The sequence below is a fragment of the Shimia sp. genome, from assembly GCF_965227725.1.
Lineage (GTDB): Bacteria > Pseudomonadota > Alphaproteobacteria > Rhodobacterales > Rhodobacteraceae > Shimia.
Genome location: NZ_CBDDGH010000005.1, coordinates 1,518,603 through 1,574,532, shown reverse-complemented (window position 1 = coordinate 1,574,532; position 55,930 = coordinate 1,518,603). Strand labels below are relative to the sequence as shown.

Below are 55,930 nucleotides of genomic sequence, written 5' to 3'. Positions count from 1 at the left end.
TGAACGCCATGCCGGGCATATCGATCAATGGCCATTTCACCCGCCACGAACAGATAATCATAGATCACCGACATTGGATTATAGCTGGGAGGTTTATCGCTGTCGCCATGCAGCAGCTGTACATGGGTGACCTTTGGATTGGCCGCGATCACAGGGAGATTGGACATGCTGTTGTTGACGTAGAACAGGACTTCGATGTTGGATGGCAGAAAGGCGGTTTGGCTGGGGAAGTCTTCCACCACTAAGATTTCAAAGAGATCGGACTGGGGGAAGTGATGGAGGTGCTTTCGTTCCTTTAGAAGGATGACGAAAGGCTCATTCAAATAAAGCAATGGTTTCAGCCACATGGTGACTTGATAGGGCGTTGCCAGTCTCGGCTCCGAAAAATAAAGTGCCATGCGTGCGCGCCGAATTTTTGTATGTCGGAGGGCTTGCATGTAGCGAGGCAACTGACAGCGTTTGGCCTCAGCGGTTGCAAACTGGATCACGCCCAGACGGCCGGCTAAGCAGAGAGACGCTGCGACCACGATGAGCCATGCAGCAAAGCCGCTGATCATTCCGATGGTCAAAATGAGTAAGGCGGCTGGAGCTAGGCTGCGGCCTGCCAGTTTAAGCGATGACGAAATTTGATGCTCGGTCGCCGGTAAAGAGCAAACCGTAGATCTTGCTTTGATGCGAGCCAACCGTTTTTGCGACCAGACTTCAGCCGCTATGATCAGCGCAGCCATCAGCGCGTGCACTATGAGAGCCATGGTCAGGCTGCCTGCTCAGGTTGGGGCTCGCCGTAGGGTGGGACACCATGGAATGCGGGGTGGTTGGTCACAATCCGCGTTGCAATATCGCCAAAGGCGGAGGCGCGCCATTTTGCGGCTTGTGCTGCGCTGCGCGCGATAATCTTGGCATAAAGCGCTGTGTTTTTGGGCAGCTGCTCTGCGGTTTTCAGCGTAGAGAACTCCGTCACCAGGGCGTGCTCAAACCGTGTGTAGCGCGTGAAATGGCTGTTTTTGGGGTGGTCATTGGCATAGAGGATCGTCTGGAGGTCGGGTTGCGCGCAATGATGCAGGGCTGAGAGTTTTTCAGCGTGCCAAAGGTGCTGTGGATCCAGTTTGCGCAGCTCTTCAAATGCGGTTTGCTCTCGGACAATCAGAACATATGCACGCCCAAGGTCATCGAGTTTTGCGCAGAGTGATTTGGTAGCGTTCAAATGGGCCCGGCCAGTGCCTGCGTGATAGATTGCCACCGATGCTGGTGCGGCTTGCAGCTGGCGGGACAGGAGGCCAGATATTTCCTTTGCAAACATCGCATGGTTGGCGCGATCTACGCGTTTGGTAAGTGCCGTCAGGAAGACCGCAGCAGTGCCTGCGAGACCTGGTAGAAGCGCCCATGTGTAAGGCAGGTCACAGCCAGCGACGTGCACCATCAGAGCGGCTAAAGACAAAGCGGCCATGGCGCAGCGCAGCAGGTAGAGGTATCGCTTGCTGAGATCAGCGATGTAGGGGGATGGTAGAGACTCCGAGTGGCAAACCTGCGCTTGCAGGTGTTTGGTGTGTCGGTCGCAGCGGCGCACGGCGAGGTAGCAAATGCAGATTGCCGCAATTGTTGCTACGCCCGCCAAGACGAAGCTTGCTGAAAAGCCAAAGGTCACACCCAGAAAAGCCCAGCAAACTGCGAGAAGGGGTGGCAGTAGTATTTCCGGATAGGTGTTGAGAACCTTCGATTTACTGGTGATCAACCTGCCGTGTTGGGAGACCGGAAGCAGCACTGGAACGTGCACGAGTATCGCCAAAAAAATGACGGGCAGGTTCTCCGGTGCGCGCGCTGACGCGGGCAGCCACATAACACCGCAAACTGCGATCAGTGCCAGCACAGCAGGCAAGAAGAGTTTGAACGTCATGGCAGGCCTTCTGCTTGGCGCGCAGCGGTCTGCGCCGGGGATCCAAAGACAATTTGACCAAAATTGGTGTGTATTTCTTTAAAGCCAGGACGATCGTTGTGGTGCTGAGGGCGGCAGGTTACCTCTCATCTCGCGCGAGTTCAGGGTGAAGATAGGCTTCCGGGTAAGTCATCGGCTTGTCCGGGCCAAGCGGGATGACATTGTTCCAGGACCGGCCAAAATACCCTTGGCGGCAATGGATAAGTGAGCTGCTGTCTGCAACGCCGGGCAGGGCGTAGACCCGGCACAGCCAGCGCCAGAGGTGCGGATAGTCTAGGATCTTCGCGCGGTTGAGTTTCATGCGGATGTAATAGACAGGATCGTGGCGGTAGAGCGTTGGAAACAGGCGCAGGTCTGCTTCGGTGAAATGCTCTCCCATCAGGAAAGGCCGATTGTCTGCCGACAGGTGATCTTCGAGACTTTGAAGGGCGGAGAAATAGGCGGTGTATGCTTCTTCATAGACGTCTTGGCGCGAAGAGAACCCCGCTTTGTAAGCGCCGTTGTTGATGGCTGTGTACGTCAGGGTGTTGAGTGTCTCGATCTCCGTGCGCAGCTTTGTGCTTTCAGGATATAGATCCGGCCTTTGGGCGGTGGGGACTTTGCTGCCGAGGGCCGCGGCATGAGCGTTGAGCATCCGAATGATCTCGGCGCTTTCATTGGAGACAATGCGCTCGGTGCGTTTGTCATAGAGGATTGGCACGCTTTTTTCGCTTGCCCCTTCAGCGGCATAGATCTCGGCGGCGAGACGAAAGTTTCGCATACTGCCTGTGTCAGCGGTGCATTCAGGAAGTGGCGCGCCTGTGATCGGGGAGATGCGATCAGGATTGAACTCCCACAGATTGGGGCCAGCTGGATCAGAGTCCCCGGTTCGGGTTGGGAAGGCGACACTCATCGAAAGTGTGTCCTGCAGGCCGAGGATGTTGCGGGCGAGGGTTACGCGGTGGCACCACGGACAATTGAACGCAACATAGAGGTGGTAGCGGTCAGCTTCGGGTGGGAAGTCACCGTCAGGATCAAGCCAATGGCGAAATCCGCTGAGGCCGCGCACAAATTCACCGGACGCGCGGCGAGCGGTTGCGTTCTTCTGATCTTCTTCGGTCGTGATGCTCTTGCCAGTCATTGTGCCACCTTGTTTGCATATGAGGGCGCCGCTAAAGGCGGCGCCCATGGTTGTTACTTTGCCCTATCCACGCAGTTTGTGGTGCAAAATGATGGGCACGGCGAGATCTTCCTCATCAGCAAGGTGACGCGCAAGAAAGGCCTCAATGGTTTCAGCATGCGCGTGCACAGCCCCTGCCTCCTCATACATCGCGGTCTCATCGAGCTGGCTGAGCTTGATGGTGCGGTTTGCGGATTTTGTGAAACCGTCCAGAACCTGATCGAGGTCGTGGTGGTCCTTCTCCAAAATCTCAAGTCCAGCATCAAAGCTCGGGTCCGCTTCGGAAAGTTCGGGGAAGTAGCGATGGTCTTCCCAGCCGTGGTGGCCATGCAAGTTGCGCACCAAAGCATTGCCATAATAAGCCAAGCGTCCGGCATACTCCTGCGTTTCACGCTGGCCGTCGAGATAGAGCTCTGCGTCAGCGCGGATAAGCTCGCCGAGCTGGCGAAACATCTGGTGTGCGGCGAGCCATCGTCGGGTGGCATCCTTAAAGTTGGGGTGGGCCTCCCAGGCTTCACGCGGATAGGCGTTGAGCAGGCGCCGCATGTCATCAGGCATCGGCGTTGTTCGGATGTGGGACAATTCAGTCATGGCGTCCTCCTTTCGTGACAAAAGGTAAGCCGCCTTGGAGGGCTTTCATCTGCACACACGCGCACAGAGGGGCTGCGAATTTGAAGGGGTCTTTGAGGGCGCTTAAAGCGTGTTGGGGTCGTCGAAATCGACGCGCAGGGCGCGGATGCGCGCGCGTTGCCCAGCGATGATATGTGCCCGCATAGCCGCTTCGGCAGCGTCGCCATCGCGTGTGACGAGCGCATCAAGAATCGCCTGATGTTCCGCAAGCGCATTTTCGTAGCGTTCTGCATCGGCCAACGTGGTTCGACCCAATATCAGCATGGCCTTTTGCAGGCTGAGCATGGACTTGGTGAGAAAACGGTTCTTCGCCGCGTTTAAAAGCGCCAAGTGAAATTGGCGGTTGAGGCGCGATGCTTCAGTGCCTGCGCCACTTTGCGAAAGAGCGTCGCTGATCGCTCCAAGTTCGGCGATTTCCACGTCAGAGGCGGCGCGGGCAGCCATGCGCGCGGCCGTGCATTCCAGCACAACCCGCATTTCATAGAGCTCCATGACTTCAGAGTAGTCCAAGCGCCGGACGGTTGCCCCAACACGGGGCAGGTGCGTCACCAGCCCATCCGCCTCCAATTGGCGAATGGCCTCCCTCACCGGTGTGCGGCTGATGCTGAAGCGGGTGGCAAGATCAGTTTCCCGCAGGCGATCACCTGGCGAAAGACGCCCCTCGCGAATTTCCTGCAACAAGGCGCTGTAGGCCGCGTTGCCTTGAAGCCCATCTTGAGAGGAGGTGCCATCCATTTTGGTCCACCAGCGTTGCCTTGAATTATTGTGTCCAAATGTATACAAAAGGATGCATATCGTCAATCACGATGGGAATACCCGTGTCTCTTTTGCGTATTCGCGCGTTCACCTTTGCGGTGGCCGCATTTGGTACTGTTGCGTTCTGGGCCGTTGGCCTGCCTCTGCCGTTTCTGTTTGGACCAATGGCCGCTTGTTTGGTGGCCGCCCTTTCCGGGGCCAAGCTGGCTGGATTTGGCCAAGTCACGGCGGCGGCGCGCACAATCCTTGGCGTGGCTGTTGGCACGTCAGTGACACCCGAGGTGATGGCCGAGATCCCGAATATGGCGGCCAGCATCGCGCTGGTTCCGCTCTATATTGCTGTGATCGGGCTTGTCGGGGTGCCTTTCTTTCGCAAGATCTGTGGATTTGACGCTGTCACGGCTTACTACGCGGCGATGCCCGGCGGGCTTCAGGATATGATCCTGTTTGGCAAAGAAGCGGGCGGGAATGCGCGTATTTTGTCCCTGATCCATGCGACCCGTGTTCTTGTGATCGTGACTGTGGCTCCGATCCTGTTGATCTCCATTTATGGGGTTGGGCTCTCCAACCCCATTGGTCAGCCGGCTGCAGATCTGCCGCTCGGAGAGATGGCGCTGATGGTTGGCGCGGCAGTTGTTGGTTGGAAAGGTGGAGAGCGTATCGGACTCTTTGGCGCGAGTATTCTGGGGCCATTGATTGTCTCTGCCGCGTTGACGCTTGGCGGCTTTATCCATTCCCGGCCCCCGGCAGAGGCGATCCTTGTTGCGCAGTTCTTCATCGGGGTGGTGATCGGCGTCCACTACGTGGGGGTGACCCTGCGCGAGCTGCGCTCCGTTGTGCTGTCTGGGCTGGCGTTTATGTGCATGCTTGCGGTGCTCGCAGCGTGTTTTGCCGAACTGGTGACGCTGTTGGGATTGGCTCCGTCCATGGAAGCCTTTTTGGCCTTTGCCCCCGGAGGACAGGCGGAAATGACCATCTTGGCCATCGTGACAGGCGCGGATCTGGGATTTGTCATCGCGCACCACCTGACCCGAATAGTTGTTGTGATCCTTGGAGCGCCTTTGGTGGCGCGCCTGCTGCGTGCGCGGAGGTAGGCGGGTGCGACTATTGTCTAGGTGATTTGGAGGATTTTACATTCTATTTCACCGTGGCTCTAAGTATTGTCCGCCCGCGTAGCAAATGAGGTCGCCATGACGCAAGACACCCCAGCCACGGTTTTACTTGATCCGCATGGAGCCGAGTTCGCGGCGGATCCGTATTCGACTTATGCGGCTCTGCGCGCATTGGATGGACCTTATTATTATGAGGAAATCGACACCTGGATGTTTACGCGTATGGCAGACGTGGAGGCTGTGGCGCTCAACAAAACTATGCTGCGCAACAACGAAGCCTTTGTCTCTGAGGAGGCGCGTCTGGCCCAGCAACGGGCGATCAATTTCCACGACATGCCGCATCATGAGCGTTTTGTGCAGGTGAACCTGTTGGAAAGCGAAGGCGCAACCCATGATCGGTTGCGCAAGGTGGTGTTTCGTGAGTTCACCCCTGCGATGATCGCGCGGCAACGCGAGGTGATCCAAAGTTTTGTCGACCGTTTGCTCGACGGCCTGAGCGATCAGGACGAGGTGGATTTTGTCGGCGATTTCGCCGCCCACGTCCCCGGCCATATCATTGGCCGCATCCTTGGTGTGCCAGACGAAGATTGCCCGCAGCTGCGCCATTGGTCAGAGGAAGTGGTGCGCTTCTTTGATCCCGGTCGCGGCGATGAGGACAAGGCGCGGGCAGAACAGGCGACTAAGGAATTCTACGAATACCTTCTGGATCTATTGGCGGAGCGCGAAAGAGCGCCGCAGGATGATCTGCTCTCGCGCCTGATCGGTCACCGCGACGGGGGACGGCTCAGCCAAGATGAGCTGATCTCCACCGCCATGTTGATCCTGATGGCAGGGCATGGCTCCACCATTGATGTGCTGGGCAGCGGCATGCACGCGTTGCTGCGGTATCCTGAGCAGCATGACCGCCTGCGCGAAGATCCGTCGCTGATGAAGACAGCGGTGCAGGAAATGTTCCGTTATGAGTCTCCGCTGCCTTTCTTTCACCGCTTCGCGACAGAAGAGACCGAAGTTGGCGGCAAGCTCTTTCCGGCAGGAACGCGGGTCGGCCTGCTTTATGGCGCAGCGAACCGTGATCCTGCGCGGTTTGAGAACCCTGACAAATTTGATGTCGGGCGCACCCCGAACCGGCACATGGCCTTTGGCGGTGGGGGGCATTTCTGTCTTGGCAACCATTTGGCGCGACTGGATATGGACGTCATATTCTCCACATTGAACACCCGCTTTGCCTCGATCTCTTTGGCAGAGGAAACCCCTGAATATAAACGCGGTTTGTCCGTGCGTGGCCCCAAGGCGTTGCGTGTGGCGTGGCAGCGCGCCTGAGCGAAACGGAAAGAAATAGCAAATGATCAAAGTGACCTTTGTCGAAGCCAACGGAAACCGGATTGAGGCCATGGCCAAGGCTGGCGATACCTTGATGCAGGCTGCGGTTGGCGCAGGTGTTGCGGCCATTGCTGCAGAATGCGGAGGTGCCTGTGCGTGCGGCACCTGCCATTGCGTTCTGTCTGAGGACTGGTTTAGCCGCGTGCCCGCACCGGCGTCTGATGAGGCGGACATGTTGGATTTTGTCATCGACCCGCAGCCCACCAGCCGGTTGAGCTGTCAGGTTGTCATTGGTGAAGACATGCAAGGGATCGAGGTGCAGGTTCCGGACTCTCAAATATAAAACCCCATGACGACAGCTGCGGAAGATACAAAGATTTACTTTGCCACAGGGCAGGGCGGCGAGTCCGTTTGGCCCTACCATGTGCCCGTAGGCGGGCGCACCTTGGCGCATCACGACACCGGTATGGTGCGCAGAAACTACAATGAGCATGTACTGATCTACACGCTCTCGGGCACTGGGCACGTGGACATTGGCGAGACGCGGCATGCCGCCGGAGCTGAGAGCCTTGCCTGGATTGATACAGCGCGCGCCTATGCGCATGGAGCTGCAGCGCAGGCACCCTGGCGCTATGTTTGGCTCTCTATCCGGGGGCATGGGGTGGATGCTCTCTTTGAAAGGTTGGGGTTTGCCCAAAATCCCGTGGCGTCGGATCTGTCTCACCTTGCTGGGAGCTTTGAGCAGATCCTGCGTGAGCTTTCAGCAGAAGCAGAAGGGGAAAGTGCCACCATCAATGCCGCGGTGTCGCAAATTTTGGCGCAGCTGTTTGAGCGTCGCAGCAATGCGGCTGGAGTGGCCAAAGATGCGCCAATGGCCGCGCTAAGGGCGCATCTTCGTAGGGATTTGCAACGGGCTTGGCGTATTCCGGATATGGCGCAGATCACCGGTTTGAGCCATTCGCAGCTCTTTCGCCGTTTTCGGGATGAAGCGGGGGTGAGCCCGATTGTATGGCTCCGGCGGGAGCGCATGGCGGTGGCGGCGTATCTGCTGCGCAGCACCGACGAACGTGTGGCGCAAATCGCTGCGCGCTGCGGCTATCCCGACCCGTTCCATTTCAGCCGCGATTTTAAGCTGGAGCAGGGCTGCGCACCCCGCAACTACAGAGCACAGTTTCGCGCATAAAAAGAGCCGCATGTTGCGGCTCCTCAGGAAAGATGATTTCTCCGATAAACAGGCTTCGAATATCAGCCGCCTGTGTGGCTCATATGGCGTGACATCTGACCATCCACCTGTTGGCGGGAATAGTCAAAGTCATGCCCCTTTGGCTTGAGCGCAATTGCGGCACGAATGGCATCTTCCAGGGCCGCATCGCTTTCACTGCCACGCAACGGAGCACGCAGGTCAGCCATATCCTCTTGGCCCAGACACATGAAAAGCTGTCCAGTGCAGGTCAGGCGCACACGATTGCAGCTTTCGCAGAAATTGTGGGTCATGGGCGTGATGAAACCGATTTTTTGTCCGGTCTCTTCCAGTCGCACATAGCGGGCAGGGCCGCCGGTACGCTCAGGCAGATCTGTCAGCGTATAGCGCTCGGCTAGTCGCGCCCGCAGATCTTTGAGGGACCAGTACTGATCAAGGCGATCTTCATTGCCCAGATCTCCCATAGGCATCACTTCGATCCAGGTCATGTCCATGTCGCGCGAGGCGCACCACTCTGCGAGCGTGAACAGTTCATCCTCATTGAAGCCTTTGAGTGCCACGGCATTGATCTTGATGCGCAGGCCCGCATCTTGTGCGGCGTCCAGACCACGCAACACTTGTTGCAGGCGGCCCCAGCGGGTGATGTCGGCGAACTTGTTCTCGTCAATCGTGTCGAGAGAGACATTCACGCGACGCACGCCACAGGCATAAAGCTCTTCGGCAAAGCGCTCGAGCTGTGAGCCATTGGTTGTCAGCGTCAATTCTTTGAGCGCCCCGCTGTCCAGATGGCGCTTCATGCCTTTAAAGAAGGTCATGATGTCGCGACGCACCAGTGGCTCGCCACCGGTAATCCGCAGCTTTTCAACACCCAGCCGAATGAAGGTCGAGCACATCCGATCAAGCTCTTCGAGCGTCAGAAGTTCTTTCTTCGGCAGAAAAGTCATGTTTTCCGCCATGCAATAGACGCAGCGAAAATCGCAACGGTCGGTCACGGACACACGCAGGTAGTTTACGGCGCGGTGGAACGGATCAATCAAAGGAGCTGTCATGGGGAGAACGTAGTCACGCGGCGCGGGCAGGGCAAGGGCGGCGAAAGTTGTAGAGATGTATTTTCTATACGACTTTGGCGCGCGCCCAATCAGCCAAGGTGTTTGCTGGCTTCTTTTCTGGCAAATGGCTTCATTTTTTCGCCATGGTTTTCCAGAAATGCACGCACACGCGGTTCATCGTGTTTTGACAGGTCGCGCAGCCACCAAGCCACGGCTTTCTGGATGAACCACTCTTCATCAGAGACATACTCCGCAGCCCACCCCAAAATACGGTCCCGAGCCTCAAGTTCAGCCGGTTTTGGGTTGTTCTGTTTGGTCCACGGCAGCGTGATCACCAAAGCCGCGCGCCGGGTCCACATATGCTCTGATTTGGTCCAGCTTTCGACGGCATCTAAGCGTGATGGATCGGCGATGAGGCGGCGTTGACCTGCCATGCAGGCATGATCAGCAATGGCCCAACTGTCGAAATCCGCGACCCAGCTGCATATGAGCGCCCAAGCACCCTCATCAGGGCGCAGGCGTGCTTGAGTCAGCATTTTGGAAGCCACGATACGCGCCTCAAAAATATCGGTTTCCCAAAGGGCCTGCGCCAACGCCACCCGGGTTTCAACCGAGAGCGTCTGTCGCCAGGTTTTGGCAAGATCATTGAGAGCCGGGTTTGAGATGCCCAGCACGTCCCGTGTCTGCTTGTGGTAGGTTTTCATGCCGTCAGCACGCCCAGGCTCAACAAGGGCGTGCAGTTGTTCAAGGGCGTCTTCGAGTGTCATTCCACAGTCACAGATTTTGCGAGGTTGCGTGGCTGATCGACGTCAGTGCCTTTTGCAACCGCGGTGTGGTAGGCGAGAAGTTGCGCGGGGATCGCGTAGAGAATGGGAGACAAGACAGGCGAAACCTGCGGCATCTGCAGTGTTTCCCAAACCCCCTCGGCGCCTTCTTTCATGCCAGTGGAGTCTGAGATCAGCAGCACCTTTCCAGCACGCGCCATGACTTCCTGCATGTTGGAGATCGACTTATCAAACAGCTCGTCATGTGGGGCGAGCACCACCACGGGGACTTGTTTGTCGATCAATGCGATTGGGCCATGTTTCAGCTCGCCGGAGGCATAGGCTTCTGCGTGGATGTAGCTGATTTCCTTGAGTTTGAGGGCGCCTTCCAGCGCGAGCGGGAACATCCGGCCTCGACCCAGGAACAGAATGTCACGTGCTTCCGCCAGTTTGCGCGCCACTGCAGCGACCTGTGCCTCACCGCCAAGCGCCTGATTGATCAAGCCCGGTACGCCGCGCAGATCGGTCAAATTCTCTGCCAGCTGGGCGTCGCTCAGCTTATCCCGATCATGGGCTGCCTTCAGCGCAAGCATCAGAAGCACGGTCAATTGGCAAGTGAAGGCCTTGGTGGAGGCCACGCCAATCTCGGCACCGGCCAGAATAGGGAGCACAAGATCGCTTTCCCGCGCAATCGAACTCTCTGGGACATTCACAACCGACACAATCTGCTCCGCTTTGCCGTTGCAGTAGCGCAGCGCAGCAAGCGTGTCTGCGGTCTCGCCTGACTGGGACACAAACAAAGCAACTGTGCCCTCGGCGACAGGAGGCTCGCGATAGCGGAATTCGGAGGCTACATCGACTTCGACTGGTATGCCTGCGACCTGCTCAAACCAGTACTTTGCAGTCAGGCAGGCGTAGTAGGCCGTGCCACAGGCGACCATGGTCAAACGGTCAATTTTGGTGAAGTCCAGGCCAGCGTCAGGGAGAGAAACGGCCTTGCCGTCTTTGGACAAATAGTGATCGATGGCTTGGCCAAGTACGGTTGGCTGCTCTGCGATCTCCTTGGCCATGAAGTGTTTGTGCAAACCCTTGTCGACCTGAGCCTGGTCAACATTGATGGTTTTGCGCTCACGCTCAACGATTTCGCCAGCCTCATCGCGGATCACCAAAGATGTTCGGGTCAGGACCGCGCTATCGCCTTCTTCAAGGTACGTGATCTGATCGGTTAGTGGCGCAAGGGCAATTGCGTCAGAACCGACATACATCTCCCCCTTGCCGTATCCAATGGCCAAAGGGGATCCTTTGCGTGCCGCAACGATCAGGTCGTCTTGCCCCTCAAACAGAAAGGCGAGGGCAAAGGCACCATCCAGACGTGACAGTGTTTTGAGTGCGGCATCAACGGGCTGCATGCCAGAGTTGATGTAGCTTTGCGTCAAAAGCGCGACGGTTTCGGTGTCGGTCTCCGTGACGAAGGAAAACCCGTCTTCAGCCAACTCTTCACGCAACTCGCGGAAGTTTTCGATGATGCCATTGTGGACCACGGCCACAGGACCAGCGCGGTGCGGGTGCGCGTTGGTGACAGAAGGCGCACCGTGAGTCGCCCAACGGGTGTGGCCGATACCGGCTTTGCCTCTGAGGGGCTCGTGGACCAGCAAATCGGAAAGATTTACCAGCTTTCCCACGGCGCGGCGGCGTTCCAGTGTGCCGTCATTGACGGTCGCAATGCCCGCGCTGTCATAGCCGCGATATTCGAGCCGTTTCAGCGCTTCAACAAGGATGGGCGCTGCCTCGTGGTTTCCGAGGACACCAACAATTCCACACATTATTTGGTCTCCGAAATTTGTTTTTGTTTCTTTTTCTTTAATAAATCGAACAATTTTCGCGCTACGCCAGGTTTGTTGACCTGGTCGGCGCGCGACAGGGCCAAATCCGTGGCGGGAACGTTCTTTGTGATCACTGACCCCGATCCCGTCATCGCCTCATCACCAACAGTGACCGGCGCAACCAGCATCGTGTTGGAGCCGATAAATACGCGGTTCCCGATGGTGGTGCGGTGTTTCATCACCCCATCGTAGTTGCAGGTGATTGTGCCGGCGCCGATATTGGTCCCGCTCCCCAGCGTGGCGTCGCCGATGTACGACAGATGATTGACCTTGGTGCCTTCGCCAACTTCGGCGTTTTTGATTTCCACAAAGTTACCAATGTGCACGTTTTCAGACAGCTCAGCTCCGGGGCGCAGGCGCGCGTAGGGGCCGACAGTTGCACCGCGGGAAACATGGCAGCCCTCAAGGTGAGAAAACGCCCGGATGCGCGTGCCGCTTTCCACCGTCACATGGGGGCCGAAATAGACGTTGGGCTCAATCACGGTGTCCCTGCCAATCACAGTGTCAAAGGACAGCATGACGGTCTCGGGCTGTTGCAAAGTGACACCAAGGTCCAGCAGCTCGGCGCGGGCATTTTTCTGAAAAATGCCCTCGGCTTCGGCAAGGTGCGCGCGGGAGTTGATGCCCAGTGTCTCTGCCTCGTCACAGGACACAGCCGTGACGTTCAGCCCTTTTTCGCGCGCCAGCCCCACGACGTCAGTGAGGTAATACTCACCCTGCGCGTTGTCTGACGAAATAGCGCTGATCAGATCAAAGAGCGTTTTGCTCTCAACCAGCATCACGCCTGAATTGCAGAAGGTGACCGCCCGCTCATCCGCTGAAGCATCTGAAAACTCGACAATCCGTTCAAGCTGATCGCCGTTCATAATCAGGCGGCCGTATTTTCCGGGATCTGCGGCGTCAAAACCAAGCACCACGACCGCGTGCTGCTCTTTTGCTGCGACCATTTTCTCAAGGGTTTCGGCGCGCACAAACGGGGTGTCTCCAAAGAGGACAATCACATCACCATCAAAATCGGCGAGCACCTCTCGGCACATATCCACTGCGTGGGCTGTGCCGTTTTGCTCTTCCTGCAAAACCACTGCGGCGTCAGGATCAAAATCAGAAACTTCTTTGGCCACAAGCTCGGCACCATGGCCTGCCACAACCAGTGTTTTCTCCGGAGACAAAGCTTGGCCCGCCTGCATCGCATGGATCAGCATCGGGGCGTTCGCAATCGGGTGCAGCACCTTGGGCAGGTCCGAATTCATCCGTGTGCCTTTGCCCGCGGCAAGGATGATGAGGGCTATGCTCATTTGTTTTCTCTTTGTATTTCGGTCGTGCCCGTTTTATCGGAGTGCAGGAAGGGTGCAAGGCCGACAAGCTTCAATTCAGGTTGCGCCTTGTAACAGCCGTGGGCGGGAACTCGCGCATTTTAAGGGATAAGCGGATGAAAACAGTGGTTTTTGATCTGGATGGAACTCTGGCGGACACAAGTGGGGATCTGATTGCAGCGGCCAACCATTGTTTTCGGGACATGGGGTATGGTGACGTTTTAAGCGCTGAGCGGGATGCAGGCGTTGCTTTGCGCGGTGGGCGGCGGATGCTCACAGAAGGTCTCACGCGCATGGGCGCGATGAATGAGGCGATGATAGATCGCTATTATCCAATTCTGCTTGAGGCTTACGGCGGCGCGATTGCCGAGCACACCGTGCTCTATGAGGGTGCGATGGATGCTGTGGAGCAGTTGAAAACGCTTGGCTATGGCGTGGGCATTTGCACCAATAAGCCAGAAGCGCTGGCCCAGCAGCTCTTGAACGCGCTGGGCGTGCGCGAGGCCTTTGGGGCCTTGGTCGGAGCGGATACATTGCCTGTTCGCAAACCTGACCCCGCACCTTTGATCGAAACCGCGCGCCGCTTGGGAGGCGATCCGGCAAAAACGCTCCTGGTTGGCGACAGCGATACAGACCGCAATACAGCCAAGGCAGCGGGTGTTCCGAGCGTATTGGTGACCTTCGGGCCCAGTGGAGAGGATATGGCCGCGCTCGACCCCGAGGCGCTGCTGCATGACTACGCTTCATTGCCGCAGGTGGTGGATACTCTGCTGGCAGATCCCGTCAGTTGATTGCGGCGGCATCCGATCTCTCGTAATGCTTATGCAGCGCTAATTCATTGAGGCCCCAATGAGCGAAGTTTTTACCGGCAATTTCACCCAGCAGGAACCCATCTCTGAGGAGGCGATTGCCGCCGCCGTAGAAGTTATGCGTACTGGGCGTCTGCATCGCTACAACCTGACCGAAGGGGAGGTGGGCGAAGTCTCTTCGTTGGAACGGGAATTTGCACAGAGCGTGGGCGCGAAATACTGTCTCGCGGTGGCCTCGGGCGGCTATGCGATGGGCTGCGCCTTGCGGGCAATGGGCGTTGGCGCTGGGGACAAAGTGCTGACGAATGCCTTCACGCTGGCTCCGGTTCCCGGTGCGATCGCGAGCGTGGGGGCTGTGCCGGTGTTTGTGGGCGTGACCGAAGGCTTGGTGATTGATCTGCAAGATCTGGAAGCCAAGGCCGATCAGGCAGATGTTCTGATGCTGTCGCATATGCGGGGGCATATCTGCGATATGGATGCGCTGATGGCGATTTGCGCCCAACACGGCATTCGGGTGATTGAAGATTGCGCCCACACAATGGGTGGCGACTGGCGCGGCATCCCATCTGGCCGGTTTGGGGCGATGGCGTGTTATTCCACGCAGACCTACAAGCATATGAATTCGGGCGAGGGCGGCTTTCTGATTAGTGATGATGCGGAGCTCATGGCGCGGGCGACCATCTTGTCCGGCAGCTACATGCTCTATGGGCGCAATGGAGCCGTGCCCGAGGCCGAGGTCTTTGAAAGCGTGAAGTATGACACGCCAAATGTGTCTGGCCGTATGGATCACCTGCGCGCCGCCATCCTGCGCCCGCAACTGCGCAAGCTTTCTGACAGCGTCGCGGCCTGGAATGCGCGGCACGATGTGATCTTGGATGGGCTGCGCGATACGCCCGGGCTGACCGTTGTGGAGCGGCCTGAAGGCGAAGGCTACGTGGGCAGTTCGATCCAGTTTCTGCTGCTAGATTGGTCGGTTGAGAAGATCAACGAAGTGCTGAAACGCTGTGGTGCGCGCGGTGTGGAGTTGAAGTGGTTTGGCGGTGCCGAGCCAGTGGCTTTCACATCCCGTTACGACAGTTGGCGCTATGCCCCGAGCGTGCCGATGCCGAAATCTGACCGGATCCTGAAGGGCATTGTGGATATGCGTATCCCGCTGACGTTTTCTCTTGAGGATTGCGCATTGATTGCGCGGATCATCAAGGCAGAAGTCGGCGCAGTGTTTCAATCTGGCTGATTGGGGCCGCTTGAGCGCGAGGACAGTTCCCGCGCTCTCAAAGTGCTTTAACGCAGCTATCGCAGCAGCTTAGAGGATTTCCAGAACCGCTTCCGGAGGCCGTCCGATGGCTGCTTTGCCGTCCTTAAGCACAATCGGGCGTTCTATCAGGATCGGGTTTTCCGCCATAGCCGCGCGCAAAACGCCGTCATCTTCAGACTTGCTCAAGCCAAGTTCCGCAAAGCGCTTCTCCTTGGTGCGCATCATCTCAATGGCTTTGAGGCCCAAGAGTTTCTGAACTTCAGCAATCTCTTCCGCGCTGGGCGCGTCTTCGAGATAGCGGCGCACTGTGACGTCGCCTTTTTCTTCAACAAGGGCCAGAGTTTGGCGTGATTTAGAGCAGCGCGGGTTGTGCCAAATGGTGATCACAGCCAGTCCTTTCGTTTGCTTCCAACGGCATCTGCGACATTTGCAAAACCGTCGCGCTCCAGCAAGCTGTCCAATTCACGCACGATGGTCTCTGCAAGTGAAAACCCGCCGTAGACAAGCGCTGTGTAAAGTTGCACCGCAGAGGCGCCTGCGCAGATCTTGGCATAGGCCTGTTCTGCAGATCCAATTCCACCCACGCCGATGAGTGGCAGAGCGCCGTCCGTCAACGCGGACAAACGCGCCAGAACACGTGTCGACTTCTCAAAGAGTGGCGCGCCTGAGAGGCCGCCAGCTTCGCCCTTGTGAGCGCTTGCCAGGCCATCACGGTCGAGCGTTGTGTTGGTCGTGATGACCGCGTCCACGCCGGTTTCCTGAGCCACCTCAGCGATTTCGCCAAGCTCGGCATCGGTGAGATCAGGTGCAATTTTCAGGAAAACCGGGATTTTGCGGCTCAGGGTGTCGCGGGTCTGCATGACACCGCTCAGAAGAGCGGAAAGTGCGGCTTTGCCCTGCAAATCACGCAGCTTTTCGGTGTTGGGTGAACTGACATTGACCGTAGCGAAGTCCAGATGTGCGCCACAATGTGCCAGCACGCGGGCAAAGTCTTCTGCGCGGTTTTCGCTGTCTTTGTTGGCTCCGAGGTTGAGGCCGATCACGGCATCTTTCGGTCTTTCTGCCAAACGCGCGCCGATGGCCTCCATACCGTCGTTGTTAAAGCCAAAGCGGTTGATGGCGGCCTGATCTTCGGTCAGGCGAAACAAACGTGGTTTGGGATTTCCTGGCTGTGGCCGTGGCGTCGCTGCGCCGACCTCGACAAAACCAAACCCCGATTTGGCGAGGCCAGAAAGCGCGGTGGCATTTTTGTCAAATCCGGCGGCAAGACCAACGGGATTGGGCAGATCAAGGCCCGCGACGGTGGTGCGCAGGCGGGGTGAGGTGATTTGCCCGGGCGCATTGGCGAGGCCCATTTGAATGGCGCGGATCGCCAGACCATGGGAGGTTTCCGGATCAATGCTGCGCAGGGCTTTCATGCCCAGCGTTTCAAGAAGTCTACTACCGCTCATTGGCTCAATCCTGACGGAAACTGGTGCTTACCATCGACGAGTGGCAAGGGCTGTGCCCAGAGGACATCTGAGAGCGCGAAAGCCCGGTAGAGATGCGGGAAGAGGGCACCACCGCGCGAGGCCTCCCACTTCAGATCCTCCCCAAGGGTGTCAGCCTCTACCGCGAGCAGAAACAGGTTTTCCTCTCCAGCGAAGTGTTTGGCGGCGGTTTCCGCAGCCTGTTCCGCTGTCGAGAAATGGACAAAGCCATCTGCAATATCCACGGGTGCGCCTGCCGTTTGGCCCTCGGCGCGCAGAGTGGCCCATTCCTCGGCCCGAAAAATCTTGAAAATAAGCATGGCTTGCTCATGCAACGGGCGGGGCGCAAGGTCAAGCTGTACAGCTTTTGTTAAACCTTTGACATGCGCGTCATTTAAGCGGCACGATATTGACAGAATGATAAAAACGAGAAGGGATTCTCCATGATTGCGCGTTTGATGACAGGGGCCGCAGCGCTCGCCGTAACCGCTGGTATGGCAGCCGCGGACTATACTTTGCATATTGTACATATCAACGATCTGCACAGCCGTATCGAGCCGATCAACAAGTATGACTCGACCTGCAAGGCAGAGGACAATGCAGAGGGCAAATGCTTTGGCGGCTATGCGCGTGTGGCGACCAAGATTGCCGAATTGCGCGAGGAATTGGCTGGTCAGAACCTTGTGGTTCTGGACGCTGGCGACCAGTATCAAGGCTCTCTGATGTACACGACCTATAAAGGTGACGTGGAAATCGAGATGATGGAGAAGATCGGTTTTGACGCCATGGCCGTGGGCAACCACGAGTTTGATGATGGTCCGGAAGGTCTGCTCAAATTGGTCGAAGGCGTGTCTTTCCCGGTGATTTCCGGCAACCTTGATGTCTCCCAATCCGATGTTCTTGCGGGCAAAGTGACCAACCATGTGGTGCTGGAAGTTGGCGGCGAAAAGGTTGCCATCATTTCCGCGCTGGCCACGGACACGGCTGAAACCTCAAGCCCTGGCGAAGCGGTGATCTTCCAGGATGAGATTGAAGCTCTGCAGGCGGATGTGGATGCGCTGGCCGCGGAGGGCGTGACCAAGATCATCGCGCTGAACCACGTGGGAGTGAACAAAGATATGGAGATCGCAGGCGCGGTGTCTGGCGTGGATGCTGTTGTGGGTGGTCACTCCCACACCAAGTTCTCCAACACCGAAGAAGGCGCGATGGCCTATCCAACCATGGTTGGCAACGTGCCAGTGGTACAGGCTTATGCCTATTCCAAATATGTTGGCCACCTCACCCTGACCTTTGATGATGCAGGCAACGTGACCGCGGCAACTGGCGACACCATTCTGCTCGACGCCTCTGTGGCGGAGGATCAGGACATCGTGGCGCGTGTGGCAGAGCTGGCTGGCCCGATTGAAGAGATGAAATCGCGTGTTGTTGCTTCGACCGACGCGGCGATTGATGGCGACCGTGGATCCTGCCGGGCAGGCGAGTGCGCCATGGGCAACCTCGTTGCAGGCGCGATGCTGGATCGTGTGAAAGATCAAGGTGTTGAAATCGCGATCCAAAACGGTGGTGGTTTGCGGGCTTCTATCGACGCGGGTGAAGTGACCATGGGTGAGGTGCTCACGGTGCTGCCATTCCAGAATACCCTGTCCACCTTCCAAGTGACCGGTGAAACCATTGTCGCGGCGCTGGAAAACGGTGTGAGCCAAATCGAAGACGGTGCAGGCCGCTTCCCGCAGGTTGCGGGTATGACCTTCAGCTTTGATGCCGCAGCAGACGCAGGCAGCCGCATCAGCGACGTGATGGTTGGTGGCGCGCCGATTGACCTCGCCAAGGTGTATGGCGTTGTGTCCAACAACTACGTGCGCAACGGCGGCGATGGCTACAAAATGTTCCGCGACGCTGAAAACGCCTATGATTATGGCCCGGACTTGGCGGATGTGACCGCAGAGTATCTGGCCAAGAATGGCGCGGGTGCGGCGGCTCTGGATGGCCGTATCAGCAAAAAGTAAGCACCTGATTGCTTGACGTTTCTGACCCCCGCCGGGAAACTGGCGGGGGTTTTGCGTTGAGGGCGTTATGGATCATCCGCTGATCGATCTGATCAATCAGAAAATTCGCGAGGCTGAGGAGGCGGGAGAATTTGACAATCTGGCAGGCGCGGGAAAGCCTTTGCCGAAGGAAGAAGATCCCGAAAACGCGCTGCTCAACCGGCTGGTGAGAGAAAGCGGTGGTGTGCCTGAGTTTGTGTCCTTGTCCCGTGAGCTGGCGAAGCTGCGGGAAGAGTTGCGCGAAACGGGCGACCGCACCAAGCGGCGCGACATCATGAAGGACATGTCCATGATGGAAGCGCGGATCGAGATGGCGCGAAAGGCCCATCGCTGATGTGTGGACGTGTGGCGGTCACCCTGCCAAATGACGCCATGGCGCAGATGTTCGCGGCCTCCCCGGCCAACAACCTGCCGCAGGTGCCAAATTACAATGTCTGCCCAACCACGCAAATTCATGTGGTTTTGGGAGGGGCTGATGCGGGGCGCAAGCTGGTCTCCATGCGGTGGGGCTTTCTGCCCAGCTGGTATAAAGCCCCGAATGATGGTCCCTTGCTGATCAACGCGCGGGCCGAAACCATTGCAGAAAAGCCCGCCTTTCGAAGGGCTTGTCGGGAGCGGCGCTGTTTGATCCCGGTGACGGGGTTTTATGAATGGACCAAGGATTCTGAGGGCACTCGCTGGCCTTGGTACATCCATGGTTCAGAGACCTTGGCGCTGGCGGGTGTGTGGCAGGAGTGGGGCGTTGAAGGTGAGCGCATCGCGACCTGTGCGGTTGTCACCACATCTGCCAATGAGACCATGTCCCAGATCCATCATCGCATGCCTGTGGTGATTGATGAGGAGGATTGGGGCCTGTGGCTTGGGGAAAAGGGGCACGGTGCCGCGACTTTGATGAAAGCAGCAGGTGAGGATCTCTTGTCCTTTCATCAGGTGGATCGCGCGGTGAACTCAAACCGGGCATCAGGGCCAGAGCTGATCGAACCCTTTGAGTGATCTTCAACTTCGGGCACAAAGCGTCGGGGTATTTTCAAGAAAAGCGCAACACTCCTTCAGCTCATAAAACCCGCCTTCTGCATTGGCCTGAGCGGAGAGTTTGGCAATGATGGACCAAGACTTTTCTGGAGGGTTTTCATGACCAAAACACCGTATTTCGCACCGCAAGGCGGGTTGCCGCCTCAGACACAGTTGCTGACGGATCGGGCGATGTTTACCGAGAGTTTTGCCGTGATCCCCAAGGGCACGCTGACGGATATCGTCACCTCTAACCTGCCGTTCTGGCGCGATACCCGTGTGTGGGTCATTGCGCGCCCGATGTCCGGGTTCAGCGAGACGTTTTCGCACTATATCGTGGACGTTGCACCAGGTGGCGGCAGCGACAAGCCAGAGCTTGAGGCGGGCGCACAGGGCGTTCTCTTCGTGGTGGAAGGCGAGGTGTCTCTGTCTATTGAAGGCAAAGATCACACTTTGTCTGTAGGCGGCTACGCCTATCTTCCGGCTGGATGCGACTGGCGCCTGACCAATCGCTCAGAGCAAAACGCGAAGTTTCACTGGATTCGCAAGCTTTATGAAGCGGTTGACGGGATTGATGCGCCGGAGGCTTTTGTCACCAGCGATGCGGACACACCCATCCGGCATATGCCGGATACCGATGGCGCCTGGGGCACCACGCGGTTTGTGGACCCCGACGACATGCGCCATGACATGCACGTCAATATCGTGACCTTTGAGCCGGGCGGCGTGATCCCCTTCTTGGAGACACATGTGATGGAGCATGGGCTCTATGTGCTTGAAGGCAAAGCGGTTTATAAGCTCAATCAGGATTGGGTCGAGGTTGAGGCAGGCGACTACATGTGGCTGCGCGCCTTCTGCCCGCAGGCCTGTTACGCAGGTGGCCCGGGCAAGTTCCGTTATCTGCTCTACAAAGACGTCAACCGGCACATGAAGCTCCGTTGATCGCCGTGACGTGACGGCATCGCAGAAAGCCACGCGTGGTAGCGGTAACGGGTTAAATTGGGTCGTTTTTCTGCAGAATTGGGGGTGGCAATTGACCGGCAAACCGGATCAATTGGCGTTCCAGAGGACTCGCAGGATCGCAGGATGACCGCAGATCGCACCCGTATTTTCATCAATGGGTTTGGCCGCATCGGCCGGACCCTTTTGCGCATCCTGTCAGAAGGTGGGTATCCCGATATCGAGATCATTGGCATCAATGACATCGAGCCGCTGGAGACCTGCGCGTATCTCTTTGAATATGATAGCGTTTTTGGGACGTATCGCGGCAGTGTCGAGGCTGCTGATGGCGCGCTGATCGTGGATGGAAAGCGCGTTCCGTTTCATGCGCAGAGTGATCTCAGCAAGCTCGATCTCAGTGCCGTGGATGTCGTGCTGGAATGCACAGGCATGGCGGGCACGCGGGCGATTGCGGAGCGGGGATTGGCGGCGGGGGCGCGGTCTGTGCTGATTTCAGGTCCGTCTGATGAGGCTGACGTCACTGTGGTGCTTGGCGCCAATGATGCGGACCTCAAGGATCAGGTGATTGTCTCAAATGCCTCCTGCACCACAAACGCTCTGGCGCCGCTGATGCGGGCGCTGGATGCGGAATACGGGCTGATTTCGGGGCATATGACCACGGTGCATTGCTACACGGGCAGTCAGCCGACCGTGGACAAGCCGCGTGGCGATCTGGCGCGCAGCCGGGCGGCGGCTTTGTCGATGGTGCCGACCACCACTTCGGCGCAGCGGATGATTGATAAGGTGCTGCCGCATCTGAAAGGGCGGGTTGAGGCGCGGGCGATCCGTGTGCCCACTGCCAGCGTGTCAGCCATTGATCTGACAATCCAGACGGAGCGCGCAGTGACCGCTGAGGCGGTGAACACACTGTTGCGCCAAGAGGCTGAAAACAAAGGAATATTAGGGTGGACGCGCAAGCCGTTGGTCTCCACAGACCTGCGGGCGCGGCCGGAATCCCTGATTGTGAGCGAGCGAGAAACCAGCGTTTCGGTGGGCGGGCTTTTGCGCGTCTTCGGCTGGTATGACAACGAATGGGGCTTTTCCAACCGCATGTTGGATATGGCTCGATTGATGGGGCGGCGTTGAGCCGTGCGAGGGGACTTGGGAGATAGAAATGACAAATACCAAAGATCATGACCGCGCCCGCGAGGCCGCGCTGAAATATCATGAGTTTCCAAAGCCCGGTAAGCTGGAAATTCGCGCGACCAAGCCGATGGCAACCGGTCGCGATCTGAGCCGTGCCTACAGCCCGGGCGTGGCTGAAGCCTGTATCGAGATTGAGAAAAACCCCGCAGATGCAACGCGTTACACCGCAAAAGGCAATCTGGTTGCGGTGATTTCCAACGGCACGGCGGTGCTTGGCCTTGGCAATATCGGGGCGCAGGCGAGTAAGCCGGTGATGGAAGGCAAGGCGGTTCTGTTCAAGAAATTCGCCGGGATCGACTGTTTTGACATTGAGGTGAATGAGCCTGATCCGGAGAAACTGGCGGATCTGGTGTGCCGTCTGGAGCCGACCTTTGGTGCGGTGAACCTTGAGGATATCAAGGCGCCGGATTGCTTTCTGGTGGAGCGTCTCTGCAAGGAGCGGATGAACATTCCGGTGTTCCACGACGACCAGCATGGCACCGCGATTGTGGCAGCCGCGGCAGCCTATAACGCTTTGATTGTGGCCAAGAAAAAGGTCGAAGACATCAAGGTGGTGGCGCTGGGCGCGGGGGCGGCGGGGATTGCCTGTCTCAAGATGCTGATGACCATGGGGGTGCAGCACGAAAACATCCTGATGCTGGACAGCAAAGGCGTGGTGCACAAGCAGCGTAATGACCTGACGCCGGAGAAGGCGGAATTCGCGCAAGCCACTGAAAAGCGGACCACAATGGAGGCCATGGAAGGGGCGGATCTGTTCCTTGGCGTCTCAGGCCCCGGCCTTCTGACCAAAGAGATGGTCGAGCAGATGGCGGACAATCCGATCATCTTTGCACTGGCCAACCCGACACCGGAGATCATGCCGGAGGAAGCGCGTGAGGCGGCTCCAGGGGCGTTGATCGCCACGGGGCGGTCGGACTACCCGAACCAGGTCAACAACGTGCTCTGCTTCCCCTTCATCTTCCGAGGGGCGCTTGATGCGGGTGCAACTGAAATCAACGACGAGATGAAGCTCGCCTGTGTGGAGGCGATCGCGGCTCTGGCGCGGGAAACCACCAGCGCGGAAGTGGGCGCGGCCTACAAAGGCGAGGAGCTGACATTTGGTCCTAACTACCTGATTCCAAAGCCGTTTGATCCACGTCTGCTGCCGACCATTGCGGTTGCTGTGGCACGTGCAGCGATTGAATCCGGCGTGGCGACCAAGGAGCTGGATCTCTACGCCTATGAGGACAAGCTGCAGGCGCAGGTGTTCCGGTCTTCGATGATCATGCGGCCGGTCTATGAATCTGCCAGCATGTCGCGCCGCCGGATTATCTTTGCCGAGGGTGAAGACGAGCGGGTGCTGCGCACGGCGCAGGCGATGCTGGAGGACACTGTGGACACGCCTGTGCTGATCGGACGTCCGGAGGTTGTTGGCCATCGTCTTGAAAAGGCTGGATTAAAGATCAAGCCGGGGGTTGATTTTGAACTGATCAACCCGGAGCAGGATGAGCGTTATCGCGACTATTGGACCACCTATCACCAGAAGCTGCGGCGCAATGGTGTGAGCCCGGACAGTGCGCGGGCGATCCTGCGGACCAACAACACGGCGATTGCCGCCATTGCGGTGGAGCGCGGGGATGCGGACAGCATGATCTGCGGCACCTTTGGTGAGTATCGCTGGCATCTTCGCTATGTCACAGATGTGTTGAAAAACAATGAGTTGCACCCGATTGGCTCGCTTTCCCTGATCATTCTGGACAAGGGGCCGCTGTTCCTTGCAGATACCCATATCCACATCGAGCCGACCTCTGAGCAGATTGCGGAGACGGTGATTGCGGCGGCGCGGCACGTGCGGCGTTTTGGGGTGGACCCGAAGATTGCGCTGTGTTCGGGAAGCCAGTTTGGCAACCTTGACAGCCACTCCGGTCGGGTGATGCGCGGGGCACTGGATGTGCTGGATCAAACCGAGCATGACTTTGAATATGAAGGAGAAATGCACACCGATGCGGCGCTGGATCCGGAGCTGCGGGAGCGTCTGTTCCCCGGTGGGCGGCTCAATGGCAAAGCCAATGTGCTGGTCTATTCCAACACCGATGCGGCGGGCGCGACCCGCAACATTCTGAAGTCGGTGGCGGATGGGCTTGAGGTTGGTCCGATCCTGATGGGGATGGGCAACCGCGCGCATATCGTGACGCCGTCTATCACTGTGCGGGGCCTTTTGAACATCGCCGCGCTGGCGGGCACAGCGGTGTCGACCTACGGCTAACAAGCCAAATATTTCACAGCACGCAACAGCCTCCGTTAACCATGGTTTTCGGGGGCTGTTTTGCGTCGGTATTCCGTCGGTATTGCGGAGGTGCGATTTTCGGGCTGCGTGAAAGGTGAAGGCAACGTGCGGTGCGGGGCGCAACGGCTAAACCTGATGGCCCGGAGCAAGGGCGCAGCCCGCCGGGCCAGCGCACGACCGCCCGCGAGGCCGTGCGCTTTTGGTTGGCGGATTGGCAGGTTGATGAAACTGGATGCCCTTGGCGGGCATAAAGGGACAGATTGGCGCGGTAGAAGCGCACCCCCGCGGTCGTGCGCTGGCCCAGCTCAGAGCGGCCAGAACACCAGAATGGCGGGGATGGACACGGCGACCACCAAGATCTCAAGCGGCAGGCCCATGCGCCAATAGTCGCCAAAGCTGTAGCCGCCGGGGCCGAGGATCAGCGTGTTGTTCTTGTGGCCGATGGGCGTGAGGAAGGCCGAAGAGGCCGCCACGGCCACCGCCATCAGGAACGGATCAGCGGAGACACCCAACGCCTGCGCCATCTGAATGCCGACCGGGGCGGCGACGATGGTGGTGGCGGTGTTGTTGAGCACATCAGAAAGCGTCATGGTCACGAGCATCAAGACCGTGAGCACGGCCCAAGCGGGCAGACCGGCGGTGAGCCTGACAAGGCTGTTGGCGATCAAGGCGGTGCCGCCTGAGCTGTCCAGCGCCGCGCCAAGCGGGATCATGGAGCCAAGCAGGACGACCACGGGCCATTCGACGTGATCGTAAAGTTCGGAGAGCGGCACGATCTTGGCGAGCACATAGGCCACCACCACCAGACCCAAAGCGATGGGCAGGTAGATCAGCCCGAGTGAGGCAGCAGTGACCGCGCCGACAAAGAGACCGATGGCGAGCCACATCTTGCTGTTGGCAGTCACCACAAGGCCGCGGTCTGCGAGCGGCAGGCAGCCGAGCCAGTCGGTGACATCCGGGCCGCGGTCCTTGTGGACGAGGATCAGGAGGATGTCGCCGGGCTGCACCACGGTTTTGCGGATCTGGCTGCGGATGCGGCGGCCTTCGCGGGAGATGCCCATGAGCACTGCGCCTTGGCGCCAGGCTAGGCCAAGCGCCTGTGCGGTCTTGCCTGCGATGCGGGCGGTTTCGGGCACCACGACTTCGATGATGTCCAGACCCTCGCCTGCGGCGTTCAGATGCTCCTCGCGTTTCTCATCTGAGAAGTTCAGCGAGAGGGCTGCGCGAAATTCATCCAGCGCGTCGGGGCTGGCTTCGAGCACCAGCGCGTCGCCTTCGCGCAGAACATTGTTGCGCGCGGTGCCATACATCCGTTTGCCGCCGCGCATCAGGCCGAGGAGTTGCACATCGGCATCTTCCGCGTTTGGCTCAAGCTCGGCGAGACGTTTGCCGATGAGCTTGCTGCCTGCGGGCACCGTGAGTTCGGCGATATATTGGCCAAGGTCTGAGACCTTCTTGCCGGCGTCCTCGCGATCAGGGATCAGGCGCCAGCCGATGAGGGCCACAAACAGCAGGCCTGCGATGGCGGTGAGGCCGCCGACAGGGGCGAAGTCAAACATCTTAAACGGCGCGCCAAGCGCATCTTCGCGGATCGAGGCGATGATGATGTTGGGCGGGGTGCCGATGAGCGTGGCCATGCCGCCAAGAATGGTGGCGAAGGACAGGGGCATGAGCGATTTTGCGGGGCTGCGGCCCGCCTTGCGCGCGGTCTGGATATCCACCGGCATCAGCAGGGCCAGCGCGGCGACATTGTTCATGAAGGCCGACAAGAGCGCGCCGATCGCGCCGATGATGGCAATATGGCTGCCCAGTTTGCGCGCGCTGTCCACCAGCGTGCGGGTGATCAGAAACACCGCGCCGGAGCGCACAAGCCCTGCGGAGACAATCAGCACCAGCGCCACAATCAGCGTGGCCGGGTGGCCAAAGCCGGAAAAAGCTTCTTTGGTGGGGACCACGCCAAGCACTACACCCAGCAGCAAGGCGGTAAACGCCACCAGATCATAGCGAAACCGCCCCCAGAGCAGCATGACAAACACGCCGCCAAAGAGGGCAAAGAGGATGATCTGGTCGGTGGTCATAAAAAGCGCCTGTGGTCAAAGTGATGCGATCATCTCAACCGTAGGGGGGCAGGAAACGCAAGCCGCTTGCGGATTTTGGCCGCTCTGACGTATAGAGACCCCTGATATAGAACATCTGCCATAACAGACCCGGAGGCGAACCATGGCCGGCCATAGTAAATGGGCAAACATTCAGCACCGCAAAGGGCGTCAGGACGCCGCGCGCTCCAAGCTGTTTTCCAAACTTTCCAAAGAGATCACCGTTGCCGCAAAGATGGGCGACCCGGACCCGGAGAAGAACCCGCGTCTGCGTCTGGCGGTGAAAGAAGCCAAGAGCCAGTCCGTGCCAAAGGATGTGATCGAACGCGCGATCAAGAAATCCGTTGCCGGTGACGGGGATGACTATGAAGAAATCCGCTATGAGGGCTATGGCCCCAATGGCGTGGCGGTGATTGTTGAGGCGATGACCGACAACCGCAACCGGACCGCCTCCACCGTGCGCTCGACCTTCTCCAAGAATGGCGGCAACCTGGGCGAGACCGGCTCTGTGGGCTTCATGTTTGACCGCAAGGGCGAGGTGACTTACCCGGCTTCCGTGGGCGATGCGGACGCGGTATTTGAAGCGGCCATTGAGGCGGGTGCCGAGGATGTGGAAAGCTCTGAAGACGGCCACATCATCTGGTGTGAAGACACCGATCTGAACGACGTCTCCAACGCGCTGGAAGCGGCGCTGGGCGAATCTGACAGCACCAAGCTTGTCTGGAAGCCAACCACCACCACCGAGATGGATCTGGAAGGCATGCAGAAGCTGATGAAGCTGATTGACGCGCTGGAAGATGACGACGACGTGCAGCGTGTAACAGCAAACTTTGAAGCCTCTGACGAGGTGATGGAACAGCTGTAAGCGGCTGCGTCCCCGAGATTAAAAAAAAGGCCCGCGGCGGGGAGCTGCGGGCCTTTTGTTTTGCGCGCTTGGAGGAGGTCAGCGCGCGGTGATGACGCCGCAGGCGATGCGCCCGCCGGAGCCACCGATGGGTTGGGAAAAGTGATTGTCCGGATTTGCGTGGATCACCAATGTAGAGCCGTCCTCATCGAGCACTTTGCCTGCGCTCTGATCAAGCATCAGAAGATTTGTATAAAGCTCGACTTCTGCGGTGCCGTCCGCGCCAACGATCAGATTGGGCAGATTGCCTGCGTGCGGGCCGTCAGCGTTGAAGAAGCCATGGGGCAGGTTGCCGGGCATGATATGGCCATGGGCGCCTTTGAAAGTGTCAAGCGGGGCGCATTCTCCGACCGCGTGAAAATGCATGCCGTGTTTGCCCGGTGGCAGGCCTTCGACCGACAGCGAGATCAGAATGCCGCGCGGGCCTTGCATGAAGCTGGCGGAGCCGATGGGGGTGCCTGCGTTGTTGATCAGCGTGGTCTCTGCTGTGGCGGTGATCTGCGGGGCTTCGGCTGAGGCGGCCGACGCGCTGGTGGCGACGGGCGTGATCGCGGCGGGGGCGAACGTGGCGGTCAGGAGGGCGGGAAACAGGAGGGATTTCAAAAACTGCATCTTGGTAGTCCTTCGCTTTGGTTGTCTGCGTGACACTGTCAGGGCGAGGTGGGCAGACCGCGCGGGCGCTCTCTGTCTGTGCGGCCTTCTGGCGACAAGAGAACGGCGCTGGAAAAGCTGTGCCTCACTACATCAACGCGGCGCACGGGGAATTTATGCAAATTTTATTGAAATTGGTTTTATGCGCGGTCAGCGCGGCTGGGATGTGGGTGGCGATGTGGACGGGGATGTGGGCGGCAGGGTTTGCTTGGCCACGCGCTGAACCGCCTTGCTGAGCGCCTCAAGGGCGGGGGCGAGCAGGCGGCTGGATTGCCAGAACAGCGGGGTGTCATAGGTGGTGTCAGGGATCAGCGGCACCAGAGTGCCGCTTTGCAGATGTGGGCGGATCAGAGGCTCCGGGTTCATGCCCCAGCCAAGCCCCAACAGGCTGGCCTCCACAAAGCCGGTGGAGGAGGGCAGGCGGTGGCTGGGTGGCGTGGGGGTGACGCCGAGGTTCCGGGCCATCCAGATCTGTTGCAGCCGGTCCTTGGCGTCAAAGATCAGGACGGGCGCGGTGGCAATCGCCTCTGCCGTGACGCCAGACGGGAAATGGCGCGCCATATAGGTCGGGCTGGCTGAGGCGACGTAGCGCATGGCTCCAAGCGGTGTGCTGTCACAGCCCGCAATGGGCGCCTCATGGGCGGTGACGGCCGCCACCACCTCGCCACGGCGCAGCCAGTCTGCGGAGAAATCCTGATCATCCACCACCAGATCAAACAGCAGGTCGGGCACCTCGGCGGCGGCTTTGAGAAACCATGTGGCGAGGCTGTCGGCGGTCACGGCGATGCGCAGGCGGGCGACGCGGGGCGACAGCGTTTCCAGATCCCGCGCGAGCGCGCCCTCAAGCAGGCCAACCTGATCCAGATGTGCGGCCAGACGGCGGCCGGTCTCGGTGCCCTCACACGGGGTGCCGCGCAGCACCAATGGCATGCCGACACGCTCCTCCAAGGTTTTCAGCCGTTGGGAGATGGCGGATTGGGTCACGCCCAACTCCTGAGCGGCAGCCTCAAAGCTGCCGGTGCGCAGGATCGCGGCGAGGGCGGCGAGATGGGCGTAGTCGAGTTGCATTAATTTTCCTAATGATGTGGCAGATGTTTTAATTTGAGTAATTTTAGGGGGCGCTTTAGTCAATCCGCAAGCTCAGGAAGGACAGCAGATGGTTGAGACAGGCATTGGCACGGGGATTGAGACGGGCATTATGGGCCCCGCAGCGGCAGGGTTTGTGCTTGGATTTTCGCTGATCATGGCGATTGGGGCGCAGAATGCCTTTGTGCTGCGCCAAGGTCTGCGGGGTGAATATGTGCTGCCCTTGGTGCTGACCTGCGCGATCTCTGACACCATCCTGATCACCCTGGGTGTGGCCGGATTTGGCGTGCTGATTGCGGCCAATCCGAGCGCGCTTGATTTTGTGCGTTATGCGGGGGCGGCGTTCCTCTTTGTTTACGGCGCGATGAATTTCCGCGCGGCCATGAAGGGCGGCGACGCGCTTGAAGAGAAGGGCCGCACCGTGGGCAGCCTTGGGGCGGCGGTCACCACCTGTTTGCTGCTGACCTGGGCCAACCCGCATGTCTATCTGGACACGGTGGTGCTGCTTGGGGGGATTTCGGCGCAATATAGCCCCACCTGGGCCTTTGGGCTGGGAGCCGCGGTGGCGAGCTTTGCGTTTTTCTTCTCGCTGGGGTTTGGGGCGCGGCTGTTGCGGCCTTTGTTCACCAATCCGCGCGCCTGGCAGGTGCTGGATGTGCTGGTGGGGCTGACCATGTGGGCGATTGCCGCCAAGCTGATCTGGGGCATGTAGGGGCAGACGGTGTTTGAGGGCGCTGCCCTCGCCCCAACAGGTTGGGGCTTCACCCGGGATATTGGGGGAATGAGAAGGCGGGCGGGCGTGGCAGGTGCTGGCGCAGCACAGAGACTGCACAGAGACTGCACAGAGACTGTGCGCGGGCCGCGGTTTGTCATGAGGCGGTTTGCGGCTAGGTTTGTGGCAGCTGTTGTCTGAGGAGACCCGCCATGAGTTGGAACCCCGCCCTTGAGCCTTCTTGCCCTGATGCTGCGACGCTGGACAGCATTGAGACCGTCATCATTCCCCGCGCGCGTGATCTGGGCGGGTTTTCGGTGCGCCGCGCTCTGCCAGCGCCCAAGCGCCAGATGGTGGGGCCGTTTATTTTCTTTGATGAAATGGGACCGGCGGAGTTTCTGACCGGGCAGGGCATTGATGTGCGCCCGCATCCCCATATCGGGCTGGGCACGGTGACCTATCTTTATCGCGGGGAGTTTGAGCACCGCGACAGTCTTGGCACCCATCAGATGATTTACCCCGGAGAGGTGAACTGGATGGTGGCCGGAAATGGCGTGACCCATTCAGAGCGCACCAGTGAGATGACGCGGCAATCGCCGAGTTCGCTGTTTGGCATTCAGACCTGGATTGCCCTGCCTGAGGACCGTGAGGATGATCCGGCGATGTTTGAGCATCACGGCAAGGAGGCGCTGCCGTTTCTGGAAGGCGAGGGCAAAGAGGTGCGGCTGATCCTTGGGGATGCCTGGGGCGCGCGTGCGCCGGTGACGATGCTGTCTGAGACCTTTTATGCCGATGTGGTGCTGCAGCCCGGTGCCAAGCTGCCGATGCCGGACAATCATGAGGATCGCGGGCTTTACGTGCTGCAGGGCGCGGTGGAGATCGCGGGGGATGTGTTTGAGCCCGGGCAGATGATGGTGTTTCGCCCCGGGGATGCGATCACGGCGGTGGCCGGGCCGCAGGGCGCGCGGCTGATGGCGCTGGGCGGCGCCACGATGAACGGGCCGCGCTATATTTCCTGGAACTTCGTCAGCTCCAGCAAAGAGAAGATCGAGGCCGCCAAGGCAGATTGGTCTGCCGGGGATTGGGCGCATGGGCGCTTTCAGTTGCCGCCGGGGGACACGGAGGAGTTTATCCCACTGCCTTAAGCGGCAGCGCCCTTTGGAGGGGAAGCGGGGGGCTTACATGGCCTGAGGAAGCGGTTGGCCATGTTGTTCAGGCGCGACGTCCAGAAGGCTCAGAGCTTCGCCGCAGAGTTCGATGTTTTTCTGCGAGCCCTGCACGGCGGCCTGGGTGTTGTCTTTGATGCTGCGGATTTCAGAGACAATCTCGGAATAGAGCGGCAGCTGGCGGCGGGTCTCCTCGCTGCTCGCCGTGATATTGGCGACCAGCCCGTCGATGTTTTCCTGAATGGAGCGGGTCAGGGTGCGGCAGGCCTCGCCGCGCTCAAGGCTCTTTTCGGCGGCGATGGCGACTTTGCCAACGGTTTCAGACAGATCGGCCTGCGCCTGTTGCAGCCCTTCCATGCGCTCCAGAATGCGGGAGATGTCAGCATCTGCCATATCGGCAAGCTCGCGCACCTCGCCCGCGATGATGGCAAAGCCGCGGCCCTGCTCACCGGCGCGGGCGGCCTCGATGCCGGAGTTGAGCGCCAGAAGGCGGATGCGGTCGGCCAGCCCACGAATGGCTTCAGAGGCGCTGCCGACCTCCGCAAGGGTGGTTTCGATCTTTGCCACCGGAGTGGCGATGTGGGTGATCTGTTGGGTGGTGTCGGTGGTCAGATCGAGAAATCCGTCTACCTCCAAGGTGACGTCGCGCACGGAATTGCCGACCTGCGCGGCTTTCTGGGCTGCGCGGTTGGCGCCTTCGCTGAGGGTGTCAAACACCACGCCGAGGCTTTCGGCCTGAGTGATGAGGTTGGTGATGAATTCCACACGTTCGCGGGAGGTGCGGTTCACGTTGGAGGCGTTGTTGCGGATGGTTTCGACCCGCGCGGTGGCGTCTTGCAGGCCGTCCGGATAGACGGTGCGCTCTTCCACCACGGTGCGGATCTCGATCTCCGGCGCGCGTTCTGCCTCGATCTCTTCGCTGGGGCGCGCTTTGGGCTGCGCAAAATAGGTCGACAGGCTGCTGACGCAGAAGGGGATCACGGCGGTCAGGCAGGCGGCCAGAGGATCAAAGGTGGCCTCTCCAAAAAGCGCGGGCCACTGGTTGATGAAGGTCAGAAGCGGGCCAACGATGCTGGCAGCGATCAGGCCGCGTTTGAGCGACAGGCGCACGGCGGGAGGAAGAGACTGTGAAGAACGCATTAAAGACCACCTTGTTCCAGCAGCTACGGTTTAGGCCGCGCGTCCCAATATTTTGTAAACGGGCTGCATCAAATGCCGGGGGCAACGGGCTGACCACGGGCAGGGCCGGGCCAAGAGTGGGGGCGGGGCTGCCGTGGCGCAAGAGGCTCGCGGGCAGATGACGGAGTTTTGAAGGTTAACCTGTTTGCTACCTCGACTCTTAGGGCGGCGCATGCCTAAGTGAGGCCATGACAGATGCAGCTCAGACAGGTGCGGAGGCGGGGTCTCCGCTGAAAGGCGTGTTTTGGATGCTGGCCACGGGGCTGTGCTTTGTGGCGGTGACGGCTTTGGTGAAGCTGGTGGGCACAAGGCTGCCCGCCTCCGAGACGGCCTTTCTGCGCTATGCGCTGGGCGTGGTGTTTCTGATCCCGATGATCCGGCCCATTCTGGCGGCCAAGCTGAGCCGCCGGCAGGTGGGGCTGTTCACGCTGAGAGGGGTCTTGCACACGGGGGCCGTGGTGGCGTGGTTTTTCGCCATGGCGCGAATCCCAATCGCCGAAGTGACGGCGATGAATTATCTCTCGCCGGTTTATGTGACGCTGGGCGCGGCGTTCTTCCTCGGGGAAAAGCTGGCGTTTCGTCGGATTGCGGCGGTGATTGTGGCGCTTATTGGCGTGACGATCATTCTGCGGCCGGGGTTTCGCGAGCTCAGCCCCGGGCATTTTGCCATGCTGTTCACGGCGCTGGGCTTTGCCGGAGGCTATCTGATTGCCAAGAAGCTGAGCGAAGAGGTCAGCCCGACTGTGGTGGTTGGCATGTTGTCTGTCACGGTCACCATCGGGCTTGCGCCGCTGGCGCTGTCGGTTTGGGTGACGCCTACGTTTGAAGAGCTGGTGATCCTGTTTGCGGTGGCCTGTTTTGCCACGGCGGGCCACTACACCATGACGCTGGCGTTTAAGGCCGCGCCGGTCACCGTGACCCAGCCGGTGAGCTTTTTGCAGATGGTCTGGGCGGTGCTGCTGGGCTGGCTGGCCTTTGGCGAGCAGCCCGATGTCTGGGTGCTGGTGGGGGCGCTGGTGATCATCGGGGCGATCAGCTTCATCACCTGGCGGGAGGCGGTGTTCAAACGGCGTCAGATCACGCCACTGGTGGGGCAGACCAAGATGTGAGCGCTCACAGGCCGCGACATTGCGGTGTCGCCTTTGAGATTGCGCCACCGGTGGGCGCGCGCCTAGTGTCGCGCAAACCCGGCAACAGGAGGACCCCATATGACCCGCCCCAATATTCTGATTTTTATGGTGGATCAGCTCAATGGGACGTTGTTTCCCGATGGGCCTGCAGACTGGCTGCATGCGCCGAACCTGAAAAAGCTGGCGGCGCGCTCCACACGGTTTCAGAACGCCTATACCGCCAGCCCGCTGTGCGCGCCGGGACGGGCGAGCTTTATGACCGGCCAGCTACCCAGCGACACGCGGGTTTATGACAATGCGGCGGAGTTTGCCTCCTCTATCCCCACGTACGCGCATCATTTGCGCCGGGCGGGCTATCAGACCTGTCTGTCAGGGAAGATGCATTTTGTTGGGCCGGATCAGCTGCACGGCTTTGAGGAGCGGCTGACCACAGATATCTATCCGCCGGATTTTGGCTGGACGCCGGATTACCGCAAGCCGGGCGAACGCATTGAGTGGTGGTATCACAATATGGGCAGCGTCACCGGGGCCGGGGTCGCGGAAATCTCCAACCAGATGGAGTATGACGACGAGGTGGCCTATCACGCCACGCGCAAGGTCTATGATCTGGCGCGGGGGCATGATGATCGGCCCTGGTGTCTGACGGTCAGTTTCACCCACCCGCATGATCCCTATGTGGCGCGCAAGAAATATTGGGATCTTTATGAGGATTGCGCGCATCTGCTGCCGGAGGTGGGGCCGATCCCCTATGAAGAGCAGGACGCGCATTCCAAGCGGATCTTTGATGCCAATGACTGGCGCAGTTTTGACATTTCTGAGGAAGATGTGCGCCGGTCCCGCCGGGCCTATTTTGCCAATATCAGCTATCTGGACGACAAGATTGGCGAGGTGATGGAGGCGCTGGAGGCGACCCGTCAGGAGGCGATCATCCTGTTTGTGAGTGACCACGGCGATATGCTGGGGGCGCGCGGGCTGTGGTTCAAGATGAGCTTTTATGAAGGCTCAAGCCGGGTGCCGATGATGGTGGCGGCGCCGCAGATGGAACCGGGGCTGGTGACAACGCCAGTAAGCAATATCGACGTTTGCCCCACGCTCTGTGATCTGGCGGGGGTGAGCATGGAGGAGGTCATGCCCTGGACCACGGGGGAGAGCCTTGTGCATTTGGGGCAGGGCGGCACGCGGGATACGCCGGTGGCGATGGAATATGCGGCGGAGGCCTCTTATGCGCCGATGGTGTCGCTGCGCTATGGCAAGTGGAAGTACAACCGCTGTGCGCTCGATCCCGATCAGCTGTTTGATCTGGAGGCCGATCCCCATGAGCTGACCAACCTCGCCGAAGTGGCGGCCCATCAAGGCACGGTGCAGACATTGCGCGCCAAATCAGAGGCGCGCTGGGATCTGGCGGCGTTTGATGCGGCGGTGCGGGAAAGTCAGGCGCGGCGCTGGGTGGTTTATGAGGCGCTGCGGGAAGGCGGCTATTATCCGTGGGATTATCAGCCGCTGCAGAAAGCCTCTGAGCGCTATATGCGCAATCACATGGATCTGAATGTGGTGGAAGAAAACCAGCGCTTCCCGCGCGGCGAGTGAGGCGCTTTGGGTATTTTTGACCTGTAAGAAGCGGAGGCGCTCTTGGGCTTCTTACAGGGGCGCCGCCAAGCGGGGGCGGCCCCCTTTGCCCGGTCTCAGATGACGGGTCAGCTGTTGGAGCGTGTCAGGAGCAGATTGGCCACTGCGCGCGCTTCCTCGCGCGCCAGCGCCGGGTTGAGAGGGGCATCTGATTGCGCCGCTTCCAGCCAGACGCCATCCATATAGCACTGCAACGCCTCGCGCATGGTTTCGCGATGGGTTTCAGGAACCAGCGCGCGCAGCTCGGCGCGGAAATGGGCGTTCACCCGGGCGCGGTTGATGCGGTGCAGCCGTTGCAGAGAGGGCGCGTAAGGCGCGTTGGCCCAGAACTGCATCCAGATTGAGCATTGCTCGATGGTGAAAAGCCGATCCGAAAAGTTGGCGTCAATCACCGCCATTAGCCGGTCATGCGGGGTTTCGGCGGTGGCGTAGCGCTCCAGCATCGCGGCTTTCAGCTTAGAAAGCAGGCGACGCATGGTGGCCTCCATCAGCTTTTCCTTGGAGCCGAAATAATAGTTGATCGAGGCGGCGGAGGCCCCGGCCTCGGCAGCGATTTCCGCCATGGTGACAACAGCATAGCCGCGTTTGTGCACCGCCGTGATGGTGGCGGTGATGAGTTCCTCATGTCGGATGTCGCGGATACGTGTTCGGCCCATGCTGCCACTTTAACGTGCTGGTGGGTGGGAGCAATGTTGTTGTTTCAATAAAAAAATGAAATGACCATTTAAAAAATGATCGGGCGGTGCTACGGTCGCGCCCAATTGAGATTCCGCGCGCCTGTCTTATCGGCGGGTGTGCCACCAAAGGAGCCAGCCATGCAGCTGCAACCAACCGCCAGTCATTTCATCAACGGGGCCTATGTAGAGGACACTGCCGGAGCGCAGATTGACATCGTCTATCCGGCCACAGGCGAGGTGATTGGCAAGGTGCATGCGGCGACGCCGGCGATCATTGATCAGGCGCTGGAGAGCGCCAAGGCGGGGCAGAAGATCTGGGCGGCGATGACCGGTCGCGAGCGTGGCCGCATCCTGTGCCGCGCGGCGGAGATCATCCGCGAGCGCAACCACGAGCTTTCCGTGCTGGAGACCTATGACACCGGCAAGCCTTTTCAGGAGACCAGCGTCGCAGATGCCACCAGCGGTGCGGATGCGCTGGAGTATTTTGGCGGCCTTGCGGGCAGCCTGACCGGCGAGCACATCCCGCTGGGCGAGGACTGGGTCTATACTGTGCGCCAGCCGCTGGGTGTTTGTGTTGGTATCGGTGCGTGGAACTATCCGACGCAGATCGCCTGCTGGAAAGGCGCACCTGCCTTGGCCTGCGGCAATGCGCTGGTGTTCAAACCGTCGGAAACCACGCCGATGTGCGCCTTGAAAGTGGCGGAAATCCTGCATGAGGCCGGTGTGCCTGCGGGGGTTTACAATGTCGTTCAGGGCATGGGCGAAGTGGGCGGCGCGCTGGTGAATGATCCGCGCGTGGACAAGGTGAGCCTGACCGGCTCTGTGCCCACCGGCAAGAAAGTCTACGCCGCCGCCGCGAGCCATATGAAGCATGTGACCATGGAGCTGGGCGGCAAGTCTCCGTTGATCATCTTTGATGATGCGGATGTGGAAAACGCCGTGGGCGGGGCCATTCTGGGCAACTTCTACAGCTCCGGTCAGATCTGCTCCAACGGCACGCGGGTGTTTGTGCAAAAGGGCATCAAGGAGAAATTCCTCGCCCGTCTGGCAGAGCGTCTGGGCACGGCGGTGATTGGCGATCCTCTGGATGAGGCCACCAGCTATGGCCCGATGGTGTCTGAGCGTCAGATGAACATTGTGCTTGGCTTTATGGAGAAAGGCCAAGAGGAAGGCGCACGGCTGGTGTGCGGCGGCAAGCGTGTGGAGCGTGAGGGCTTCTATCTTGAGCCCACCGTCTTTGCCGATGTCACTGATGAGATGACCATCGCGCGCGAAGAGATCTTTGGCCCGGTCATGTCGGTGCTGGATTTTGACACCGAAGAAGAGGTGATTGCGCGCGCCAATGCGACCGAGTTCGGCCTGTCTGCCGGTGTGTTCACCTCTGATCTGACCCGTGGTCACCGCGTGATTGGCCTGCTGGATGCGGGCAGCTGTTTCATCAACTCCTACAACGACGCCCCTGTGGAAGCGCCCTTTGGCGGGGTGAAAGCCTCCGGTGTGGGTCGCGAAAACAGCAAGGAAGCGATCAATCACTACAGCCAGGTGAAGTCGGTCTACGTGCGCATGGGCGACGTGGAAGCGCCTTACTAAACGCGGCCCGCGCGGACGCCCCTCTGTCGGAGAAGAATGACTATGCAGGCTGATTATGTGATCGTTGGAGCGGGCTCTGCGGGCTGCGCCATGGCGTATCGTCTGAGCGAGGCCGGGAAATCGGTGCTGGTGATTGAGCATGGCGGCACGGACGCCGGGCCGCTGATCCAGATGCCGGCGGCGTTGAGCTATCCGATGAACATGAGCCTTTATGACTGGGGCTACAAAACCCAGCCGGAGCCGCATCTGGGCGGGCGGACATTGGTCTGCCCGCGTGGCAAGGTGATTGGCGGGTCAAGCTCGATCAACGGCATGGTCTATGTGCGCGGCCATGCGGGCGATTATGACCATTGGGCCGAGAGCGGCGCGGATGGCTGGTCTTATGCGGATGTGCTGCCCTACTTCAAACGCATGGAAAGCTGGCATGAAAGCGGGCAGGGGGGCGATCCGGACTGGCGCGGGGCCAATGGGCCGCTGCACATCAGCCGCGGGCCGCGCAACAACCCGCTGCATGCGGCTTTTGTCGAGGCGGGGCGTCAGGCGGGCTATCCCGTCACCGATGATTACAACGGTCAGCAGCAAGAGGGCTTCGGCCCGATGGATATGACCGTTTACAAGGGCCAGCGCTGGTCGGCGGCCAATGCCTATCTCAAGCCTGCGCTGAAGCGTGAAAACTGTGATCTTGTGCGCGGCCTGGCGCGCAAGGTGGTGATGGAAAACGGCCGTGCCGTGGGCGTGGAGATTGAGCGTGGCGGCAAGGTGCAGGTGATCCGCGCCAATATCGAGGTGATCTTGTCGGCCAGCTCGCTCAACTCGCCAAAGCTGTTGATGCTTTCGGGCATTGGCCCTGCGGCGCATCTGGCGGAGCATGGCATTGAGGTGGTCGCGGACCGTGCGGGGGTGGGCCAGAACCTGCAGGACCACCTTGAGGTCTATATGCAGATGGCCTGCAAACAGCCGATCACCCTGTTCAAATACTGGAACCTGATTGGCAAAGGCCTGATCGGGGCGCAGTGGCTTTTCACCAAGAAAGGCCTTGGGGCGTCCAACCAGTTTGAAACGGCCGGGTTTATCCGCTCGCGCGCGGGGATTTCCTATCCCGATATCCAGTATCACTTCCTGCCGATTGCGGTGCGCTATGACGGGCAGGCCGCTGCCGAAGGGCACGGCTTTCAGGCGCATGTGGGGCCGATGCGCTCGCCGTCGCGCGGCGAAGTCACGCTGTCCTCGTCTGATCCGAAGGCTGCGCCCAATATCTCCTTCAACTACATGTCGACCGAGCAGGACTGGGAGGATTTCCGTGCCTGTATCCGCCTGACACGGGAGATTTTTGCACAAGAGGCGATGCGGCCGTTTGTGAAACATGAGATCCAGCCGGGTGCGGATTTGCAGAGTGATGATGAGATCGACGGCTTCATTCGCGAGCATGCGGAAAGCGCCTATCACCCCTGTGGCACCTGCAAGATGGGCCGCGCGGATGATCCGATGGCGGTGGTGGACAATGAGTGCCGCGTGATCGGGGTGGATGGGCTGCGCGTGGCGGACAGCTCGATCTTCCCGCGCATCACCAACGGCAATCTCAATGGGCCGTCGATCATGACGGGGGAGAAGGCCTCAGATCACATTCTGGGGCGTCAGCTGGCGTCCTCAAATGCGGCGCCGTGGTTCCACCCTGAGTGGCAGGTGGCGCAGCGCTGAGGCTCTGAAAGCCTACGTGCGCGGCTCTACCTTAGGTGACATGGCGCATACGCTAAAAACTGCATTTGTCGTGCGGATTTGATCGGGGTCAAAGTTGGCCCCGATTCTCGTTGGTATGGTGCTGTCGGACCTAAGAAAAAGGAGCGAACAGCATGTCTAACACCCCACATGAGCTGGCCGAAGAATTCCCTGAATTTGCAGAGAAAATGAGTGCGCTGAAAGTGAGCGACAAGCATTTTGCAAAGCTCGCGGCGGACTATCATGAGATCAACCGCAAGGTGCACACTGCAGAAACCAACGTGGCACCGCGCGAAGAGCTGGCCGAAGTGGATCTGCGCAAGCGTCGCGGTGCGCTGAAAGATGAGATTTACGCCTATCTGAAAGCCAACTGAGCTTTGGCCATCGCTTAAAAAGCTACGCTCCGCCGGAGGGGACTCGGGCGGAGCGTATCCGTGTTTCATGACATATTAGGGCGCATTTCATGAAACACTGTGAACAAGGTGCTTGCCTTAGAACTTGAAGCGCACACCCAGGTTCACGGAGGTGTTGGACAGGTCGTCAGACACGCTGGCGGTGCCACCCGGGGAGGTGCGGGTGCCTGTGACGTCAAAGCCGCGGGTGTAGCGCACATCACCAAACAGGGCGACCTGATCGTTGATGTCATAGGACGTGCCTGCGATCAGCTGGGCGGTGAAGACTTCGTCGTCGCCGCGGATGGTCACGCCGTTGCCGTAAGAGATGTCCTGATCAAAGAAGCCAACACCCACACCGGCACCAAAGTACGGGGTGAATTTGGAGCTGGTTTCCACGTCAACGATCAGGTTGCCGAGCAGGTAGGTGGCGGAGATGTCGCCATCCGGGTTGGCTTCTGCACCGGCACCGTTGCCGCTGAAGTCTACGGCGGTGATATCGTTGGAGCGGTAGGAGAGTTCGACTTCGCCGCGCAGGGAAAGGCCGTTTCCAAAGCTGGTGATACCGCGGCCCACTGCGATGCCGACTGCCAGATCATCGTCAAGATCGGAGCGCACATTCTGGGTGCCGCCGCCGATGATGCCGGAGTGGTTGGCGTCATCCGCGAAGGAGTAGCCGAGGGAGCCCTGCACATACCAATCGTTGGCGAAGGCTGGAGCTGCGAGTGTTGTGGAGGCGAGCAGCGCTGCGCCGAGGAGAGAGCGGGTGAACATGAGACTGGCCCTTTGTCTTGCTAATCGTGTTGTTGTGTCGTGGGGCCAAGCTGCACAGCGCGGGGGCAACTGTCATTTCACAAGCGCAAAAGAAAATGTGTGACCGCGCCATTGAACAATTTTCAAACAGGGCGCGAGTTTTGGGAAATATAACCATTTCAGAGGGTTGTGTGATGCGCACGCAGCGCGTGTGGCTCACAGGGGGATGGTTCGCCCCCTTGGGGTGCAACATGGCTCACGCTTTGGTGAGCGATGCGGCGGGTTTGGGGCCGCGCCTTTGGTCAGCCCACGTCGTAGGGGAGCACATCGCGGCGGTTCTCGTCAATCGTCAGGCGGCGCTCCAGCGGCGGCACAGAGCGCTGATGGCAGTGTGTGCGTTCACAAATCCGACAGGAGATGCCGATCGGTTCAAAGGCCTGCGGGTTGTCGAGCTCCATATGGTCGGCATAGACCAGCGCGTCGGCGTGGCGGATCTCGCATCCAAGCGCGATGGCGTAGCGGCGCACGGGCGCGCCGAAGTGTCCACCGGATTTGGAGACATCCCGCGCGAGGGAAATATAGCGCACGCCGTCTGGTGTCTCGGCGAGCTGGCGCAGGAAGTGGCCGGGGGTCTCAAAGGCGCGGTGGACGTTCCAGAGCGGGCAAGCGCCGCCGAAGCGGGCAAACTGCAGGCGGGTTGCGGAGTGGCGCTTGGTGATGGTGCCGGCCTGATCCACGCGCACAAAGAAGAAGGGGATGCCTTTGTTGCCGGGGCGCTGCAGGGTGGAAAGCCGGTGGGCGATCTGTTCGATGGAAGCGCCAAAGCGGTTGGCCAGCAGTTCCAGATCGTGGCGTGTGTCGCGCGCGGCCTCCAAGAAAGTGCCGTAGGGCATGAGGGCTGCACCCGCGAAATAGTTGGCAAGGCCGATCTTGGCGATGGAGCGGGCGGCGTCGCTTTGGAAGCGGGCGAAATCCAGCGTGGCTTCAAGCAATGTGCCGTGCTGGAGCAGGGCGACCTGCAACAGAAGCTGGAAGGTCTGGGTTTCAGGCTGGGCGTAGCGTGAGATTTGCAGGCGCTGGGTGTCCGCATCAAAGGCGCGCAGGTGATCGACATCGGTGAAGGACACGGCGATGCCAGCCTCCCGCAGCGCGGCAAGGGCGGCGGCGCGGACGCCGCCGTGTTCGACCGCCTGTTGGGCAAAGCGCTCGGCGGCGTGGTCCACCGCGTCGATGTAGTTGTCACAGTAGTGGAAGAAGTCGCGGACCTCGTCCCAGGGGCTCGACTGCATCTGCACGTCCTGACGTCCGAGCGCTTCGTCCAGGGAGGCAAGGCGTTCATGGGTCTGCCGGTAAGCGCGGTGCAGCTCCAGAAAGGCGCGGGCCAGCGCGGGGGCGTTGGAGGCGGCGAGGCGCAGATCGGCCAGCGGGGCGGAGGTTTCGGCAAGGACCGGATCCGCCAGCGCTTCGCGCATGTCAGAGACAAGGCGCTCGCTGTCTCCGGTGCTGAGCTCTGTCACGTCCAGCCCGAATTCTTGGGCGAGGGCGAGCACAACCGTGGTGGAGACTGGGCGGTTGTTGTTTTCCATCTGGTTCAGATAGGGCAGGGAGACGCCGAGTTTCTGGGCGAAGTCCTTTTGTGTGAGCGTCAGCCGCGTGCGGATTTCGCGTAGCTTTGCGCCTGCGTAGAGCTTTTGCGTTGGCACAGTGGTCCTCCCGTGGTCCCCCGGTTTGCATAGCTGCAAAGATAGCTTTGCAAATCTCGCTGCGCCAGCGGGATTTTGCAAGGTGCGACGATGGGGCGGTGCAGGTTTGAAGCGAAGATGTGCGGCGGGGGGGTTAGAGGCGCAGTTGCTTTTCTCGCAGCATCACAAGGGCGATGGCCAGCACCGCGCAGCCTGCGGTGGCCACCATCAGCCAGAGCAGGGGGAAGGCGCCGGTTTCCGGTGTCAGCAGCGTGCCTGCCAGCGCCGAGAGTGCCGCGCCGCCGCCAATCATGATTGCACCGGTGAGGCCGGAGGCGGTGCCTGCCAGCTGCGGGCGCACGGACAAAGCACCTGCGGTGGCGTTGGGGATGGCAAGCCCATTGCCGATGCCGACAAAGCTCATGAAGCCAAAGAACACCTCGGCGGAGCCAAAACCCATGTAGAAGATCGACAGCGAGGTGGCGATGCCAAGGCCGCAGATCAGGCAGCCCGCCATAACCATGCGGTTCACGCCGATGCGCGCGGAGTAGCGGCCTGCCAGGAAGTTGCCGATGAAATAGCCCACTGCGGGCGCGCCGAAATAGATGCCCATCTGCGAGGAGGTCATGCCAAAAAGTTCGGTGGCCACATAAGGTGCGCCGCCGAGGTAGGCAAAGAAGGCGCCGGAGGTGAAGCCGTTGGCCAGCGAGTAGCCCCAGAAGCGCGGGCTGGTCAGCAGCTCGGGATATTGGCGGACCTGTTCTCCAAGGCTGAGACCGCTGGCGGATTTGGTTTCGCCCAGATCGCGGTAGGCCAGCCAGAAGATCGCAAGCCCCACAAGAAAGAGCATCCAGAAGCTGGCTTGCCAGCCAAAGGCCGCATCCAGCACGCCACCTAGGGCGGGGCCAAGCATGGGCACCACGGTCATGCCCATGGTGACATAGCCGATCATGGAGGCGGCCTCATCGGTGGAGACCATATCGCGCACCACGGCGCGGGTCAGCACCATGGCGACAACCACCGCCGCCTGAAGCATGCGGAAGGTCAGGAAGGTGGCGGCATTGGGGGCAAAGATGCAGCCCAAAGTGGCCAGCAGAAAGATCACCATGCCGCAGAGGATCACCGGGCGGCGGCCAAACTTGTCCGAGATCGGCCCAACCACAATCTGCAGCACGCCGTTCACCGCGAGATAGACCGCGATGGATAGCTGCATCACCGCATAATCCGTGCCGTAATAGGTCGCCATGGAGGGTAGGCTTGGCAGGAAGATGTTCATGCACAGCGCAGAGACGCCTGCCAGCAGGATCAAGGTGATGATGTGTGGTGGCGTGGTGCGGTCCAGAAAAGTGCCGCGGGTCTGGCTGTTCATGGGCTAAGAGGTAGGGGGGCACCCTTTCAATGTCCATGAAGAAATTTCAGATGTGAAGGATTTGCGGATTTGCAATTCGCACCCTTGGAGTTTCATCTGATTTGCAAATTTGCCGAATAAAGCTTTTGCCGCGGGCATGTCCTTCTTATGGTATCGTTCAACCGAGGTGTGCGCCTGTGTTTTCCGGTGGTCTGGCGGCAAAAGCCAAGCAGTCGGGGTGGTGCGCAAGAGAGATCATGAGGGACTGCCATGAAAGATATTTTGCAGCAATTGGAAGAGCGTCGTGAGGTTGCACGCCTTGGCGGCGGTCAGCGCCGGATCGACAGTCAGCACGCCAAGGGCAAGTTGACCGCGCGGGAACGGATCGAGCTTCTGCTGGATGAAGACAGCTTTGAAGAGTTTGACATGTTCAAAACCCATCGCTGCACCGAGTTCGGCATGGAGAAGGACAAGCCCGCAGGCGACGGTGTGATCACCGGCTGGGGCACCATCAACGGCCGTATGGTCTATGTGTTCTCTCAGGACTTCACAGTGTTTGGCGGCTCGCTGTCTGAAACCCACGCGCAGAAGATCTGCAAAATTCAGGACATGGCGGTGCAGAACGGCGCGCCGATCATTGGTCTGAACGATTCCGGCGGGGCGCGTATTCAGGAGGGGGTGGACTCTCTGGCGGGCTATGCCGAGGTGTTCCAGCGCAATGTGATGGCCTCCGGTGTGGTGCCACAGATCAGCGTGATCATGGGCCCCTGTGCCGGTGGTGCGGTGTACTCACCTGCGATGACCGACTTCATCTTCATGGTCAAAGACACCTCTTATATGTTTGTGACCGGCCCCGATGTGGTGAAAACCGTGACCAATGAGGTTGTGACCGCAGAAGAGCTGGGGGGCGCAAGCACCCACACCAAGAAATCCTCTGTTGCGGATGGTGCGTTTGAGAACGACGTGGAGGCGCTCGCCGAAGTGCGCCGTCTGGTCGACTTCCTGCCGCTCAACAACCGCGAAAAGCCACCAGTGCGCCCGTTCTTTGACGAGCCGGGCCGGATCGAGAAAAGCCTTGATACGCTGATCCCGGACAATCCGAACACGCCTTATGACATGAAAGAGCTGATCCATAAGGTGGCGGATGAGGGCGATTTCTACGAGATCCAGGAAGACTACGCCAAGAACATCATCACCGGTTTCATGCGTCTGGAAGGCCAGACTGTGGGCGTGGTGGCCAACCAGCCGATGGTGCTGGCGGGCTGTCTGGACATCGACAGCTCCCGCAAGGCCGCACGGTTTGTGCGCTTCTGTGACTGTTTTGAAATTCCGATCCTGACGCTGGTGGACGTGCCGGGCTTCCTGCCGGGCACCACACAGGAATATGGCGGCGTGATCAAACACGGTGCAAAGCTGTTGTTTGCTTATGGTGAAGCGACCGTGCCGAAGGTGACCGTGATCACCCGTAAGGCTTATGGCGGTGCTTATGACGTGATGTCCTCCAAGCACCTGCGCGGCGATTTCAACTACGCCTGGCCCACAGCGGAAATCGCGGTGATGGGCGCGAAAGGTGCCACCGAGATCATCCACCGTGCGGATCTGAATGACCCGGAGAAGATCGCGGCGCACACCAAGGATTATGAAGACCGGTTTGCGACCCCGTTTGTGGCCGCAGAGCGTGGCTTTATCGACGAGGTGATCATGCCGCAGAGCACACGCAAACGCGTGAGCCGGGCCTTCGCTGCGCTACGCAACAAGCAGCAGAAGAACCCTTGGAAAAAGCACGACAACATTCCGTTGTGATGAAAATGCCCGTCGCGCAAGCGGCGGGCCGCGCCCGTCCGGCTTGGGCGGCGCGATCCCCTTTATCAAGAGAAACGCACCGCAATGGCTGAACTTTGGAAAAACCAAGCTTTCACCATTTCCCATGCCGATGACGGAAAGTTCGTCGGGCAGGGGCTGCGGGCGTTTTTTGAGTATCGGGATCTGGGGATCAAGGACGGCACCCAAGGCAAGTTTGGCGCGCATGTCATTCGGGCGGTGCCGGGGATGGAAAGCCCGGGGGCTTGGCACAGCCATGAGCTGGATTTCCAGATGGTCTATGTGACCAAGGGCTGGGTGGTGTTTGAGTATGAGGGGCAGGGCGAGCATGTGCTGCGCGAAGGCTCCTGTGTGCTGCAGCCGCCGGGCATCAAACATCGCGAAGTGCGTCATAGCGACGATATGGAGCTGGTCGAGATCATCAGCCCAGCAGAGTTTGATACCTCTGATGAGGAGGCGCCCGCATGAGCAAGGCGCGCTGGCATATTCTGCGCGAGGGCGACCGGCTGACCGTGGCGCGGCGTGTGCCTGTGCGCTGGGATCTGGCGGTGCAGACCACGCTGCCGGATGCCGGTCGGCTGCGGATTGCCCAGCAGGTGCGTCAGGATATGTGGCGGGCGCTGCAGGATCTGCGCGGCTTTGCGCCGGTGGTGCAGGTGACGCGTGTGGATGGCGTGCTGCAGGTTAAGGCTGGCGGCGCAGTGGCCGGTGCTGTGGCGCGCGAAAAGCTGGAAGCCGAGATTTCTGAGGTGTTGAACTGCCCCAAGCGCCGCGCGCGCTGGCTGCGCCATGCGCAACACAAAAGGGTGGCGGCATGACTGATTTCCACCCAAATCCTTGGATTGTGAAAAAAAGTTCCGCGTTGCGCACATTTTTTGGAGCTTTTGTTAAAAAACTGTGTAAGCCTGCGACTCACGTTGTTTTTGCCGCATTTGGAGGGCCCCTTTTGGGTGCAGCGGCCACAGCTGGAGTTTTGGAGGAGGCTCCAGCTGTGCCCTCCGGTAACACAGTTTCCCTACATGAAGTGCTGTTTGAGACCCGTGCGGACACCAGCCGTGTCGCGCGGTTTCGCTATGTCATGCCTGTGATGCAGCAAGGGGTGACCTTTGCAGAGATCGAAGGGGACTTCTTTCACCTGTGCAACGGCGTCGCGGTGCCGTATCTGGCGGTTTCCGAAGAAAAAGTCGATCAGGTGATCATATCCATGGCGGACAGAGAAACAGAATTCGGCGTGATGACCCATCTCGCCCAGCAATATTTTGAAGCTTTCAGCGTGCAAGACGGCACCTGTATCTGGGAGGGCTTCTGATGGCGCTACTAGATATTGTTGCGGATTTGGCGGCACAGCGCGACGTTGCGGCAAAGTGGCCACATCGCATGAACGCCGACTGCTATCCCTATCTTTTCACAACGCAATCCCATAATCTCCGCGCATGTCGCAACACCGCGGCAGTGAGGCAGGCAGGGTGCACACGCCCTGTCCATACTGAAAACGATAAGTGGAGAAACAGATGTCCAAGAGCATCAAGTCATTCCTCGCGATTGGCCTTGTGGCCCTCGTGGCGGCCTGCGGCCAAGACGAACCAATTGAAGAGTTCGTTGTGGTTGACCCAGAGCCGATCTCAACCGAGCCAGCCTACACTGGCAAATACAAGTAAGGCGCACAGCCTTTCGATTCGCACGACTCGTGAGCAGGCCGCGCGGCCTGCTTGCACCACACAACAGGTGATGCGGATACCGCTCCCTCAGCAGAAGGGAGCGCTGGCATGATCAAGCATCGCGGCTTCCCCGGGCGTCTTCCGGGTTCAGATTTCCAATTCACAATTCGACGCGCCAACCCGCGCGGCGTGACCCCGATCACCCGCAGAGAGCGTTTCAAGGACCGCAAACCGGCTGACCGGCGCGCGGACACGGCCTTTATGGCCGCGCTTTGGGAGCATTTTGGGGATCAGCCCTTTGAGCGCGGCAATCTGGATGCCGGGCGTCTGAGCTGGCTTTTCGGGCGCGAGGTGATCGCGGTGGACGATCCGTTTGATCCGGAGAGCTATGACGCGCTTTTGGTGATTGATGAGGCCGTGGCGCGGGCCTCTTTCCCGGACGCGTTTGAAGACGACTACTGATGTTTCAGCCGGGCGCACATATCACGTTGCCCCCAATGGGTATGGCCCCACCTGCCGCTGTTGGCGGGCAGGGCCATGGCTTTGGCTTAAAAGTTCAGCTGCACAGCCAGCTGGATACGGTCGGAGTCAAATGTGCGCCCGGTGGCCACATCGTTGCGTTCCCCGATGAAGTATTCCGCGCTGAAGGTCAGATCATCCGTCACCTTGTAGAAGGCGTTGAGGTGGATGGTTTCCAGCTCGTCAAAGGCGAGGGTGCCTGTGGATGTGGCGAGGTCGTAGTCTTCCCGGCCGTAGGCGATGCCCACGTTCCAGCGCTCGCCAATGTCCTGACGGAATTCCAGCGTGTAGCCGGAGACGTCGTTGGCCTGACCGCCGACAGCGGCGTTGCCTGCACCGATGAGCAGCGGGCCGAGGGCTTCGCCGTCAACATAGGTGGCCTGGAACAGACCGCCCGCCCAGGGACGAACCGCGCCGGAGAGGGTGAAGCCGCTCTGGTCGATGTCCTGTCCACCGGTGCGCACGGTGCCAGCAAGGCCTGCCACGCGGGCGCTGAAGAGGTCGGTGTCGTAAGACAGGGCCGAGGTGAAGGTCGGGTCATCAGAGGTGGTGTTGTTTTCCTCGATGGAGGCACTGAAGGTCAGGGCGTCCCAGCTGTGGGTGTAGCGGATCTGCGGCACACGGGCGAAGGCGATGCCGACGGGGCCGTTGAATTCCACCGTGGTGGGGTATTGGCTCAGCGGCATGAAGTTGGTCCAGTCCTGACCGATCAGCCAGTTGTCGCCCAACTGAACGCTAGCGTGGCGCAGGCGCAGCTCTGCGGTGCCACCGGAGCCGAACAGGTCCAGCTCAAGGCGTCCGGAGACATTGCCGATGCCGGTGTCGGTGCTGGTGCGGAAGCCGAGGCGGGATTGCCGCGCGGTGGCGCCAAAGCTGCCGTCGGTGGCGTTGGCTGGCTCCCCGATGGCATTCGGGAAGGCCGTGTCGCCCTGCCGGAAGTCGGTGTCATAGTAGAAGTCGGCTTTCAGGTAGCCGTAGATGTCGACGCTGGTGCCGCCAATGCTGAAGTCGCCGCCGCCGGTGCTGGCCGGTTCGCTGCCGGCCTCAAGCGCCTCGACGCGGGCGCGCAGCGCGTCAAGCTCGGACTGCGTGCCTTGATCCTGGGCCTGCGCGAGAGTGCCGGTCGTCCCTATGGTCAATGCCGCGACAGTCAAGAGTTTATGTCTGGGTTTGCTCATGTGGCTGGTCCTTTCAATGACGTGCAACACCCCATGCGTTTCACGGGTTTGCGGATTGTCGAAATGACGTCGCCGCGAGCCAGCGTGAGCAAAAATTCAGTGCTTTGTGACGGTTTTGTGAAAGCGCGCTCTGCAGGGGCCTTACGTAAGGGTAAGGTATTGAAAATGCAGACCACGCCATTGTTGGGCCTTTGTGAACGACCCCCTCTTGAAACTGCACTTGTGTACCAATTGGTTCCTAATTTTCGCGTGTTTGTGAAGGCAGTTGATCGCCAGCGCGCGCAGTGCCTGCCAAATACGGTCGGCGGGAAGTTGCCTTGGGGTGAGCGGATTGAGCAGGATGCGGCCTACGGTGGCACATCGGGGCAGAATGCGCTTTGGTTCCCAAAATTTGGTGTCATCATGATTTCCGTGGGATGCGCCGTTCTGGCGGGTTCCTGTAACAGTGTATTCCGTTACCCTTCCCCTTCCGGGTGGTTCTGTCGTGTCCCTTCAGAATCACCCGTTTTTTCGGTTCAGACCTCATCAAAGGCAGGCTGGAAAAACGCGGGACCGCAGGCTGTCAAAGAGCTGTGCAGCGGGCAGACGGATGCAGGCAGAAACGCAGAGGGCATAAGACCCTCACAGGTATCGGAAACTCAGCAATGCGTATCAAAGCAGCAATTCTCGGCGTCTGTGCGCTCACCGCGCTTGGCGCCTGTGGCGACACCCTTGGCGAACAGGCGCTCATCGGCGCGGGCGCAGGCACTGCGGCCTCTGCGGTCGTGGGCGGCAGCCTCGCCGCTGGCGCGGTCATCGGCAGCGCAGCCAACGTCGTTTATTGTAAAGAATTCTCCAACAAGTGCTGATGAAGCGCGGGCGGCGGCAGCAGCTGCGGCCCCGGCATCAGTTCTGAGATATTCGGCTGCCCGTCAGTCGAACCCGAAAACGAAGCCATCCACCCGTTTGCGCGGGCGGGTGGCTTTTTTGTTGCCAAACCAGACCGCGCAAGCGGCCTGACAAGACCAAAAGGACGAGACGATGTTCGACAAGATCCTGATTGCCAACCGGGGCGAGATTGCCTGCCGTGTGATCAAATCTGCCCGCAAGATGGGCATCAAGACGGTGGCGATTTACTCTGACGCCGACAAGCAGGCGCTGCATGTGCAGATGGCGGATGAAGCGGTGCATATTGGCCCGCCGCCCGCCAACCAATCCTACATCGTGATCGACAAGGTCATGGACGCCATCAAGAAGACCGGCGCGCAGGCGGTGCATCCGGGCTATGGCTTCCTGTCGGAAAACGCGAAATTTGCCGAGGCGCTGGAAGCGGCTGGCGTGGCCTTCATCGGCCCCCCTAAAGGGGCAATCGAGGCGATGGGGGACAAGATCACCTCCAAAAAGATCGCACAGGACGCCAATGTGTCCACTGTGCCGGGCTATATGGGCCTGATCGAGGATGCGGATGAGGCCGTGAAGATCTCCAACGAGATCGGCTATCCGGTGATGATCAAAGCCTCCGCTGGTGGCGGCGGCAAAGGCATGCGGATCGCGTGGAATGATGAGGAAGCGCGCGAGGGTTTCCAATCGTCCAAGAACGAGGCGGCCAACAGCTTTGGTGATGACCGTATCTTCATCGAGAAGTTCGTGACCCAGCCGCGCCACATTGAAATTCAGGTGCTGTGTGATGCGCATGGCAACGGCGTCTATCTGGGGGAGCGCGAATGTTCGATCCAGCGCCGGAACCAGAAAGTTGTGGAAGAGGCGCCAAGCCCGTTCCTTGATGAAGCCACCCGTAAGGCGATGGGCGAGCAATCTGTCGCGCTGGCGAAAGCAGTGGGCTATGCCTCTGCCGGGACCGTGGAATTCATCGTGGATGGCGACAAGAACTTCTACTTCCTTGAGATGAACACCCGTCTGCAGGTGGAACACCCTGTGACCGAGCTGATCACCGGTGTGGACCTTGTGGAGCAGATGATCCGTGTCGCAAATGGCGAGCCGCTGACCATCACCCAAGACGATGTGAAGCTGCAGGGCTGGGCGATTGAGAACCGTCTCTATGCGGAAGATCCTTATCGCAACTTCCTGCCGTCTATTGGCCGTCTGACCCGTTACCGACCACCGGCGGAGACCAAAGCCTATACCCCGGGCACCCAGCCCGGTGATGCGGGCGATGAGGTCGTGCGCAATGATACCGGCGTCTATGAAGGCGGCGAGATCAGCATGTATTATGACCCGATGATCGCCAAGCTCTGCACATGGGCCCCGACCCGCGACGCGGCGATTGAGGCGATGCGTGTGGCGCTGGACAGCTTTGAAGTCGAAGGCATTGGCCACAACCTGCCGTTCCTGAGCGCGGTGATGGATCACCCGATCTTCATCAAAGGCGATATGACCACCGCCTTCATTGAAGAGCAGTATCCGGAAGGCTTTGACGGTGTGGAACTGCCTGAGGCGCAGCTGAAGCGCGTGGCGGCGGCTGCGGCGGCAATGTACCGCGTGGCAGAGATCCGTCGCACCCGTGTGTCGGGCCGCATGGACAACCACGAGCGCCGTGTCGGCAAGAAGTGGGTTGTCTCCCTGCAGGGGCATGACTTTGCCGTTAAGGTGAAGGCCGACAAGGAAGGCTCCACCGTCAAGTTTGAGGATGGCAGCAAGCTGCGTGTGGCCTCTGACTGGACGCCGGGTGACCAGTTGGCAGAGGTCGATGTGGATGGCCGTCTGGTGCTGAAGGTTGGCAAAATCTCCGGCGGGTTCCGTCTGCGGACCCGTGGTGCGGATCTGAAGGTGCATGTGCGCACCCCACGTCAGGCCGAGCTTGCCAAGCTGATGCCGGAGAAGCTGCCGCCGGACACCTCCAAGATGCTCTTGTGCCCAATGCCGGGTCTGATCGTGAAGGTCGACGTGGAAGTGGGGGACGAAGTGCAGGAAGGTCAGGCGCTGTGCACGGTAGAAGCCATGAAGATGGAAAACATCCTGCGGGCCGAGAAGAAGGCCGTGGTCAGCAAGATCAACGCAGCCGCAGGCGACAGCCTTGCGGTGGATGATGTGATCATCGAATTCGAATGATCTGATCCAGACAATGGCTCGTCCGGCTTGGATGTCGGGCGGGCTCTCACCGCCGAAACCATAGGAGCCCGCCATGACCGGAGACGCATTGCACATTGCAAAGACGACCCAAATTGGCCCGTTTGACACCGGGCGGCTGGCCTATGGGTGCTGGCGGTTTGCAGGGTCTACAGCGGCGGAGGCGGCGCAGAAGGTGCATGCGGCGCTGGAGATTGGCGCCAACCTTGTGGACACGGCGGCGATTTACGGATTTGGCGCCGAAGGCTTTGGCGCTGCGGAAGAGGTGCTTGGCGCTGTCTACCGCGCGGAAAAAGATCTGCGCGCACGCACGGTGCTGGTGACCAAAGCGGGCATTCACCCGCCTGTGCCTTACGACAGCCGCGCGTCCAACTTGATTGCGAGCTGTGAAGGCTCGCTCGCGCGGCTTGGCACCGACACCATCGACGTTTTCCTGATCCATCGTCCCGACCTGCTGGCCTCGTTTGAGGAGGTGGCGGACGCGCTGACGCAGCTGCGCCATGAGGGCAAAATCCGGGAAGCGGGGGTGAGCAATTTCACCCACACACAGATCCGGGCGCTGCAGAGCAAGCTGGATTTTCCGCTGGTCGCGAGCCAGCCGGAGTTTTCACCGCTCGCGATTGATCCGCTGGAAGATGGCACGCTGGATATTGCGCAGGAGTTGGACCTTGCGGTGATGGCCTGGTCGCCGCTTGGCGGAGGCCGTTTGACGGCGGCGCATCAGCCGGAAGCGGGCACGCAGGAGGCCCGCGTGCTGACTGTGCTGGAGGGGATTGCCATACGCGAATCCGTCGGCGTGGACCATGTGGCACTGGCCTGGGTACTGGCGCATCCCAGCAATCTTATTGCCCTGATCGGCACCCAGAATGTGGCGCGGATCAAAGACAGCGCCAAGGTGTTTGACGTGCGTCTGAGCCGTCAGGATTGGTATGATGTGCTGGTCGCCGCACGCGGGAAAGCGATGCCGTGAGATCGGCCGCCGGGCATATCACACCGCGCGCAGAGGCGCGCGTTCACGGCTGGCGGCGGTCGCGGATTTCCTGCTGGCGCAGCGGGTTTTTGTCGATGCTGGCAGAGATTTCACGCACGGACCACGGCAGCGGTTTGCGGAAATACACGATGCCGTCTTTGCCAACAAAGGCCATCATGAACCCGCGCGGGCGCAGTTTCTGGCGCAGTGGGGATTTGGCCGCCGGATCGGTGTCGGTGAAGACAATCACGTCGCGCTCAAGCAAAGCTTCAGGGCGCGCAATAATGAGCTCCATCTGCTGTATGAAGCGCGGATCGCGCTCGGTATCGGCAAACACCACGATCAGCCGATTCACCCAGCGGAAATCCTCGAGCTGCGCATCAAGGCCTGAGCGCACAAGTTGTGGTGCATTTTCGGTGTTTTCTGCGCCGGGGGCGGTTGGGGCTTCGGTGGCCTGTGCCGCAACGCCGGTGGCTGACAGAAAGGCAATTAGAACAAGGGCTAAGCGGTGTGTCATTCTCTCTCCTGCTGCGCCCAATATAAGCGTGCTGACCCACAATACGATCCCTAACCGTAAAATGGGTCAAATTTTACAGTCGATTAGCAAGATATCCATGGGTGTCTGTGCATGATGGCGGTCTCTGTATATCCGGCCGCCCCTGCGGGTATGGCCTTTAGCAAGGTGCGCGCAGCCATGGACGTCATCCTACATGTCGGGGCCCATCTCTCTGGGGTTTCCACACTCGCAAGCTATCTCAATCGCAACCGCCGGTCGCTTCAGGCCCGTGGTTTGGCGGTCTGGACTACAGAACACACCCGCAAGGGCCTGTTTGACGGGGTCACTCTCAGATCCGGTCTGCATGGCGTGGAACGACGCCGTGCACGCGGGGCCGGGCGGGTGCAATTGCGGTCTGCCATGCTTGAGCGTGACAAGGTCAAGGATCTGATGGTGCTTGAACCGGACATGCTGGGCAGCATGGAAAACAACCTCGCCGCAGAGCGGCTCTACCCGGCGGCGGGGGAGCGGGTGGCGCGGGTTGTGCATGCTTTTGGCGGACGTGTGAAGCGCGTGATCATCGGCATTCGCGCGCTTGAAGACTATTGGGGAGGGGCTTTGGCGCACGGGTTGCGCTGGGGCCGGGACCTGCCGGATGAGGCAAAGCTGGAGCGTCTGGTCACACAGCCGCGCAGCTGGCGCAAAGTGGTGCTGGATCTGGCCTGCGCCGCGCCGGATGCCGAAATTCTGGTGATCCCCTATGAGCGTTTGGGCGCGCGGCCTGAGGTCGTGCTGGGATATGCGGTCAGCGGACGTTTTGAAGCGCCGACCAACTTCCGCCTGAACGGTCTGGCTCAGGTGCCCAAACTGCCTGAGCTGAGAGAGATCCTGCGGGACCGCGGGGAGTCACCTGACGCACTGCCCAATGGGATGGGGCGCTGGCATCCGTTTGATGCCTTCAAGGTTGATATTTTGAGAGAAATTTACGTCGAAGATCTGGCCTGGCTGCGCGCCGGGGCGGATGGACTGGCGTATCTGATTGAAGACAGCGCACCGGAGAGGGCTGGCAGTGCCAGCCGCTTTGGCTAGCAAAAACGAAGACGAGGATGACGTCGATGACAGACACCAAGAAATGGGCCGAACTGGCGGAAAAAGAGCTGCGTGGAAAACCGCTTGAGGATTTGACGTGGAAAACGCTCGAAGGCATTGATGTCAAACCGCTCTACACGGAAGAAGACACACAGGATCTGCCGCATATGGGCAGCTTGCCGGGCTTTGGCCCGTTCACACGCGGCCCCAAGGCGACGATGTATGCCGGCCGTCCCTGGACGATCCGCCAGTATGCGGGCTTCTCCACCGCCGAAGAATCCAACGCCTTTTACCGCCGCAACCTCGCGGCCGGTCAGCAGGGTGTGTCTGTGGCCTTCGATCTGGCGACACACCGTGGCTATGACAGCGACCACGAGCGCGTGGTGGGTGACGTGGGCAAGGCCGGTGTGGCGATTGATTCCGTTGAGGACATGAAGATCCTGTTTGACGGCATTCCGCTGGACAAAGTCTCTGTGTCGATGACCATGAACGGCGCGGTTATTCCGATCCTTGCGAACTTCATTGTGGCCGGTGAAGAACAGGGCCATGACAAGAGCCTGCTGGCGGGCACCATTCAGAACGACATTCTGAAAGAGTTCATGGTGCGCAACACCTATATCTATCCGCCTGAGCCAAGCATGCGGATCATCTCTGACATCATCGAATACACCTCCAACGAGATGCCGAAGTTCAACAGCATTTCGATCTCCGGCTACCACATGCAGGAAGCGGGGGCGAACCTCGTGCAGGAGCTGGCCTACACGCTGGCGGACGGGCGTGAATATGTGCGCGCGGCGATGGATGCGGGCATGGATGTGGACAAATTCGCAGGCCGCCTGAGCTTCTTCTTTGCGATTGGCATGAACTTCTTCATGGAGATCGCCAAGCTGCGCGCGGCGCGCACGATCTGGCACAAGATCATGACTGAATTTGGCGCGAAATCCGAACGCTCCAAGATGCTGCGGACCCACTGTCAGACTTCTGGCGTGAGCTTGCAGGAGCAGGATCCTTATAACAACGTGATCCGCACCGCCTATGAGGCGATGAGCGCGGTTCTGGGCGGCACCCAGTCGCTGCACACCAACGCGCTGGATGAAGCCATCGCGCTGCCGACCGATTTCTCCGCACGCATCGCGCGCAACACCCAGCTCGTGCTGCAGGAAGAGACCGGCGTGACCAATGTGGTCGATCCGCTGGCGGGTTCTTACTACATCGAGAGCCTGACCAATGAGCTGATTGAGAAGGCCTGGGCGCTGATCGAAGAGGTCGAGGAGATGGGCGGCATGACCAAGGCGGTGGCCAGCGGCATGCCGAAGCTGCGCATCGAGGAAAGCGCGGCGACCCGTCAGGCGATGATCGACAAGGGCGACGAGGTGATCGTTGGGGTCAACAAGTACCGCAAGGAACAGGAAGACCCGATCGACATTCTCGATGTGGACAACGTGGCGGTGCGCGAAAGCCAGATCGCCCGTCTGGAGCGCATCCGGGCAGAGCGTGACAGCGCTGCCTGTGACGCCGCTCTTGAGAACCTGACAAAAGTGGCAAAAGAAGGCGGCAATCTCTTGGCCGCAGCAGTGGAAGCCGCGCGTGCCCGCGCCTCGGTAGGAGAGATCAGCATGGCAATGGAGAAGGAATTCGGCCGTCACCGCGCTGAAGTGAAGACGCTCGCCGGTGTATACGGCGCAGCCTATGAGGGCGACGAGGGCTTTGCGGCCATTCAGAAATCCATCGAGGACTTTGCCGAAGAAGAAGGCCGCCGTCCGCGTCTGCTGGTGGTGAAGATGGGTCAGGATGGCCATGACCGTGGTGCAAAAGTGATTGCGACCGCCTTTGCCGATATCGGCTTTGACGTGGATGTGGGACCGCTGTTCCAGACCCCGGCAGAAGCAGCGCAGGACGCGGTGGACAACGACGTTCATGTGGTCGGGATTTCCTCGCAGGCGGCAGGTCACAAGACGCTGGCGCCACAGTTGATCGAAGCGCTGAAAGACAAAGACGCCGAGGACATTATCGTGATCTGCGGCGGCGTTATTCCGCAGCAGGACTATGAGTTTCTGCAGAATGCGGGAGTGAAGGCGATCTTTGGCCCGGGCACCAACATTCCGGAAGCGGCGCAGAACATTCTGGAACTGATCCGCGACGCCCGTAAGTAAGCGGGGCCGAACGGTGCGGGGGCCAGCCCCCGTACGCAGGTTTTAAACGGGGGCCAGCCCCCGTACCCCCGGGATATTTCGGGCAAGAGGAAGGGGCGCGGTTTCGCGCCTCTTTTTGCGTTGTGGTGGGGCGCGCTTTGGGCTTTGGTGGC

Annotated in this window: 53 protein-coding genes (1 of these 53 running past the window's edge); 31 read left to right on the top strand and 22 right to left on the bottom strand. The window is 59.7% G+C overall.

Annotation, left to right across the window (positions count from 1 at the left end):
• The 5 genes from ACO07T_RS17990 to ACO07T_RS17970 all read right to left on the bottom strand — a co-directional run.
• On the bottom strand, window positions 1-728 hold the 5' portion of the coding sequence (locus ACO07T_RS17990; protein ID WP_422050495.1) for a CDP-glycerol glycerophosphotransferase family protein. The gene continues 670 nt to the left of window position 1, outside the view; the window shows 728 of its 1,398 coding nt (coding positions 1-728); the start codon lies at window positions 726-728; the stop codon falls past the left edge of the window.
• A gap of 26 nt (window positions 729-754) precedes the next feature.
• Entirely contained in the window at window positions 755-1,894 is a 1,140-nt protein-coding gene (locus tag ACO07T_RS17985; protein ID WP_422050494.1) for a hypothetical protein, read from the bottom strand.
• Between the two features lie 118 nt (window positions 1,895-2,012).
• Window positions 2,013-3,053 (bottom strand): glutathione S-transferase C-terminal domain-containing protein, encoded by a 1,041-nt coding sequence (locus tag ACO07T_RS17980; protein WP_422050493.1) that lies wholly within the window; start codon window positions 3,051-3,053, stop codon window positions 2,013-2,015.
• A 63-nt stretch (window positions 3,054-3,116) separates the two neighbouring features.
• Complete coding sequence (locus ACO07T_RS17975; RefSeq protein WP_422050492.1) at window positions 3,117-3,683, bottom strand: hemerythrin domain-containing protein; 567 nt, start codon at window positions 3,681-3,683, stop codon at window positions 3,117-3,119.
• A 102-nt stretch (window positions 3,684-3,785) separates the two neighbouring features.
• Window positions 3,786-4,457 carry a GntR family transcriptional regulator gene (locus ACO07T_RS17970; RefSeq protein WP_422050491.1) on the bottom strand — a complete coding sequence of 224 codons (672 nt, stop codon included), beginning with the start codon at window positions 4,455-4,457 and terminating at the stop codon, window positions 3,786-3,788.
• A gap of 71 nt (window positions 4,458-4,528) precedes the next feature.
• Here ACO07T_RS17970 and ACO07T_RS17965 point away from each other — a divergent pair, with 71 nt between their 5' ends.
• From ACO07T_RS17965 to ACO07T_RS17950, 4 genes are all read left to right on the top strand, one after another.
• The gene (locus tag ACO07T_RS17965; protein WP_422050490.1) at window positions 4,529-5,572 is read left to right on the top strand and encodes an AbrB family transcriptional regulator; all 1,044 of its coding nucleotides are present in this window, start codon (window positions 4,529-4,531) and stop codon (window positions 5,570-5,572) included.
• A 96-nt stretch (window positions 5,573-5,668) separates the two neighbouring features.
• A complete protein-coding gene (locus ACO07T_RS17960; RefSeq protein WP_422050489.1) occupies window positions 5,669-6,910 on the top strand; it encodes a cytochrome P450 in 1,242 nt (413 codons plus the stop codon).
• A 22-nt stretch (window positions 6,911-6,932) separates the two neighbouring features.
• The gene (locus ACO07T_RS17955; protein ID WP_422050488.1) at window positions 6,933-7,253 is read left to right on the top strand and encodes a 2Fe-2S iron-sulfur cluster-binding protein; all 321 of its coding nucleotides are present in this window, start codon (window positions 6,933-6,935) and stop codon (window positions 7,251-7,253) included.
• A gap of 6 nt (window positions 7,254-7,259) precedes the next feature.
• Window positions 7,260-8,093: a helix-turn-helix domain-containing protein gene (locus tag ACO07T_RS17950; protein WP_422050487.1), complete on the top strand. Its 834-nt coding sequence runs from the start codon at window positions 7,260-7,262 to the stop codon at window positions 8,091-8,093.
• A 62-nt stretch (window positions 8,094-8,155) separates the two neighbouring features.
• On the opposite strand, the gene moaA is transcribed toward ACO07T_RS17950, so the two are convergent.
• The 4 genes from moaA to glmU form a co-directional block, all read right to left on the bottom strand.
• Window positions 8,156-9,160 (bottom strand): GTP 3',8-cyclase MoaA, encoded by a 1,005-nt coding sequence (gene moaA / locus ACO07T_RS17945; protein WP_422050486.1) that lies wholly within the window; start codon window positions 9,158-9,160, stop codon window positions 8,156-8,158.
• An 89-nt stretch (window positions 9,161-9,249) separates the two neighbouring features.
• Entirely contained in the window at window positions 9,250-9,927 is a 678-nt protein-coding gene (locus ACO07T_RS17940) for a DNA alkylation repair protein (RefSeq protein ID WP_422050485.1), read from the bottom strand.
• Window positions 9,924-11,747 (bottom strand): glutamine--fructose-6-phosphate transaminase (isomerizing), encoded by a 1,824-nt coding sequence (glmS, locus tag ACO07T_RS17935; RefSeq protein WP_422050484.1) that lies wholly within the window; start codon window positions 11,745-11,747, stop codon window positions 9,924-9,926. The genes ACO07T_RS17940 and glmS overlap by 4 nt, the downstream gene beginning before the upstream one ends.
• On the bottom strand, window positions 11,747-13,102 hold the full coding sequence (gene glmU, locus ACO07T_RS17930; RefSeq protein WP_422050483.1) for a bifunctional UDP-N-acetylglucosamine diphosphorylase/glucosamine-1-phosphate N-acetyltransferase GlmU: 1,356 nt from the start codon (window positions 13,100-13,102) through the stop codon (window positions 11,747-11,749). The genes glmS and glmU overlap by 1 nt, the downstream gene beginning before the upstream one ends.
• Before the next feature lie 134 nt (window positions 13,103-13,236).
• On the opposite strand from glmU, the gene ACO07T_RS17925 reads away from it, so the two are divergent.
• The gene (locus ACO07T_RS17925) at window positions 13,237-13,911 is read left to right on the top strand and encodes an HAD-IA family hydrolase (protein ID WP_422050482.1); all 675 of its coding nucleotides are present in this window, start codon (window positions 13,237-13,239) and stop codon (window positions 13,909-13,911) included.
• Between the two features lie 58 nt (window positions 13,912-13,969).
• On the top strand, window positions 13,970-15,163 hold the full coding sequence (locus tag ACO07T_RS17920; protein ID WP_422050481.1) for a DegT/DnrJ/EryC1/StrS family aminotransferase: 1,194 nt from the start codon (window positions 13,970-13,972) through the stop codon (window positions 15,161-15,163).
• Between the two features lie 69 nt (window positions 15,164-15,232).
• Here ACO07T_RS17920 and arsC read toward each other — a convergent pair whose 3' ends face one another.
• The 3 genes from arsC to ACO07T_RS17905 are packed head-to-tail and all read right to left on the bottom strand — an operon-like array spanning window position 15,233 to window position 16,973.
• Window positions 15,233-15,571, bottom strand: a complete 339-nt coding sequence (gene arsC / locus ACO07T_RS17915; RefSeq protein WP_422050480.1) for an arsenate reductase (glutaredoxin) — start codon at window positions 15,569-15,571, stop codon at window positions 15,233-15,235.
• On the bottom strand, window positions 15,568-16,635 hold the full coding sequence (locus ACO07T_RS17910; RefSeq protein WP_422050479.1) for a quinone-dependent dihydroorotate dehydrogenase: 1,068 nt from the start codon (window positions 16,633-16,635) through the stop codon (window positions 15,568-15,570). The genes arsC and ACO07T_RS17910 overlap by 4 nt, the downstream gene beginning before the upstream one ends.
• Window positions 16,632-16,973: a DUF952 domain-containing protein gene (locus ACO07T_RS17905; RefSeq protein WP_422050478.1), complete on the bottom strand. Its 342-nt coding sequence runs from the start codon at window positions 16,971-16,973 to the stop codon at window positions 16,632-16,634. Before ACO07T_RS17905 ends, ACO07T_RS17910 begins: the two co-directional genes overlap by 4 nt.
• Before the next feature lie 123 nt (window positions 16,974-17,096).
• Between ACO07T_RS17905 and ACO07T_RS17900 the strand changes: the two genes are divergently transcribed.
• The 6 genes from ACO07T_RS17900 (at window position 17,097) to ACO07T_RS17875 (ending at window position 24,099) form a co-directional block, all read left to right on the top strand.
• A complete protein-coding gene (locus ACO07T_RS17900) occupies window positions 17,097-18,659 on the top strand; it encodes a bifunctional metallophosphatase/5'-nucleotidase (protein WP_422050477.1) in 1,563 nt (520 codons plus the stop codon).
• Between the two features lie 67 nt (window positions 18,660-18,726).
• Window positions 18,727-19,032 carry a DUF1992 domain-containing protein gene (locus tag ACO07T_RS17895; protein ID WP_422050476.1) on the top strand — a complete coding sequence of 102 codons (306 nt, stop codon included), beginning with the start codon at window positions 18,727-18,729 and terminating at the stop codon, window positions 19,030-19,032.
• Window positions 19,032-19,691, top strand: a complete 660-nt coding sequence (locus ACO07T_RS17890; RefSeq protein WP_422050475.1) for an SOS response-associated peptidase — start codon at window positions 19,032-19,034, stop codon at window positions 19,689-19,691. Before ACO07T_RS17895 ends, ACO07T_RS17890 begins: the two co-directional genes overlap by 1 nt.
• Window positions 19,692-19,829: 138 nt before the next feature.
• Entirely contained in the window at window positions 19,830-20,651 is an 822-nt protein-coding gene (locus tag ACO07T_RS17885; protein WP_422050474.1) for a bifunctional allantoicase/(S)-ureidoglycine aminohydrolase, read from the top strand.
• Window positions 20,652-20,795: 144 nt separating this feature from the next.
• A complete protein-coding gene (locus ACO07T_RS17880; protein WP_422050473.1) occupies window positions 20,796-21,794 on the top strand; it encodes a type I glyceraldehyde-3-phosphate dehydrogenase in 999 nt (332 codons plus the stop codon).
• A gap of 28 nt (window positions 21,795-21,822) precedes the next feature.
• On the top strand, window positions 21,823-24,099 hold the full coding sequence (locus ACO07T_RS17875; RefSeq protein WP_209066058.1) for an NADP-dependent malic enzyme: 2,277 nt from the start codon (window positions 21,823-21,825) through the stop codon (window positions 24,097-24,099).
• A 326-nt stretch (window positions 24,100-24,425) separates the two neighbouring features.
• On the opposite strand, the gene ACO07T_RS17870 is transcribed toward ACO07T_RS17875, so the two are convergent.
• Window positions 24,426-26,198, bottom strand: a complete 1,773-nt coding sequence (locus ACO07T_RS17870) for an SLC13 family permease (RefSeq protein ID WP_422050472.1) — start codon at window positions 26,196-26,198, stop codon at window positions 24,426-24,428.
• A gap of 142 nt (window positions 26,199-26,340) precedes the next feature.
• On the opposite strand from ACO07T_RS17870, the gene ACO07T_RS17865 reads away from it, so the two are divergent.
• Window positions 26,341-27,081, top strand: coding sequence for a YebC/PmpR family DNA-binding transcriptional regulator (locus ACO07T_RS17865; protein WP_209066062.1), 741 nt, complete (start codon window positions 26,341-26,343; stop codon window positions 27,079-27,081).
• A gap of 78 nt (window positions 27,082-27,159) precedes the next feature.
• Here the strand turns inward: ACO07T_RS17865 and ACO07T_RS17860 are convergent, their stop codons facing one another.
• Window positions 27,160-27,732 carry a superoxide dismutase family protein gene (locus tag ACO07T_RS17860; protein WP_422050471.1) on the bottom strand — a complete coding sequence of 191 codons (573 nt, stop codon included), beginning with the start codon at window positions 27,730-27,732 and terminating at the stop codon, window positions 27,160-27,162.
• 189 nt (window positions 27,733-27,921) lie between these two features.
• Window positions 27,922-28,839, bottom strand: coding sequence for a LysR family transcriptional regulator ArgP (locus ACO07T_RS17855; RefSeq protein WP_422050470.1), 918 nt, complete (start codon window positions 28,837-28,839; stop codon window positions 27,922-27,924).
• Window positions 28,840-28,927: 88 nt separating this feature from the next.
• On the opposite strand from ACO07T_RS17855, the gene ACO07T_RS17850 reads away from it, so the two are divergent.
• Window positions 28,928-29,569 carry a LysE/ArgO family amino acid transporter gene (locus ACO07T_RS17850; protein ID WP_422050469.1) on the top strand — a complete coding sequence of 214 codons (642 nt, stop codon included), beginning with the start codon at window positions 28,928-28,930 and terminating at the stop codon, window positions 29,567-29,569.
• Between the two features lie 212 nt (window positions 29,570-29,781).
• Window positions 29,782-30,714 carry a pirin family protein gene (locus ACO07T_RS17845; protein ID WP_422050468.1) on the top strand — a complete coding sequence of 311 codons (933 nt, stop codon included), beginning with the start codon at window positions 29,782-29,784 and terminating at the stop codon, window positions 30,712-30,714.
• Between the two features lie 33 nt (window positions 30,715-30,747).
• Here ACO07T_RS17845 and ACO07T_RS17840 read toward each other — a convergent pair whose 3' ends face one another.
• On the bottom strand, window positions 30,748-31,875 hold the full coding sequence (locus ACO07T_RS17840) for a methyl-accepting chemotaxis protein (RefSeq protein ID WP_422050467.1): 1,128 nt from the start codon (window positions 31,873-31,875) through the stop codon (window positions 30,748-30,750).
• A 227-nt stretch (window positions 31,876-32,102) separates the two neighbouring features.
• Here ACO07T_RS17840 and ACO07T_RS17835 point away from each other — a divergent pair, with 227 nt between their 5' ends.
• On the top strand, window positions 32,103-33,023 hold the full coding sequence (locus ACO07T_RS17835) for a DMT family transporter (protein ID WP_422050466.1): 921 nt from the start codon (window positions 32,103-32,105) through the stop codon (window positions 33,021-33,023).
• Between the two features lie 99 nt (window positions 33,024-33,122).
• Window positions 33,123-34,631, top strand: coding sequence for a choline-sulfatase (gene betC, locus ACO07T_RS17830; RefSeq protein WP_422050465.1), 1,509 nt, complete (start codon window positions 33,123-33,125; stop codon window positions 34,629-34,631).
• Between the two features lie 107 nt (window positions 34,632-34,738).
• On the opposite strand, the gene betI is transcribed toward betC, so the two are convergent.
• On the bottom strand, window positions 34,739-35,326 hold the full coding sequence (gene betI / locus ACO07T_RS17825) for a choline-responsive transcriptional repressor BetI (RefSeq protein WP_422050464.1): 588 nt from the start codon (window positions 35,324-35,326) through the stop codon (window positions 34,739-34,741).
• Between the two features lie 159 nt (window positions 35,327-35,485).
• On the opposite strand from betI, the gene betB reads away from it, so the two are divergent.
• The 3 genes from betB to ACO07T_RS17810 all read left to right on the top strand — a co-directional run bounded on the left by betB (window position 35,486) and on the right by ACO07T_RS17810 (window position 39,027).
• Window positions 35,486-36,937 carry a betaine-aldehyde dehydrogenase gene (gene betB, locus ACO07T_RS17820; protein ID WP_422050463.1) on the top strand — a complete coding sequence of 484 codons (1,452 nt, stop codon included), beginning with the start codon at window positions 35,486-35,488 and terminating at the stop codon, window positions 36,935-36,937.
• A 42-nt stretch (window positions 36,938-36,979) separates the two neighbouring features.
• Window positions 36,980-38,635, top strand: coding sequence for a choline dehydrogenase (gene betA, locus ACO07T_RS17815; protein WP_422050462.1), 1,656 nt, complete (start codon window positions 36,980-36,982; stop codon window positions 38,633-38,635).
• Between the two features lie 152 nt (window positions 38,636-38,787).
• Window positions 38,788-39,027 (top strand): YdcH family protein, encoded by a 240-nt coding sequence (locus ACO07T_RS17810; RefSeq protein WP_209063901.1) that lies wholly within the window; start codon window positions 38,788-38,790, stop codon window positions 39,025-39,027.
• Window positions 39,028-39,144: 117 nt separating this feature from the next.
• On the opposite strand, the gene ACO07T_RS17805 is transcribed toward ACO07T_RS17810, so the two are convergent.
• From ACO07T_RS17805 to ACO07T_RS17795, 3 genes are all read right to left on the bottom strand, one after another.
• Window positions 39,145-39,819 (bottom strand): outer membrane protein, encoded by a 675-nt coding sequence (locus tag ACO07T_RS17805; protein ID WP_422050461.1) that lies wholly within the window; start codon window positions 39,817-39,819, stop codon window positions 39,145-39,147.
• Between the two features lie 281 nt (window positions 39,820-40,100).
• Window positions 40,101-41,501 carry a helix-turn-helix domain-containing protein gene (locus tag ACO07T_RS17800; RefSeq protein ID WP_209081122.1) on the bottom strand — a complete coding sequence of 467 codons (1,401 nt, stop codon included), beginning with the start codon at window positions 41,499-41,501 and terminating at the stop codon, window positions 40,101-40,103.
• Window positions 41,502-41,634: 133 nt separating this feature from the next.
• Window positions 41,635-42,849 carry a multidrug effflux MFS transporter gene (locus tag ACO07T_RS17795; protein WP_422050460.1) on the bottom strand — a complete coding sequence of 405 codons (1,215 nt, stop codon included), beginning with the start codon at window positions 42,847-42,849 and terminating at the stop codon, window positions 41,635-41,637.
• 249 nt (window positions 42,850-43,098) lie between these two features.
• Here ACO07T_RS17795 and ACO07T_RS17790 point away from each other — a divergent pair, with 249 nt between their 5' ends.
• From ACO07T_RS17790 to ACO07T_RS17765, 6 genes are all read left to right on the top strand, one after another.
• Window positions 43,099-44,631, top strand: a complete 1,533-nt coding sequence (locus ACO07T_RS17790) for an acyl-CoA carboxylase subunit beta (protein WP_422050459.1) — start codon at window positions 43,099-43,101, stop codon at window positions 44,629-44,631.
• An 84-nt stretch (window positions 44,632-44,715) separates the two neighbouring features.
• Complete coding sequence (locus ACO07T_RS17785; protein WP_422050458.1) at window positions 44,716-45,117, top strand: cupin domain-containing protein; 402 nt, start codon at window positions 44,716-44,718, stop codon at window positions 45,115-45,117.
• A complete protein-coding gene (locus ACO07T_RS17780; RefSeq protein ID WP_422050457.1) occupies window positions 45,114-45,467 on the top strand; it encodes a hypothetical protein in 354 nt (117 codons plus the stop codon). The genes ACO07T_RS17785 and ACO07T_RS17780 overlap by 4 nt, the downstream gene beginning before the upstream one ends.
• The gene (locus ACO07T_RS17775) at window positions 45,464-45,958 is read left to right on the top strand and encodes a DUF6497 family protein (RefSeq protein ID WP_422050456.1); all 495 of its coding nucleotides are present in this window, start codon (window positions 45,464-45,466) and stop codon (window positions 45,956-45,958) included. Before ACO07T_RS17780 ends, ACO07T_RS17775 begins: the two co-directional genes overlap by 4 nt.
• Before the next feature lie 202 nt (window positions 45,959-46,160).
• Entirely contained in the window at window positions 46,161-46,307 is a 147-nt protein-coding gene (locus ACO07T_RS17770) for a hypothetical protein (protein ID WP_209063885.1), read from the top strand.
• Between the two features lie 108 nt (window positions 46,308-46,415).
• The gene (locus ACO07T_RS17765; RefSeq protein WP_209081114.1) at window positions 46,416-46,769 is read left to right on the top strand and encodes a hypothetical protein; all 354 of its coding nucleotides are present in this window, start codon (window positions 46,416-46,418) and stop codon (window positions 46,767-46,769) included.
• An 86-nt stretch (window positions 46,770-46,855) separates the two neighbouring features.
• On the opposite strand, the gene ACO07T_RS17760 is transcribed toward ACO07T_RS17765, so the two are convergent.
• Window positions 46,856-48,004, bottom strand: coding sequence for a DcaP family trimeric outer membrane transporter (locus ACO07T_RS17760; protein ID WP_422050455.1), 1,149 nt, complete (start codon window positions 48,002-48,004; stop codon window positions 46,856-46,858).
• Window positions 48,005-48,648: 644 nt separating this feature from the next.
• Here ACO07T_RS17760 and ACO07T_RS17755 point away from each other — a divergent pair.
• The 3 genes from ACO07T_RS17755 to ACO07T_RS17745 all read left to right on the top strand — a co-directional run bounded on the left by ACO07T_RS17755 (window position 48,649) and on the right by ACO07T_RS17745 (window position 52,040).
• A complete protein-coding gene (locus ACO07T_RS17755) occupies window positions 48,649-48,852 on the top strand; it encodes a hypothetical protein (RefSeq protein ID WP_209081110.1) in 204 nt (67 codons plus the stop codon).
• Between the two features lie 172 nt (window positions 48,853-49,024).
• Window positions 49,025-51,052: an acetyl-CoA carboxylase biotin carboxylase subunit gene (locus tag ACO07T_RS17750; RefSeq protein ID WP_422050454.1), complete on the top strand. Its 2,028-nt coding sequence runs from the start codon at window positions 49,025-49,027 to the stop codon at window positions 51,050-51,052.
• 73 nt (window positions 51,053-51,125) lie between these two features.
• Entirely contained in the window at window positions 51,126-52,040 is a 915-nt protein-coding gene (locus ACO07T_RS17745; protein ID WP_422050453.1) for an aldo/keto reductase, read from the top strand.
• Window positions 52,041-52,083: 43 nt separating this feature from the next.
• On the opposite strand, the gene ACO07T_RS17740 is transcribed toward ACO07T_RS17745, so the two are convergent.
• Window positions 52,084-52,557, bottom strand: a complete 474-nt coding sequence (locus ACO07T_RS17740; RefSeq protein WP_422050452.1) for a DUF4174 domain-containing protein — start codon at window positions 52,555-52,557, stop codon at window positions 52,084-52,086.
• A gap of 111 nt (window positions 52,558-52,668) precedes the next feature.
• Between ACO07T_RS17740 and ACO07T_RS17735 the strand changes: the two genes are divergently transcribed.
• The gene (locus ACO07T_RS17735) at window positions 52,669-53,625 is read left to right on the top strand and encodes a hypothetical protein (protein ID WP_209063871.1); all 957 of its coding nucleotides are present in this window, start codon (window positions 52,669-52,671) and stop codon (window positions 53,623-53,625) included.
• A gap of 26 nt (window positions 53,626-53,651) precedes the next feature.
• Window positions 53,652-55,778, top strand: a complete 2,127-nt coding sequence (scpA, locus tag ACO07T_RS17730; protein ID WP_422050451.1) for a methylmalonyl-CoA mutase — start codon at window positions 53,652-53,654, stop codon at window positions 55,776-55,778.
• The last annotated feature ends 152 nt before the right edge of the window (window positions 55,779-55,930 follow it).

Coding starts and splice junctions, on each gene's coding strand:
- betB (WP_422050463.1), top strand. CDS start 35,486: ATGCAGCTGCAACCAACCGCCAGTCATTTCATCAACGGGGCCTATGTA.
- ACO07T_RS17985 (WP_422050494.1), bottom strand. CDS start 1,894: ATGACGTTCAAACTCTTCTTGCCTGCTGTGCTGGCACTGATCGCAGTT.
- moaA (WP_422050486.1), bottom strand. CDS start 9,160: ATGACAGCTCCTTTGATTGATCCGTTCCACCGCGCCGTAAACTACCTG.
- ACO07T_RS17890 (WP_422050475.1), top strand. CDS start 19,032: ATGTGTGGACGTGTGGCGGTCACCCTGCCAAATGACGCCATGGCGCAG.
- ACO07T_RS17805 (WP_422050461.1), bottom strand. CDS start 39,819: ATGTTCACCCGCTCTCTCCTCGGCGCAGCGCTGCTCGCCTCCACAACA.
- ACO07T_RS17755 (WP_209081110.1), top strand. CDS start 48,649: ATGCGTATCAAAGCAGCAATTCTCGGCGTCTGTGCGCTCACCGCGCTT.
- ACO07T_RS17965 (WP_422050490.1), top strand. CDS start 4,529: ATGGGAATACCCGTGTCTCTTTTGCGTATTCGCGCGTTCACCTTTGCG.
- ACO07T_RS17875 (WP_209066058.1), top strand. CDS start 21,823: ATGACAAATACCAAAGATCATGACCGCGCCCGCGAGGCCGCGCTGAAA.
- ACO07T_RS17885 (WP_422050474.1), top strand. CDS start 19,830: ATGACCAAAACACCGTATTTCGCACCGCAAGGCGGGTTGCCGCCTCAG.
- betA (WP_422050462.1), top strand. CDS start 36,980: ATGCAGGCTGATTATGTGATCGTTGGAGCGGGCTCTGCGGGCTGCGCC.
- ACO07T_RS17900 (WP_422050477.1), top strand. CDS start 17,097: ATGATTGCGCGTTTGATGACAGGGGCCGCAGCGCTCGCCGTAACCGCT.
- ACO07T_RS17895 (WP_422050476.1), top strand. CDS start 18,727: ATGGATCATCCGCTGATCGATCTGATCAATCAGAAAATTCGCGAGGCT.
- ACO07T_RS17905 (WP_422050478.1), bottom strand. CDS start 16,973: ATGCTTATTTTCAAGATTTTTCGGGCCGAGGAATGGGCCACTCTGCGC.
- ACO07T_RS17880 (WP_422050473.1), top strand. CDS start 20,796: ATGACCGCAGATCGCACCCGTATTTTCATCAATGGGTTTGGCCGCATC.
- ACO07T_RS17865 (WP_209066062.1), top strand. CDS start 26,341: ATGGCCGGCCATAGTAAATGGGCAAACATTCAGCACCGCAAAGGGCGT.
- ACO07T_RS17920 (WP_422050481.1), top strand. CDS start 13,970: ATGAGCGAAGTTTTTACCGGCAATTTCACCCAGCAGGAACCCATCTCT.
- ACO07T_RS17950 (WP_422050487.1), top strand. CDS start 7,260: ATGACGACAGCTGCGGAAGATACAAAGATTTACTTTGCCACAGGGCAG.
- ACO07T_RS17785 (WP_422050458.1), top strand. CDS start 44,716: ATGGCTGAACTTTGGAAAAACCAAGCTTTCACCATTTCCCATGCCGAT.
- ACO07T_RS17860 (WP_422050471.1), bottom strand. CDS start 27,732: ATGCAGTTTTTGAAATCCCTCCTGTTTCCCGCCCTCCTGACCGCCACG.
- ACO07T_RS17795 (WP_422050460.1), bottom strand. CDS start 42,849: ATGAACAGCCAGACCCGCGGCACTTTTCTGGACCGCACCACGCCACCA.
- ACO07T_RS17740 (WP_422050452.1), bottom strand. CDS start 52,557: ATGACACACCGCTTAGCCCTTGTTCTAATTGCCTTTCTGTCAGCCACC.
- ACO07T_RS17780 (WP_422050457.1), top strand. CDS start 45,114: ATGAGCAAGGCGCGCTGGCATATTCTGCGCGAGGGCGACCGGCTGACC.
- ACO07T_RS17735 (WP_209063871.1), top strand. CDS start 52,669: ATGATGGCGGTCTCTGTATATCCGGCCGCCCCTGCGGGTATGGCCTTT.
- ACO07T_RS17845 (WP_422050468.1), top strand. CDS start 29,782: ATGAGTTGGAACCCCGCCCTTGAGCCTTCTTGCCCTGATGCTGCGACG.
- ACO07T_RS17840 (WP_422050467.1), bottom strand. CDS start 31,875: ATGCGTTCTTCACAGTCTCTTCCTCCCGCCGTGCGCCTGTCGCTCAAA.
- betI (WP_422050464.1), bottom strand. CDS start 35,326: ATGGGCCGAACACGTATCCGCGACATCCGACATGAGGAACTCATCACC.
- betC (WP_422050465.1), top strand. CDS start 33,123: ATGACCCGCCCCAATATTCTGATTTTTATGGTGGATCAGCTCAATGGG.
- glmS (WP_422050484.1), bottom strand. CDS start 11,747: ATGTGTGGAATTGTTGGTGTCCTCGGAAACCACGAGGCAGCGCCCATC.
- ACO07T_RS17745 (WP_422050453.1), top strand. CDS start 51,126: ATGACCGGAGACGCATTGCACATTGCAAAGACGACCCAAATTGGCCCG.
- glmU (WP_422050483.1), bottom strand. CDS start 13,102: ATGAGCATAGCCCTCATCATCCTTGCCGCGGGCAAAGGCACACGGATG.
- ACO07T_RS17765 (WP_209081114.1), top strand. CDS start 46,416: ATGATCAAGCATCGCGGCTTCCCCGGGCGTCTTCCGGGTTCAGATTTC.
- ACO07T_RS17960 (WP_422050489.1), top strand. CDS start 5,669: ATGACGCAAGACACCCCAGCCACGGTTTTACTTGATCCGCATGGAGCC.
- ACO07T_RS17975 (WP_422050492.1), bottom strand. CDS start 3,683: ATGACTGAATTGTCCCACATCCGAACAACGCCGATGCCTGATGACATG.
- ACO07T_RS17940 (WP_422050485.1), bottom strand. CDS start 9,927: ATGACACTCGAAGACGCCCTTGAACAACTGCACGCCCTTGTTGAGCCT.
- ACO07T_RS17775 (WP_422050456.1), top strand. CDS start 45,464: ATGACTGATTTCCACCCAAATCCTTGGATTGTGAAAAAAAGTTCCGCG.
- ACO07T_RS17835 (WP_422050466.1), top strand. CDS start 32,103: ATGACAGATGCAGCTCAGACAGGTGCGGAGGCGGGGTCTCCGCTGAAA.
- ACO07T_RS17970 (WP_422050491.1), bottom strand. CDS start 4,457: ATGGATGGCACCTCCTCTCAAGATGGGCTTCAAGGCAACGCGGCCTAC.
- ACO07T_RS17790 (WP_422050459.1), top strand. CDS start 43,099: ATGAAAGATATTTTGCAGCAATTGGAAGAGCGTCGTGAGGTTGCACGC.
- ACO07T_RS17770 (WP_209063885.1), top strand. CDS start 46,161: ATGTCCAAGAGCATCAAGTCATTCCTCGCGATTGGCCTTGTGGCCCTC.
- ACO07T_RS17850 (WP_422050469.1), top strand. CDS start 28,928: ATGGTTGAGACAGGCATTGGCACGGGGATTGAGACGGGCATTATGGGC.
- ACO07T_RS17760 (WP_422050455.1), bottom strand. CDS start 48,004: ATGAGCAAACCCAGACATAAACTCTTGACTGTCGCGGCATTGACCATA.
- ACO07T_RS17910 (WP_422050479.1), bottom strand. CDS start 16,635: ATGAGCGGTAGTAGACTTCTTGAAACGCTGGGCATGAAAGCCCTGCGC.
- scpA (WP_422050451.1), top strand. CDS start 53,652: ATGACAGACACCAAGAAATGGGCCGAACTGGCGGAAAAAGAGCTGCGT.
- ACO07T_RS17980 (WP_422050493.1), bottom strand. CDS start 3,053: ATGACTGGCAAGAGCATCACGACCGAAGAAGATCAGAAGAACGCAACC.
- ACO07T_RS17955 (WP_422050488.1), top strand. CDS start 6,933: ATGATCAAAGTGACCTTTGTCGAAGCCAACGGAAACCGGATTGAGGCC.
- ACO07T_RS17870 (WP_422050472.1), bottom strand. CDS start 26,198: ATGACCACCGACCAGATCATCCTCTTTGCCCTCTTTGGCGGCGTGTTT.
- ACO07T_RS17810 (WP_209063901.1), top strand. CDS start 38,788: ATGTCTAACACCCCACATGAGCTGGCCGAAGAATTCCCTGAATTTGCA.
- ACO07T_RS17925 (WP_422050482.1), top strand. CDS start 13,237: ATGAAAACAGTGGTTTTTGATCTGGATGGAACTCTGGCGGACACAAGT.
- ACO07T_RS17855 (WP_422050470.1), bottom strand. CDS start 28,839: ATGCAACTCGACTACGCCCATCTCGCCGCCCTCGCCGCGATCCTGCGC.
- ACO07T_RS17750 (WP_422050454.1), top strand. CDS start 49,025: ATGTTCGACAAGATCCTGATTGCCAACCGGGGCGAGATTGCCTGCCGT.